Source organism: Lentzea alba (assembly GCF_011067745.1).
Lineage (GTDB): Bacteria > Actinomycetota > Actinomycetes > Mycobacteriales > Pseudonocardiaceae > Lentzea > Lentzea alba.
In genome coordinates this window covers 1-56,486 of sequence record NZ_JAAMPJ010000016.1, presented here as the reverse complement: position 1 = coordinate 56,486, position 56,486 = coordinate 1, and the positions used below count along the sequence as shown (strand labels likewise).

Annotated in this window: 56 protein-coding genes and 1 pseudogene (1 of these 57 running past the window's edge); 36 read left to right on the top strand and 21 right to left on the bottom strand. The window is 68.5% G+C overall.

The window, feature by feature from the left end; genetic code table 11:
- Positions 1–212, bottom strand: partial view of an amidase family protein gene (locus G7043_RS50475; protein ID WP_166054245.1) — the 5' portion only. Its footprint begins 766 nt before the window's first position; only the first 212 of its 978 coding nucleotides appear in the window; its start codon is at positions 210–212; its stop codon lies beyond the left edge, outside the window.
- Between the two features lie 10 nt (positions 213–222).
- On the opposite strand from G7043_RS50475, the gene G7043_RS41630 reads away from it, so the two are divergent.
- The gene (locus G7043_RS41630) at positions 223–798 is read left to right on the top strand and encodes a DUF7711 family protein (RefSeq protein ID WP_166054244.1); all 576 of its coding nucleotides are present in this window, start codon (positions 223–225) and stop codon (positions 796–798) included.
- A 4-nt stretch (positions 799–802) separates the two neighbouring features.
- Here the strand turns inward: G7043_RS41630 and G7043_RS41625 are convergent, their stop codons facing one another.
- Complete coding sequence (locus G7043_RS41625; RefSeq protein ID WP_166054243.1) at positions 803–1,480, bottom strand: MBL fold metallo-hydrolase; 678 nt, start codon at positions 1,478–1,480, stop codon at positions 803–805.
- 159 nt (positions 1,481–1,639) lie between these two features.
- On the opposite strand from G7043_RS41625, the pseudogene G7043_RS41620 reads away from it, so the two are divergent.
- Positions 1,640–2,578, top strand: a pseudogene (locus tag G7043_RS41620) (acyltransferase family protein); the annotation flags it as partial.
- A 47-nt stretch (positions 2,579–2,625) separates the two neighbouring features.
- Here G7043_RS41620 and G7043_RS41615 read toward each other — a convergent pair.
- The gene (locus G7043_RS41615) at positions 2,626–3,378 is read right to left on the bottom strand and encodes a maleylpyruvate isomerase family mycothiol-dependent enzyme (RefSeq protein WP_166054242.1); all 753 of its coding nucleotides are present in this window, start codon (positions 3,376–3,378) and stop codon (positions 2,626–2,628) included.
- 224 nt (positions 3,379–3,602) lie between these two features.
- On the opposite strand from G7043_RS41615, the gene uvrA reads away from it, so the two are divergent.
- The 3 genes from uvrA to G7043_RS41600 all read left to right on the top strand — a co-directional run bounded on the left by uvrA (position 3,603) and on the right by G7043_RS41600 (position 7,261).
- Positions 3,603–6,482, top strand: a complete 2,880-nt coding sequence (gene uvrA, locus G7043_RS41610) for an excinuclease ABC subunit UvrA (protein ID WP_166054241.1) — start codon at positions 3,603–3,605, stop codon at positions 6,480–6,482.
- Positions 6,479–6,667: a hypothetical protein gene (locus tag G7043_RS41605; protein ID WP_166054240.1), complete on the top strand. Its 189-nt coding sequence runs from the start codon at positions 6,479–6,481 to the stop codon at positions 6,665–6,667. Before uvrA ends, G7043_RS41605 begins: the two co-directional genes overlap by 4 nt.
- Positions 6,668–6,796: 129 nt before the next feature.
- Positions 6,797–7,261 carry an SRPBCC family protein gene (locus G7043_RS41600; protein ID WP_166054239.1) on the top strand — a complete coding sequence of 155 codons (465 nt, stop codon included), beginning with the start codon at positions 6,797–6,799 and terminating at the stop codon, positions 7,259–7,261.
- On the opposite strand, the gene G7043_RS41595 is transcribed toward G7043_RS41600, so the two are convergent.
- Together G7043_RS41595 and G7043_RS41590 are read right to left on the bottom strand one after the other, a co-directional pair.
- Positions 7,258–7,686: a hypothetical protein gene (locus tag G7043_RS41595; RefSeq protein WP_166054238.1), complete on the bottom strand. Its 429-nt coding sequence runs from the start codon at positions 7,684–7,686 to the stop codon at positions 7,258–7,260. The two genes, G7043_RS41600 and G7043_RS41595, sit on opposite strands and share 4 nt — an antisense overlap.
- A gap of 25 nt (positions 7,687–7,711) precedes the next feature.
- Positions 7,712–8,314 (bottom strand): TetR/AcrR family transcriptional regulator, encoded by a 603-nt coding sequence (locus tag G7043_RS41590; RefSeq protein WP_166054237.1) that lies wholly within the window; start codon positions 8,312–8,314, stop codon positions 7,712–7,714.
- 75 nt (positions 8,315–8,389) lie between these two features.
- Here G7043_RS41590 and G7043_RS41585 point away from each other — a divergent pair, with 75 nt between their 5' ends.
- Positions 8,390–9,544, top strand: a complete 1,155-nt coding sequence (locus G7043_RS41585; protein ID WP_166054236.1) for an FAD-dependent oxidoreductase — start codon at positions 8,390–8,392, stop codon at positions 9,542–9,544.
- Between the two features lie 72 nt (positions 9,545–9,616).
- A complete protein-coding gene (locus G7043_RS41580; protein ID WP_166054235.1) occupies positions 9,617–10,774 on the top strand; it encodes a hypothetical protein in 1,158 nt (385 codons plus the stop codon).
- 48 nt (positions 10,775–10,822) lie between these two features.
- Here G7043_RS41580 and G7043_RS41575 read toward each other — a convergent pair whose 3' ends face one another.
- The 4 genes from G7043_RS41575 to G7043_RS41560 form a co-directional block, all read right to left on the bottom strand.
- Positions 10,823–12,907 carry an alpha-galactosidase gene (locus tag G7043_RS41575; protein ID WP_166054234.1) on the bottom strand — a complete coding sequence of 695 codons (2,085 nt, stop codon included), beginning with the start codon at positions 12,905–12,907 and terminating at the stop codon, positions 10,823–10,825.
- 98 nt (positions 12,908–13,005) lie between these two features.
- The gene (locus tag G7043_RS41570; protein WP_166054233.1) at positions 13,006–14,403 is read right to left on the bottom strand and encodes a GntP family permease; all 1,398 of its coding nucleotides are present in this window, start codon (positions 14,401–14,403) and stop codon (positions 13,006–13,008) included.
- Complete coding sequence (locus tag G7043_RS41565; protein WP_166054232.1) at positions 14,400–15,983, bottom strand: N-acyl-D-amino-acid deacylase family protein; 1,584 nt, start codon at positions 15,981–15,983, stop codon at positions 14,400–14,402. The genes G7043_RS41570 and G7043_RS41565 overlap by 4 nt, the downstream gene beginning before the upstream one ends.
- Positions 15,984–15,993: 10 nt before the next feature.
- Entirely contained in the window at positions 15,994–17,274 is a 1,281-nt protein-coding gene (locus tag G7043_RS41560) for an amino acid deaminase (RefSeq protein ID WP_242643277.1), read from the bottom strand.
- A 97-nt stretch (positions 17,275–17,371) separates the two neighbouring features.
- On the opposite strand from G7043_RS41560, the gene G7043_RS41555 reads away from it, so the two are divergent.
- The 5 genes from G7043_RS41555 (at position 17,372) to G7043_RS41535 (ending at position 20,793) form a co-directional block, all read left to right on the top strand.
- The gene (locus G7043_RS41555) at positions 17,372–18,337 is read left to right on the top strand and encodes a sugar kinase (RefSeq protein ID WP_166054230.1); all 966 of its coding nucleotides are present in this window, start codon (positions 17,372–17,374) and stop codon (positions 18,335–18,337) included.
- Positions 18,338–19,084 carry an IclR family transcriptional regulator gene (locus G7043_RS41550; protein WP_166054229.1) on the top strand — a complete coding sequence of 249 codons (747 nt, stop codon included), beginning with the start codon at positions 18,338–18,340 and terminating at the stop codon, positions 19,082–19,084.
- 27 nt (positions 19,085–19,111) lie between these two features.
- Positions 19,112–19,492: a RidA family protein gene (locus G7043_RS41545; protein WP_166054228.1), complete on the top strand. Its 381-nt coding sequence runs from the start codon at positions 19,112–19,114 to the stop codon at positions 19,490–19,492.
- Between the two features lie 78 nt (positions 19,493–19,570).
- Positions 19,571–20,161 carry a hypothetical protein gene (locus tag G7043_RS41540; protein ID WP_166054227.1) on the top strand — a complete coding sequence of 197 codons (591 nt, stop codon included), beginning with the start codon at positions 19,571–19,573 and terminating at the stop codon, positions 20,159–20,161.
- Positions 20,158–20,793, top strand: coding sequence for a hypothetical protein (locus G7043_RS41535; protein WP_166054226.1), 636 nt, complete (start codon positions 20,158–20,160; stop codon positions 20,791–20,793). The genes G7043_RS41540 and G7043_RS41535 overlap by 4 nt, the downstream gene beginning before the upstream one ends.
- 7 nt (positions 20,794–20,800) lie before the next feature.
- Here G7043_RS41535 and G7043_RS41530 read toward each other — a convergent pair whose 3' ends face one another.
- On the bottom strand, positions 20,801–21,142 hold the full coding sequence (locus tag G7043_RS41530; protein WP_166054225.1) for a DUF1844 domain-containing protein: 342 nt from the start codon (positions 21,140–21,142) through the stop codon (positions 20,801–20,803).
- A 285-nt stretch (positions 21,143–21,427) separates the two neighbouring features.
- Between G7043_RS41530 and infC the strand changes: the two genes are divergently transcribed.
- From infC to G7043_RS41510, 4 genes are all read left to right on the top strand, one after another.
- Positions 21,428–22,042 (top strand): translation initiation factor IF-3, encoded by a 615-nt coding sequence (gene infC / locus G7043_RS41525; RefSeq protein ID WP_166054224.1) that lies wholly within the window; start codon positions 21,428–21,430, stop codon positions 22,040–22,042.
- Positions 22,043–22,094: 52 nt separating this feature from the next.
- Positions 22,095–22,289: a 50S ribosomal protein L35 gene (gene rpmI, locus G7043_RS41520; RefSeq protein ID WP_166054223.1), complete on the top strand. Its 195-nt coding sequence runs from the start codon at positions 22,095–22,097 to the stop codon at positions 22,287–22,289.
- A gap of 65 nt (positions 22,290–22,354) precedes the next feature.
- Positions 22,355–22,744 carry a 50S ribosomal protein L20 gene (rplT, locus tag G7043_RS41515; RefSeq protein ID WP_086663967.1) on the top strand — a complete coding sequence of 130 codons (390 nt, stop codon included), beginning with the start codon at positions 22,355–22,357 and terminating at the stop codon, positions 22,742–22,744.
- Between the two features lie 35 nt (positions 22,745–22,779).
- Positions 22,780–23,598 (top strand): TrmH family RNA methyltransferase, encoded by an 819-nt coding sequence (locus G7043_RS41510; protein ID WP_166054222.1) that lies wholly within the window; start codon positions 22,780–22,782, stop codon positions 23,596–23,598.
- On the opposite strand, the gene G7043_RS50210 is transcribed toward G7043_RS41510, so the two are convergent.
- Positions 23,586–24,743 (bottom strand): cytochrome P450, encoded by a 1,158-nt coding sequence (locus G7043_RS50210; protein ID WP_207312440.1) that lies wholly within the window; start codon positions 24,741–24,743, stop codon positions 23,586–23,588. The two genes, G7043_RS41510 and G7043_RS50210, sit on opposite strands and share 13 nt — an antisense overlap.
- Before the next feature lie 60 nt (positions 24,744–24,803).
- On the opposite strand from G7043_RS50210, the gene G7043_RS41500 reads away from it, so the two are divergent.
- Positions 24,804–25,685 (top strand): S41 family peptidase, encoded by an 882-nt coding sequence (locus tag G7043_RS41500; protein ID WP_207312439.1) that lies wholly within the window; start codon positions 24,804–24,806, stop codon positions 25,683–25,685.
- 49 nt (positions 25,686–25,734) lie between these two features.
- On the opposite strand, the gene G7043_RS41495 is transcribed toward G7043_RS41500, so the two are convergent.
- Positions 25,735–28,437, bottom strand: coding sequence for a hypothetical protein (locus G7043_RS41495; protein WP_166054219.1), 2,703 nt, complete (start codon positions 28,435–28,437; stop codon positions 25,735–25,737).
- Position 28,438: 1 nt separating this feature from the next.
- The gene (locus tag G7043_RS41490) at positions 28,439–30,202 is read right to left on the bottom strand and encodes an HSP90 family protein (protein WP_166054218.1); all 1,764 of its coding nucleotides are present in this window, start codon (positions 30,200–30,202) and stop codon (positions 28,439–28,441) included.
- Between the two features lie 136 nt (positions 30,203–30,338).
- Between G7043_RS41490 and pheS the strand changes: the two genes are divergently transcribed.
- From pheS to G7043_RS41455, 7 genes are all read left to right on the top strand, one after another.
- Positions 30,339–31,406 (top strand): phenylalanine--tRNA ligase subunit alpha, encoded by a 1,068-nt coding sequence (gene pheS / locus G7043_RS41485; protein ID WP_086663963.1) that lies wholly within the window; start codon positions 30,339–30,341, stop codon positions 31,404–31,406.
- Positions 31,407–31,411: 5 nt separating this feature from the next.
- Positions 31,412–33,889: a phenylalanine--tRNA ligase subunit beta gene (pheT, locus tag G7043_RS41480; protein ID WP_166054217.1), complete on the top strand. Its 2,478-nt coding sequence runs from the start codon at positions 31,412–31,414 to the stop codon at positions 33,887–33,889.
- Positions 33,890–34,110: 221 nt separating this feature from the next.
- Positions 34,111–34,554, top strand: a complete 444-nt coding sequence (locus tag G7043_RS41475) for a hypothetical protein (RefSeq protein WP_166054216.1) — start codon at positions 34,111–34,113, stop codon at positions 34,552–34,554.
- Between the two features lie 3 nt (positions 34,555–34,557).
- Positions 34,558–34,947 carry a hypothetical protein gene (locus G7043_RS41470; RefSeq protein ID WP_166054215.1) on the top strand — a complete coding sequence of 130 codons (390 nt, stop codon included), beginning with the start codon at positions 34,558–34,560 and terminating at the stop codon, positions 34,945–34,947.
- A complete protein-coding gene (locus G7043_RS41465; RefSeq protein ID WP_166054214.1) occupies positions 34,944–35,408 on the top strand; it encodes a hypothetical protein in 465 nt (154 codons plus the stop codon). The genes G7043_RS41470 and G7043_RS41465 overlap by 4 nt, the downstream gene beginning before the upstream one ends.
- Positions 35,405–35,761 carry a hypothetical protein gene (locus G7043_RS41460; RefSeq protein ID WP_166054213.1) on the top strand — a complete coding sequence of 119 codons (357 nt, stop codon included), beginning with the start codon at positions 35,405–35,407 and terminating at the stop codon, positions 35,759–35,761. The genes G7043_RS41465 and G7043_RS41460 overlap by 4 nt, the downstream gene beginning before the upstream one ends.
- 281 nt (positions 35,762–36,042) lie before the next feature.
- Positions 36,043–36,540 carry a hypothetical protein gene (locus G7043_RS41455; protein ID WP_166054212.1) on the top strand — a complete coding sequence of 166 codons (498 nt, stop codon included), beginning with the start codon at positions 36,043–36,045 and terminating at the stop codon, positions 36,538–36,540.
- Here the strand turns inward: G7043_RS41455 and G7043_RS41450 are convergent.
- Complete coding sequence (locus tag G7043_RS41450) at positions 36,509–37,072, bottom strand: GNAT family N-acetyltransferase (protein WP_166054211.1); 564 nt, start codon at positions 37,070–37,072, stop codon at positions 36,509–36,511. The genes G7043_RS41455 and G7043_RS41450 overlap by 32 nt on opposite strands.
- Positions 37,073–37,082: 10 nt before the next feature.
- Entirely contained in the window at positions 37,083–37,751 is a 669-nt protein-coding gene (locus tag G7043_RS41445; protein WP_313888345.1) for a DNA alkylation repair protein, read from the bottom strand.
- Between the two features lie 144 nt (positions 37,752–37,895).
- Between G7043_RS41445 and G7043_RS41440 the strand changes: the two genes are divergently transcribed.
- Positions 37,896–38,900 (top strand): hypothetical protein, encoded by a 1,005-nt coding sequence (locus G7043_RS41440; protein WP_166054209.1) that lies wholly within the window; start codon positions 37,896–37,898, stop codon positions 38,898–38,900.
- Here the strand turns inward: G7043_RS41440 and G7043_RS41435 are convergent.
- A complete protein-coding gene (locus G7043_RS41435) occupies positions 38,866–39,909 on the bottom strand; it encodes an isopenicillin N synthase family oxygenase (protein ID WP_166054208.1) in 1,044 nt (347 codons plus the stop codon). The two genes, G7043_RS41440 and G7043_RS41435, sit on opposite strands and share 35 nt — an antisense overlap.
- A gap of 83 nt (positions 39,910–39,992) precedes the next feature.
- Here G7043_RS41435 and sthA point away from each other — a divergent pair, with 83 nt between their 5' ends.
- The gene (sthA, locus tag G7043_RS41430) at positions 39,993–41,408 is read left to right on the top strand and encodes a Si-specific NAD(P)(+) transhydrogenase (RefSeq protein ID WP_166054207.1); all 1,416 of its coding nucleotides are present in this window, start codon (positions 39,993–39,995) and stop codon (positions 41,406–41,408) included.
- On the opposite strand, the gene G7043_RS41425 is transcribed toward sthA, so the two are convergent.
- The 3 genes from G7043_RS41425 to G7043_RS41415 are packed head-to-tail and all read right to left on the bottom strand — an operon-like array spanning position 41,409 to position 45,093.
- Positions 41,409–42,050, bottom strand: coding sequence for a response regulator (locus G7043_RS41425; protein ID WP_166054206.1), 642 nt, complete (start codon positions 42,048–42,050; stop codon positions 41,409–41,411).
- Positions 42,051–42,079: 29 nt separating this feature from the next.
- Entirely contained in the window at positions 42,080–43,537 is a 1,458-nt protein-coding gene (locus G7043_RS41420; protein WP_166054205.1) for a sensor histidine kinase, read from the bottom strand.
- The gene (locus G7043_RS41415; protein ID WP_166054204.1) at positions 43,534–45,093 is read right to left on the bottom strand and encodes a sensor histidine kinase; all 1,560 of its coding nucleotides are present in this window, start codon (positions 45,091–45,093) and stop codon (positions 43,534–43,536) included. The genes G7043_RS41420 and G7043_RS41415 overlap by 4 nt, the downstream gene beginning before the upstream one ends.
- Positions 45,094–45,233: 140 nt before the next feature.
- On the opposite strand from G7043_RS41415, the gene argC reads away from it, so the two are divergent.
- The 9 genes from argC to G7043_RS41370 are packed head-to-tail and all read left to right on the top strand — an operon-like array spanning position 45,234 to position 53,102.
- The gene (gene argC, locus G7043_RS41410) at positions 45,234–46,247 is read left to right on the top strand and encodes an N-acetyl-gamma-glutamyl-phosphate reductase (protein WP_166054203.1); all 1,014 of its coding nucleotides are present in this window, start codon (positions 45,234–45,236) and stop codon (positions 46,245–46,247) included.
- Positions 46,244–47,416, top strand: coding sequence for a bifunctional glutamate N-acetyltransferase/amino-acid acetyltransferase ArgJ (gene argJ / locus G7043_RS41405; protein WP_166054202.1), 1,173 nt, complete (start codon positions 46,244–46,246; stop codon positions 47,414–47,416). The genes argC and argJ overlap by 4 nt, the downstream gene beginning before the upstream one ends.
- On the top strand, positions 47,413–48,282 hold the full coding sequence (gene argB / locus G7043_RS41400) for an acetylglutamate kinase (protein WP_166054201.1): 870 nt from the start codon (positions 47,413–47,415) through the stop codon (positions 48,280–48,282). Before argJ ends, argB begins: the two co-directional genes overlap by 4 nt.
- Complete coding sequence (locus tag G7043_RS41395) at positions 48,279–49,436, top strand: acetylornithine transaminase (RefSeq protein ID WP_166054200.1); 1,158 nt, start codon at positions 48,279–48,281, stop codon at positions 49,434–49,436. Before argB ends, G7043_RS41395 begins: the two co-directional genes overlap by 4 nt.
- Entirely contained in the window at positions 49,433–50,365 is a 933-nt protein-coding gene (gene argF, locus G7043_RS41390; protein ID WP_166054199.1) for an ornithine carbamoyltransferase, read from the top strand. The genes G7043_RS41395 and argF overlap by 4 nt, the downstream gene beginning before the upstream one ends.
- Positions 50,362–50,847 (top strand): arginine repressor, encoded by a 486-nt coding sequence (locus G7043_RS41385; RefSeq protein WP_166054198.1) that lies wholly within the window; start codon positions 50,362–50,364, stop codon positions 50,845–50,847. Before argF ends, G7043_RS41385 begins: the two co-directional genes overlap by 4 nt.
- Positions 50,840–51,106 (top strand): argininosuccinate synthase, encoded by a 267-nt coding sequence (locus G7043_RS50470; RefSeq protein WP_166054197.1) that lies wholly within the window; start codon positions 50,840–50,842, stop codon positions 51,104–51,106. Before G7043_RS41385 ends, G7043_RS50470 begins: the two co-directional genes overlap by 8 nt.
- Before the next feature lie 12 nt (positions 51,107–51,118).
- Positions 51,119–52,510, top strand: a complete 1,392-nt coding sequence (gene argH, locus G7043_RS41375; RefSeq protein ID WP_166054196.1) for an argininosuccinate lyase — start codon at positions 51,119–51,121, stop codon at positions 52,508–52,510.
- Positions 52,500–53,102 (top strand): DNA-3-methyladenine glycosylase, encoded by a 603-nt coding sequence (locus G7043_RS41370; protein ID WP_313888344.1) that lies wholly within the window; start codon positions 52,500–52,502, stop codon positions 53,100–53,102. Before argH ends, G7043_RS41370 begins: the two co-directional genes overlap by 11 nt.
- On the opposite strand, the gene G7043_RS41365 is transcribed toward G7043_RS41370, so the two are convergent.
- A complete protein-coding gene (locus G7043_RS41365; protein WP_166054195.1) occupies positions 53,094–54,134 on the bottom strand; it encodes a toll/interleukin-1 receptor domain-containing protein in 1,041 nt (346 codons plus the stop codon). The two genes, G7043_RS41370 and G7043_RS41365, sit on opposite strands and share 9 nt — an antisense overlap.
- Before the next feature lie 11 nt (positions 54,135–54,145).
- Positions 54,146–54,583: a hypothetical protein gene (locus G7043_RS41360; protein ID WP_166054194.1), complete on the bottom strand. Its 438-nt coding sequence runs from the start codon at positions 54,581–54,583 to the stop codon at positions 54,146–54,148.
- Between the two features lie 67 nt (positions 54,584–54,650).
- Between G7043_RS41360 and tyrS the strand changes: the two genes are divergently transcribed.
- Positions 54,651–55,925 carry a tyrosine--tRNA ligase gene (gene tyrS / locus G7043_RS41355; RefSeq protein WP_166054193.1) on the top strand — a complete coding sequence of 425 codons (1,275 nt, stop codon included), beginning with the start codon at positions 54,651–54,653 and terminating at the stop codon, positions 55,923–55,925.
- The last annotated feature ends 561 nt before the right edge of the window (positions 55,926–56,486 follow it).

Sequence of the window (56,486 nt, the reverse complement as noted above, 5' to 3'; positions counted from 1 at the left end):
GGCGTGGTGGTCAGACCGATGGGAACACAGCCGAGCGCCATCAGTGCTTCGCGGTGACTGCGGCGCTCGCCTCGCTTCACCGCGATGGGCATGCCGGCGAGCGGCAGGGACGGGTCTACCGGCGCGAACGAGCTGAAGACCTCGTGGAAGGCACAAAGGGAAGACTCAACCCGAGCCAGCCGGGCCAGAGCTTCGACGACCAGGTCAGGCATGATCCACCCCGTGAAATGGACTCGCGCTGTGCACCACCTGGCCGAACTCGCTGAGAAGTGCGGCGAGCTGCCGGCGTCGTTCTTCCGGTTCCAGGTGGTCGAGCTGTGGGCATTCGGTGATCTCCTCGACGTGCCGAAGGATCTTGACGTCATCGAGGTCGCGCTGGTCACGGACCTGCCGGTGGACGAGGTGCCGTGGCTCACCGAACCGGTCGGCGCCGAGCACTGGGCGAACTCGACGCGGCTGTCGCGCAACCCGTTCGACGCGCGGTGGCGCTCCAAGGACGCCCCCGTGTGGAACCACCGCATCGAGCGCCCCGCGCTGATCTGGAGCGCGGCCGACGGTATCAACGAGGAAGCACTGGTGGCGGTCAGCGACGGCACGGCTGAGCTGGTACGTCAGGCCGCGCCGTCGCCGGAGGAGCTCGCGCAGCGGGTCGCGGACGAGCTGGAGGTGAGCCTCCGGGCTTTGCGGCTGGCCAACCAGGCCTACACCGACCGCCGCTGGAGTCCCGGCAAGCTCACCCCGCACTCGGACGTCCTGTGGCGGACGACCACGGGTTATCTCGACCTGCTGGACGCGTAGCGCGTCACCAGCCGCGGGCGCGCCACTCCGCGAGCGAGGGGCGTTCCTTGCCGAGCGTCGAGTCGTCGCCGTGGCCCGGGTAGAACCAGGTGTCGTCGGGCAGCACGGCGAAGATCCGGTCCTCGACGTCGTTGATCAGCGAGGCGAAGTTGTCGGCCGACGTGGTCTTTCCCACACCCCCCGGAAAGAGTGAATCTCCGGTGAAGAGGTGCGGGTGGCCGTTCGGGTCGTCGTAGACGACGGCGATCGAGCCCGGCGTGTGGCCGCGCAGGTGGATGATCGACAACGGGACTTCGCCCACGTTGATGGTGTCGCCGTGCTCCACCAGGACGTCCGGTGGGACGGGCAGGACGGCGGCGTCCAGTTCGTGCGCGACGGTGTTCGAGCCGTGGGCGCCGGCCAGGGCTCCGAGTGCCTGCCAGTGATCGGCGTGCTGGTGCGTCGTCACGATCGTGCGCAGGCGCGGGCGGTTCGGGATGTGGCCGAACAGGTCGGAGAGACGCTCGTAGTCGTTGGCTGCGTCGATGAGCAGCGCCTCGTTGGTGGACCGGCAAACCAGCAGGTAGGCGTTGTTGTCCATCGGTCCGACGGAGATCTTCGTGATGGTCAGCGCGTCCAGGGTGCGACGGGCCGCGGGGCCCTCTGGAACGACGTGACCGGTGTAGTTCTCGAGTACGTCCACGGTGGCAGACGGTAGTCGCTCGATGCGGCGAGACGCACACCTTCAGGTTGCATACAGGTCTCACTCATAGGGTAAGTAAGGATCAAGCTTCGACCCCCGAGTACGCCGAAAGCACCAACGAACAGGTCCCCGCCTCTCGTGATTCCAGCGCAACGACAAATGCCCCGGACGACCCGCAGGGTCAGCTGGGACGTCCTTCGCGTCGTCGCCATCGGGTGCGTGTTGCTCCACCACGCCACGCTTACGAGCATCAGCAGCCACCCCGATCTCGGGCCGCTGCCGTTCACCTTCCCGATGTCGATGGGCGCCAGCACGCTGATGGTCGTCTCCGCCTTCTTCGCCTGCGCGTCGCTCAACAGCGGCAAGCCAGGACAGTTCCTGTGGAGAAGACTCGCGCGCCTGCTGCCGGCGTACATGGTGGCGGTGCTGCTCACCTATGCCGTGCAGCGGTGGATCGCGCCGGCGGGCTGGAGCCAGCTCGACGGCAGAGATGTCGTCTACAACCTGCTGCTGATCAACCAGTGGATTCCGGACGTCAACATCGTCGACTTCGCCTACTGGACCGTGCCGGTGCAGATCACGGCGTTCATCGCCGGTGCCGTGCTCGTGAAGCACCTGAGAGGCACGAAGCTCCGTGTGTTCCTGTGGGCGCTCATCATCACGCCGCTGCTGCTACGGCCGTTGCTCGACCACTCACACACGCTCTTCGTGATCTACAACGGTTTCGCGTTCCACCGGGCGCAACTGTTCGCCGCAGGTATTGCCATCTGGCTGTGGTCGAAACATCGGCTGAAGACGCCGCACCTCGTCGCGCTGCTCGTCGCCACGCTGATAGCGCAGGCGATTCACACGACCGAGTACGGTTCGACGCTCGGTTTCGCCGTGTTGCTGCTCATGGTGTGCGCGGCGGCCGCGGGACCCGATTGGCTGTTCTTCGCACCGATCGCCAAATCGATCACGTGGCTCGCCGGCATCTCCTACGGGATGTATCTGGTGCACGAGCAGATCGGCACCGTGGTGATGGACCGCATGCACGCCGTTGGCCTGCGGTCCTGGTGGCTGCTCGCCGGGTTCGTCACCTCGGCACTGGTGCTCGGCTGGGCGATGACGAAGTTCGTCGAACGCCCCGCCTACAAGCTCCTCACTCAGATCCAGTCCGGCAGTTCCGGCAGCTCACCGCGCAGGTCGGAGCCGTCGGTCCGGCCGGTCAGCCACCCCAGGACGGCGCTCGCCGACCCGCTCACCGAGTTGCGGTTGGCCGGCCCGTTGACGGTCCAGATGCGCTGAGTGCCGTCGGGCAGGGTCACCTCGATGCTGAAGGGGTCGACCCTGCCCTCGAACTGCTCGACGGCGTCGTCGATGAACTCGTCCACGAAGTCGGCGGGCAGGTCGTCGAACCCGACACCGGCGTTCAGGTCGATGAGGTGGATCCAGATCTCGCGCAGGCGGAACAGCGGCACGGTGGACGCCGGGATCGACTGGCCCTTGGGCGCGGTGACCTCCGAGTGCCACGCGTGCGCGGGGAACTCGCGGCACGCGGCGTCGAACCGCAGGCACGCGGAGTCGAGATCGGCCTTGATCACCTGCAGGATGCGGCGCGCACCCTCCTCGATGTCCGCGTCGCGGTCCGCGCGCGACGTGTACGCCTGGTGCTCGACCCCGGTCTTGGCCCAGGTGAGCAGGTTCACCAGCGCGTCGGCGTTGCGCGCGAGGTGGGTGATGACGTGTCCGCGAGACCAGCCGGGCAGCAGGCTCGCGCCGCGCACCGCGGCCTCGTCCAGCTCCTCGACGACCTCGTACAGCACGTCCGTCGCCTCGCGGACCGCGTTGATGTGCCGGTCGGGCACTCCTCGCGGTGCAGGTACCGGCGTGTGCTGAGTGGACGGCGTGTAGGTCATGTGCTGCCTCTCCCCGACGTTGAGGCTCTGATCGAAGTGACCAGACTATGAGTAAACCCAGCTCAGGGGAATGCGACAGCCGCCGGAACCGTTTTTGTCAGGGGTGCGCCCTAGCATGGTCGGCGGGTCGGTCGCAGCCTCTGAAAAGATGCTAGTACGCTTCGAACGCTTGTTCGGAAGAGTGTGGCGTGAGTGACCCGCCGATCGCAGCCGAAGGGACCCCAGTGGCAGACCGTCTTGTTGTTCGCGGCGCCCGCGAGCACAACCTGCGCGGCGTGGATCTCGACCTGCCGCGGGACAGCCTCATCGTCTTCACCGGGCTGTCCGGCTCCGGCAAGTCGAGCCTCGCGTTCGACACGATCTTCGCCGAGGGGCAGCGCCGGTACGTCGAGTCGCTCTCGGCGTACGCGCGCCAGTTCCTCGGGCAGATGGACAAGCCCGACGTCGACTTCATCGAGGGTCTCTCGCCCGCGGTGTCGATCGACCAGAAGTCGACCAGCCGCAACCCGCGGTCGACCGTCGGCACCATCACCGAGGTCTACGACTACCTGCGCCTGCTCTACGCGCGCGCCGGCAAGCCGCACTGCCCGCAGTGCGGCGAGGCGATCGGCAAGCAGACGCCGCAGGAGATCGTCGACCAGGTGCTCGCGATGGAGCAGGGCACCAAGTTCCAGGTGCTCGCGCCGGTCATCCGGGGGCGCAAGGGCGAGTACCTCGACCTCTTCCAGAACCTGCAGTCGCAGGGCTACTCGCGCGCGAAGGTCGACGGCGTCGTCTACGCGCTGGCAGAGGTGCCCAAGCTCAAGAAGCAGGAGAAGCACCACATCGCGGTCGTCATCGACCGGTTGAGCGTCAAGGCGTCGTCCAAACAGCGCCTCACGGACTCGGTCGAGACGGCGCTGCGGCTCGCGGACGGCCTGGTCGAGCTGGAGTTCGTGGACGTCCCGGAGACGGATCCGAAGCGGATCAGGGGCTTCTCCGAGAACCTCGCCTGCCCCAACGGCCACCCGCTCGCGATCGAGGACCTGGAGCCGCGGTCGTTCTCCTTCAACTCGCCGTACGGCGCGTGCACCGTCTGCACGGGCATCGGCGTGCGCAAGGAGGTCGACCCGGAGCTCGTCGTGCCGGACGACGAGATGACGCTCGAAGAGGGCGCCATCGCGCCGTGGGCCGGCGGGCAGACCGCCGAGTACTTCACGCGGCTGCTGCAGTCGCTGGGCGAGACCATCGGCTTCCGCATGGACCAGCAGTGGCGGCTGCTGCCCGCGAAGGCGCAGAAGGCGATCCTGCACGGCATCGACGAGCAGGTGCACGTCCGGTACAAGAACCGCTACGGCCGTGAGCGCTCCTACTACGCCAACTACGAGGGCGTGATCCCGTTCCTCGAACGGCGTCAGGAGCAGACCGAGTCCGAGTACATGCGGGAGAAGTACGAGGGCTACATGCGCGAGGTCCCGTGCCCCGCGTGTGCGGGCACGCGCCTCAAGCCCGAGATCCTCGCGGTCACGCTGCACCACGGTCGCAAGGGCGACCGGTCCATCGCCGAGGTCTGCGCGATGAGCGTCGCGGAGTGCTCGGACTTCCTCGACGGCCTCAAGCTCGGCAAGCGCGAGTCGATGATCGCGGGCGCGGTGCTCAAGGAGATCCAGGCCCGCCTGCACTTCCTGCTCGACGTCGGTCTCGACTACCTGTCGCTCGACCGCGCGTCCGGCACGCTCTCCGGCGGTGAGGCGCAGCGCATCCGGCTCGCCACCCAGATCGGCTCCGGCCTGGTCGGCGTGCTGTACGTGCTGGACGAGCCGTCGATCGGCCTGCACCAGCGCGACAACCACCGGCTGATCGAGACGCTGACCAGGCTGCGCGACCTGGGCAACACGCTGATCGTCGTCGAGCACGACGAGGACACGATCCGCACGTCGGACTGGGTGGTCGACATCGGCCCCGGTGCCGGCGAGCACGGCGGCAAGGTCGTGCACAGCGGCCCGTACAAGAAGCTGCTGACGAACAAGGAGTCGATCACCGGCGCCTACCTGTCAGGCCGCAAGTCGATCCCGATGCCCGCGAAGCGCCGCAAGATCGACAAGAAGCGCCAGCTGACGGTCGTCGGCGCCCGCGAGCACAACCTGCGCGGCATCGACGTGTCGTTCCCGCTCGGCACGCTCACCTCCGTCACCGGCGTGTCCGGTTCCGGCAAGTCGACGCTGGTCAACGACATCCTGGCCACCGTGCTCGCGAACAAGCTCAACGGTGCGCGGCAGGTCCCCGGCCGGCACACCCGGATCAACGGCCTGAACGAGGTCGACAAGCTGGTGCGGGTCGACCAGTCGCCGATCGGCCGCACCCCGCGGTCGAACCCGGCCACCTACACGGGCGTGTTCGACCACGTCCGCAAGCTGTTCGCGGCGACCACGGAGGCGAAGGTCCGCGGCTACCAGCCGGGCCGCTTCTCGTTCAACGTCAAGGGCGGCCGCTGCGAGGCGTGCGCGGGCGACGGCACGATCAAGATCGAGATGAACTTCCTCCCGGACGTCTATGTCCCCTGCGAGGTGTGCAAGGGCGCGCGGTACAACCGCGAGACGCTGGAAGTGCACTACAAGGGCAAGACGATCTCCGAGGTCCTCGACATGCCGATCGAGGAAGCGGCCACGTTCTTCGAGCCGATCAACGCGATCCACCGCCACCTGCGCACGCTGGTCGACGTCGGTCTCGGCTACGTGCGGCTGGGTCAGCCGGCACCGACGCTGTCCGGTGGTGAGGCGCAGCGCGTGAAGCTCGCGTCGGAGCTGCAGAAGCGGTCGACCGGCAAGACGGTCTACATCCTCGACGAGCCGACCACGGGCCTGCACTTCGAGGACATCCGCAAGCTGCTGGGCGTGATCAACGGCCTGGTGGACAAGGGCAACACTGTCATCGTGATCGAGCACAACCTCGACGTCATCAAGACGTCCGACTGGATCGTCGACATGGGTCCCGAAGGGGGCTCCGGCGGCGGTATGGTCGTGGCAGAGGGCACACCCGAGCAGGTCTCCGAGGTCGAGAAGAGCTACACGGGGCAGTTCCTGCTGCAGGTGCTCGAGAACGAGGAGGTGTCAGCGGCCGGGTGATGATTCCACTCGACGCCCTGGCCCTGCGCGAACGCGCTCTGCAGGCGTCGCGTGGTGAGCCCCTGGCGGCGTACCCCATCAACCTCGTAGAGGTGCTCGACGCGTCGGAGCTGTCGTTCCGCCGCGTCGTGGCTGTCGGCTGGTTGCGAGCCTGCGAACGGTTCCCGCGCCTCAGCGGCAAGTGAACACGGACGGCCTGGTGAGACGCTCAAGTCTCACTAGGGCCGGATGACACGCCGTGAGGAATTCCCGGTTCGCTGTGAGTTTTGTCGAGAACCTGTCACTCGAACGTGCCATCCGGGAGGATGGCGGCCGTGTCACTCAACCGCTATCGCTTCCGCAGCGTGTGGCACGTCGACGCGTGTCCGGCCGATGTGTACGAGGTGCTGGCCGACATCGCGAACTACCCGCTGTGGTGGCCTGAGGTCCGGAAAGCCACGAAGATCGACGACGAGACCGGCGAGATCCGGTGTCGCTCGTTCCTGCCCTTCGACCTCGTCATCCAGGTCAAGCACAGCATCAGGAACCAGCAGGCCGGTCTCCTGCGCGCAACGCTGTCCGGTGACCTCGAGGGCTATGCGAGCTGGGAGATCATCGGTCGTGACGGCGGCACGGACCTGGTGTTCGACCAGGAGGTAGTGGTCAACAAGGCCCTGCTCCGGCGCCTGGTGCTGATCGCCAGGCCGTTCTTCCGCGGCAATCACGACATGATGATGCGCGGTGGCTTCAAGGGCCTGAAGCAGGTCCTCGAAGCCAAGGCCGCCGATCGCGAGTCCTAGCGCTGGTAGTCGCCCAGCTGAACGACCAGGTCATCGGTGGTCCGCACGCACTTCTGCGGCACCTGGACGTGTGCGAGGCCGTCCTCGTACGGCCATGAGCAGGACCATTCACCGGACTCCCAGAACAGGCCCTGTCCCTGGGTCTGCCCGTTCGCGATCGCGGCCCGGTAGCGCTCGGCGATGTCGAGAGCGGCCGGGCAGCCGACGTCACCGCTCAGGTCCGTCACCTTCGGCTCGTCGGCCCGGCAGACGGTCGGCCCCGTGTTCTTCGCAGTGCTGCTTGGACTGCTCGGGCTGCTTGGACTGCTCGGGGCCACGAGCGTGTGGCGGTTCTGCTCTGCGGGGGTGGACCGGACGAACAACCACAGGCCACCGATGACCAGCACCAGGACGACGGCGGCCGCCGCCAACAACCAGCGTTTCACCTGACGTAGACGGTGATCAGTTCTGTCAGGTTCCGCTCCGCCCGGACAGGTGGCGCACCAGCAGTGCCAGCTGGGCCGCGTACTTCTCGGCGAACTCGGGCGTGGCGGGGTCCTCGCCGGTGATCTGGCTCGCCGTGTGCCGCAGGGTCAACGGCGCCGCGGCCACCGCCATCAACGCGAGCAGCAGAAAGCCCGGGTCGAGGTCCGCGGGGAGTTCGCCGGCGGCCTGACGCTCCCGCATCTGGTCGACCTGCGCGCGCAGGAACACCTCGTCGGTGGGTGGACTGTCACCCGCCAGGTTCGACCACGCCCACAGCTTGCCGTGATCGGTGAGCGTGGTCGCCACGAAACTCGCGAGCACGGTGGCCAGCGGCTGGTCCGGGCGTGCCATCTCGGCCGCGGAGCTGTGCCAGCTCGTCGCGAGCTCCTTGTACAGGCCCTCTTTGCCGCCGAAGTAGTACGAGATCAACTGCTTGTTCACGCCTGCCCGCGCCGCGATGTCCGTCGTGCGCGTCGCCGCGTAGCCGTGAGCACCGAACTCCGCCGCGGCCGCCTCGATGATGCGAGCCCGCGTGCGTTCCGGGTCGCGCTTGCGTTCCGAGGCGCTGGGAGAACGGCGTTGATCCACGGCGTCACGGTAGCCGACGGGCAGTTTTCAACCAACGGGTTGACTTAATCAACCGCGCGGTTGAAACTTGGCGGCATGAGAATCGCAGTGGTGGGTGGGGGAATCGGCGGGCTGTGCCTGGCGCACGGGTTGCGCAAGGCCGACGTGGACGTGGCGGTGTACGAGCGTGAGTTCTCGCGCACGGACCGCCTGCAGGGGTACCGGGTGCACATCAACCCGCACGGTGCCGCTGCGCTGCGGGAGTGTCTGCCCGCGGCGAACTGGGCACGATTCGAGCAGAGCGCGGGATCGAGCGACAACGGGTTCGGGTTCCTGACGGAACAGCTCAAGCCTCTGCTCGTGCTCGACCAGGAGGAGGAGAAGCACTACTCCGCCAGCCGGATCACGCTCCGGCAGGTGTTGCTCGACGGGCTGGACGTGCAGTTCGGCAAGCGGTTCGAGCGCTACGAACACAACGGTGACGGCATCACGCTGCACTTCGAGGACGGCACGACCGCTGAGTGCGACGTGCTCGTCGGCGCGGACGGCATCCGGTCGCGTGTGCGCAAGCAGTACCTGCCGCACGCGGGCACCGAAGACGTCGGCGTCACCGCGATCGCGGGAAAGCTCTTCCTCGACGAACACGACTGGATTCCGCAGAGCCTGCTCACCAGGGCCAACTCGGTCATCCCGACCAGCAGGTGTGGCATGTTCCTGGTGACGCACGACGGCCTGGGGTACACGGACGACGACGGCGTGCTGTTCGACAACGTCCGCCCGTACCTGATGTGGGCGTACGCGGCCAAGGACCTCGACGTGCACAACGGGCTGCAGGCGGAGGTGCTGCGGAGGATCGCCGGCTGGAGTCCTGACCTGCGTAGGGTCGTCGAGTTGTCGCATCCCGAAACGGTCAGTCAGTGGCACATCAGGTCGTCGAAGCCCATCGAACGTTGGGAGAGCACGAACGTCACGTTGCTCGGTGACGCCATCCACGCGATGACGCCCATGCGTGGCATCGGGGCCAACATCGCGTTGCGGGACGCACAGCTGCTCGCGCGGTGCATCACCGAAGGCGGTGACGCCATCGCACGGTATGAGGCCGAGATGTACGACTACGGGTTCGCGGCAGTGCGCGACTCGTTGCGCGCGGCCAGGCAGTTCGCGGAGAGAAGCCCGGTGTCGCGGACGCTGTTCCGCACGGTGCTCAGGACGGCGGCCGCGGTGCCCGCGCTCAAGCGCGCAATGTTCTGAAAATCAGTTTGAACCGATCTGGCTCGCTCTACGTGTGTGAGGCGTTGGAGCGCACGAGCCAGGAGGTTGAAGATGATCCGCAAGAGCGTTGCGGTCGTCGCGATGGGGTTGGTCTCGCTGACCGCCTGCACCGGCACACCGGAGACCCGGCCGGTCGCGCAACAGCAGCAGGAAAGCGTGGTGGCGCTGAAGATCGCCGAGATCGCCGACCTCGGCCCGGTCGTCACCGACGTCAAGGGCTTCACCCTCTACCGCTTCGACAACGACAAGCCGAACGAGTCCACTTGCGACGGTGAGTGCGCCGCGGCCTGGCCGCCGGCCACCGTGCCCGACGAGAACTTCACCGTCGAGGGCGTCGAGAAGGTCGGCAGCTTCGTGCGCAAGGACGGCAGTCGTCAGCTGACCGTCGACGGCATGCCGCAGTACCGGTTCGCCAAGGACGGCAAGCCCGGCGAAACCAAGGGGCAAGGCTTGCAGGGCAAGTGGTTCGCCACCGGCAAGAGCGGCGAACGCACCCAGCTCGCCGCCCGCACGGGGGTCATCGCCGGTCTTGGCGCCGTGCTGACCAACAACGCGGGCCTCACGCTCTACCGGTTCGACGGCGACACGGCCCAGCCTCCAGCGTCCAACTGCGACGGTGGCTGCGCCGAGTCCTGGCCGCCCGTCTACGTGGAGGGCGACCAGCCGCGGGTGAAGGGCGTCGACCCGAAGCTGCTCGGCACGGTCACCCGCAAGGACGGCAAGAAGCAGCTCACGGTCGCGAACTGGCCGCAGTACACGTTCAAGAACGACACCAAGCCCGGTGAGGCCAAGGGTGTCACGGTGCCGAAGTGGTTCGCCACGGCCACGGACGGTAAGAAAGCGCAACAGAACAAGGCGATCGCACTTACCAGCGCGACCGTCGCCGACCTCGGTGTCGTCGCCACCGACAAGGACGGCATGACGCTCTACCGGTTCGACGACGACTCCGCGGACCCGCCCACGAGCAACTGCTCCGGCGAGTGCGCGGCGCAATGGCCGCCCGCTTACGTCAGCGAGGGTTTCCAGGTGCAGGGCGTGGAGGCCTCGCTCGTGGGGACGATCGAGCGGGACGGGAAGAAACAGCTCACCATCGCGGGGTCTCCGCAGTACCTCTTCTCAGGTGACAAGGTCTGCGGTGATGCCAACGGACAGGGCGTTGGTGGCAAGTGGTGGGCTACCTTGGCCGACGGAAGTCGCGCCGGCCAGTAAGAGGGAGGGGAGCCCCGGCGGGAGGTTTCCGCCGGGGCTTTCGCCGTGCTACCTGAGGCGCAGGAGGATCGCCTGCTCCGGTTCGAGCACCGGGAGCTGGATCCCGACGTCACCGAGCACGGAGCCGGGCAACGAGACCGGTTCCCACTTTCCCTCCCGGCCGATGAGCCTCGGCAGGCCGGCGGGCGCGTCGAACGACAGCTGGTACGTCCGGGTGCGGTCGAGGCCGGGGAAGCGGACCCGCGCCGGCCTGTGCTGCACCGAAGTCGCGATCTGCGCGTAGCAGAACAGCGCCTCGGACTGGTCGGCGGCGACCACGCCGTGCACCCACGCGGCCGGGTCCGGGTGGTCGGAGTGCACCGAGACACCGCTGTGCACCAAGGAACGCACGTCCTTGTAGTAATCGATTGCCGCCTGCAGGCCCGCGCGCTCGGCGTCGGTGGCCGAGTTGATGTCCCACTCGATGCCGAAGTGCCCGAACAGTGCCGTCGCCACGCGGAACGACAGGTCGTGCGTTCGGCCGGTGGTGTGCGAGTGGGTCGGGCCGACGTGCGCGCCCATCAGCTCCGGCGGCAGGAACACGCCGGTCCAACGCTGGATCAGCTGGCGTTCCAGGGCGTCGTTGCAGTCGGAGGTCCACACGCGGTCGGTGCGTGAGAGCACGCCGAGGTCTATCCGGGAGCCGCCGGACGAGCAGCTCTCGATCTCCACGTGCGGATGCCGCAACCGCAGCTCGTCGAGGAGCCGGTAGAACGCCTCGGTCTGGTCGTGCACCCGAGAGCCGATCAGGTCGCGGTTGTGATCCCATTTCACGAACGCGATGTCGTTGTCGGACAACACGGTCGACACGCGGTCGAGGATGTACGCGTAAGCCTCGGGGTGGGCGATGTTCAGCACTTGCTGGTTGCGCCACGACGGCGGCAGCGTGCCGGGACGCGGGCCGAGCACCCAGTCCGGGTGGGCGCGGTACAGATCCGAGTCCGTGTTGATCATCTCGGGTTCGAACCACAACCCGAACTCCATGCCCAGCGAACGGACGTGCTTGATCAGCGGGGTGAGGCCGTCGGGCCACACGGTCTCGTCCACGTACCAGTCGCCCAGACCGGCGGTGTCGTCGCGGCGGTGGCGGAACCAGCCGTCGTCCAGCACGAACCGCTCGACGCCGATGGCCGCCGCGGTGTCGGCGAGCGACGTCAACCGCGCGAGGTCGTGATCGAAGTAGACGGCTTCCCACGTGTTGAGCACAACGGGGCGAGGGCGGAGCGAGCGCTCGCGCAGCTGACGGTGGAAAGCCGCGCTGACGCCGTCGATGCCCTCGGAGGAGTAGGCCGCGTACAGCCACGGCGACTCGTACGTTTCGCCCGGCTCCAGAATGATCTCGCCCGGCAGCAACAGCTCCCCGCCGCCCAGGACCGGCGTCGAGTCGGGGAACTTCTCGGCGTACGTCACGTGGTTACCGCTCCACGCGACGTGCAGTGCCCACACCTCACCGGAGCGGAACGAGAACCCCGGTGTCCCGGTGAGCAGACCGATGGTCGCGTCGGGTCCGGTGCGGCCACGCCGGTTCTCCCGCACCCAGGTGCCGTGCTGGAAGGTGTGCCGCTGCGGCGAGCGTTCGCGAGCCCAGCGGCCGGTGAAGTCGAGCAGCTCGGTGGCGTGAGCGGGCGTCGGAAGCGCGGCCTCCAGCCCTTCCAGCGCATACGGGGTCGAGCCGTCGTTGCGAACGGTGTGCCGCAGCCGGAGCATCCCCGACGACGCCAGTTCCAGCACGCCGGTCACGGTCAGTTCGGCCGCTGAGTCCTCTGCCGTGTAACGGAAGATCGAGTTCTCGACCGAGTACGACGTCACCGCCAGCGCGGGCGCGAAGTGCTCACCTCCGCGATGCCCGCGCAGGCCGGGACGGCCGGAGTGCCCGGCGCCCGCGTCCGGCAGCAGGGCGAGCGCGACCACGTGATCGGGTGAGCTGTTGGGGATGGTGCCCGTCACCACGTCGACCAGGCCGCGCAGTGCGGTCTGGTCGACGTCTCCGAGGGTGCGCCCCCAGTGCGTCACGACCGGCAGGCCCGCGCCCTGGAGGTTGATGACGACGCTGGAGGTGTCGTCGTGCAGGTGCACGACCTCCGTGTTGTTCATGCAGGCCCCGTCCACATCGAACACAAATGAACAATGCGCCGATCCTCAAACGCGGGGCCTGCGTTGTCAAGCGTTGGACATTGTTGAATTATGTCTGATTAGACAACCAGGCTGAGCAGCGCGGCGACCACGAAACCGACCACCGACAGGATGGTCTCCAACACCGTCCACGACTGCAGCGTCTCCTTCACCGAGAGCCCGAAATATCGGGACACGATCCAGAACCCGCCGTCGTTGACGTGCGAGGCGATGATCGAACCGGACGCGATCGCCATGACCACCAGGGCCAGCTGCGGTTGCGAGTAGTTCATGTCGCCCAGCACCGGCGCCACGATGCCCGCGGTCGTCACGATCGCGACGGTCGCGGAACCCTGCGCGATCCGGATGACGCAGCTGATCACGTACGCCAGCGCGATCACCGGCAACCCGAGGTCCGACAGCTCTCCGGCGAGCGTCTTGCCGATGCCCGTCGCGGCCAGCACGGCGCCGAAGAAGCCACCGGCACCGACCACCAGCAGGATCATCGCGACCGGCCGCAGCGAGGCGCCGGACAGCTCCGCGATCTTCTCCCGCGTCATGCCGCGCCGGAAGCCCAGCAGCCAGAACGCGAGCAGCACCGAGATCGTCAACGCCACCGCGGGCGTGCCGAAGAACGTGGCGATCGAGTACGGCCGCGAACCCTTCTGCAGCAGGATCGAGCCGAACGTGCCGGCCAGGATCAGCACCAGCGGCAGACCGATGATCGACAGCACCAGGCCGAGCGACGGCGGCTCGCGGTCGCCGTTGTCCTCGCGTGCGGCCTCCGCGGCGACCAGCATCTCCTCGGGCACCGGCACGTTGATGCGCTTGCCGATCCAGTACGAGTACAGGACACCACCGACGAACCACGACGGGATCGCCACCGCGAGACCCATGATGATGATCCAGCCGAGCGACACCTTCAGCAGACCGGCCGCCGCCACCGGTCCGGGGTGCGGTGGCATGAACGCGTGCATGACCGAAAGGCCCGCCAGCAACGGCATGCTGAACAGCACGATCGACTTGCCGGACCGTTTCGCCGCCACGTAGACCAGCGGCGCCAGCACGAAGATGCCGATGTCGAAGAAGACCGGCACACCGAAGATCAGACCGGCGAGACCGATCGCGACCGGTGCGCGCTTCTCGCCGAACGCGTTCATCAGCTTGTCCATCAGCACCTGTGCGCCGCCGGACGCCTCGAGAATGGCGCCCAGCAACGTGCCGAGACCGATGATCGCGGCGATGTGCCCGAGAATCGAGCCGAAGCCCTTCTCCAGCAACGAGTCCGAGGCCTTCTGCGCCGACCCGACCAGCGTCTCCGTCGGCACGCCCGCGGCCAGGGCCACCAGCAGCGCGACGACGATCAGCGCGATGAACGGCTCGACCTTGAACTTGATGATGAGGAGCAGCAGCACCGCGATGCTGACCACCGCGAGGGTCAGCAGACCCGGTGTCGTGTGTTGCAACCAGTCGATCACGGGCGGCTCCTGAGTGAATGGCCTGGCAATGCGCCGGTGGCGGTTCCGTCGTCGATCACCGGCACCCCGTTGCAGAACACGTACGGGATGCCGGCGGCCTGCTGCCGAGGCCGGTCGAACGTCGCCGTGTCGGCGATCGTCGAGGCGTCGAACAGCACCAGGTCGGCCGCGTAGCCCTCGCGGACCAGACCTCGGTCGGTGAGCCGCAAACGCTTGGCGGCACGGCCGGTGAGGTGCTCGACGCACTCCTCCAGGCTCAGCACGCCCAGCTCGCGGACGTAGCGCGCGAAGTAACGGGGGAACGTGCCCCACGCGCGCGGGTGCGGCCGGTCGCCGACGAGCAGGCCGTCGCTGCCGCCCGTGTGCGCCGGATGTTTCATGATCGCCTGCACGTTCTCCTCGTGGCCCACGTGCATGAGGCACGACGTACCCAGGCGTTCGTCGACCAACACGTCGAAGTACAGCTCCGCGGGCGCGCGTCCCAGACGCAACGCGGACGCGTAAACACTGGAGCCGACCAGGTGCGCGTTGCGGTCGTTGCGCACGCCGTTGATCTCGATCGAGTCCCAGTCGACCGGCACGCCGTGGCACCCGTCCGACCCGATTTCCTCGATCTCCTCGCGGATGCGTTCACGGGTGTCCACATCGGACAACCGCGCCAGGGCCCGTTCCGGCCCGCCTTCCGTTGCCCACGACGGCAGCAGCGCGCTCAAATACGTCGCGCCCGGCAGGTACGGGTAGGTGTCCAGCGAGATGTCGGCACCGGACGCGATCGCGTCGTCCAGCAGTGCCAGCAGTTCCGGTGCACGACCTTTGTTGACCGGGAAGTTCATCGTGGCGTGCGCGAGGTGCAACGGGCAGCCGGATCTCTTCGACACGTCCACCATCTCGGCGTACGCCTCCAACGCGCCGGCGCCGTAGCTGCGGTGGTGCGGGCTGTAGAAGCCGCCGAAGTTTCCGACGACCTCGCACAGCTGCACCAGTTCGGACGTGTCCGCGTACATGCCGGGCGTGTAGGTGAGCCCGGACGACATCCCGAACGCGCCCTGCACCAGTGCCTGCGCCAGCTGGTCCTTCATCACGGCGATCTCGGTGCCGGTCGCCGGCCGGTCGTCCCAGCCGACGACCAGCATCCGCAACGTCCCCTGCGGCACCAGGTACGCGGCGTTCACCGCGATGCCCTGGTCGAGCCGGTCGAGGTACTGGCCGACCGAGCGCCAGTTCCAGTCGAAGCCCGGCGGGTCGTCGTTCCACCCGGCGAGCTGCCCGCGCAACGTCGCGAGCACCTCGTCGTTCACCGGCGCGTACGACAGTCCGTCCTGGCCGAGCACCTCGGTCGTGACGCCCTGCGAGACCTTCGCCAGGTGGTCGGGTTCGGCGAGGATCCGCAGGTCCGAGTGCGAGTGCATGTCGATGAACCCCGGCGCGAGCACCAGCCCGTCCGCGTCGATCGACCGCGTGGCGCTCAGCCCGTCCCCGATCGACGAGATGACACCGTCCTTGATCGACACATCCGCGCGGTAGGCGGGTGTGCCCGTGCCGTCGACGATCAGCGGTCCGCGCAGGACGACGTCGTCCATCGGTGCACTCCTAGAAGTAGGTGCGAATCAGGTCGACCACGGTCGTGCCCTCGACGACCGGGATGAGCTGCCACTTGTCGAACACCGTGCAGGGGTGCGAAAGACCGAGTCCGACCCAGTCGCCGACCCGGACCGTGGCCTCGGCGCCGAGCTGCAGGAACGCGTGCTGGTCGTTCATCGCCGACACGCGGGCCTGGGCCAGCGGGGCGACCGCGCCGTCGTGCCGGCGCACCAGCTGCGGCTCGGGCAGGCCTTCGTCGAACGACGCGTCGCGCTTGCCGATCGTCAGCAACGCCAGATCGCGCTGCGGCCGGGACGTCACCTGGGCCCAGGCGCGCAAAGCGCTTCGGAACGGCTCCACGCCGTCGATTCGCGAGAACGGCGAGATCCCGCGGTAGAAGCCGTCGTCGTGCGTGATGTACGCGCCGCTGCGCAGCACCGGGGTCACCGGTACCGGCCACGGCTGGGCCAGCGTCGCCGCCACCTGGTCGAAGTACGCGCTGCCACCGGCGGTGACGATCACCGAGTCCAGCTCGTCGAGCAACGCGGCGTCGGCCATCCGCAGCACCAACGTCCGCAGGTCGGTCAGGTAGCGGTCCACAACGGACTGCGACGACTCGGACGCGTCGTGGGCCAGCGCGCCTTCGTAACCGCTGGCGCCGGCCAGTCGCAGCACGGGGCTCTGGTCGATCGCGCGGGCCACGGTCAGCGCGGTCTCCAGGTCGCGGGCGCCGGTGCGTCCACCCGGAGCACCCAGCTCGACCAGCACGTCGATCGGGCGTGACGGCTGGAGTTCCCGCAGCGTCTCGCTCAGCAGCGTGACACCGGCCTCGGAGTCGGCCCAGCAGCTGAACTCGAAGCCGGGATCGCGGTCCAGTTCGCCGACGAGCCAGCGCAGCGCGCCGGGGTCGAGCAGCTGGTTCGCCAGCAGGATCCGGCTGACGCCGAACGCCCGGTACACCCGCAGCTGCGAGGCGTTGGCCGCGGTGATGCCCCAGACGCCGTGCTCGATCTGCCGCTGGAACAGCTGCGGTGCCATCGTCGTCTTGCCGTGCGGCGCCAGCTTGACGCCGTGGTTGTCACACCACTTCGACATCGTCGTCAGGTTGTGCGTCAACGCGTCCGCGTCCAGCACGACGAGCGGGCCGACGAACTCGTCGGCGAAGAGGTCCAGCCGCTGGTCCGCGACCTCACCGATGGTGGAGCCGAAGGTGCTCGAGGGCAGGCCCTTGAACCGCCAGCTGATCCGTTCCGACCTGATGTCCGCGACGGCCGAGAGGTCCATCTCCATCAGATGTTGCATATTTTGCAACTCCCATTGCGCGATGTGATGCTGGAGTGTGTAGCATTCGGGTGCGCCGCCGTCAACGAACACCTCTGGAGCACGCATGCGGTTCGAACACGTCGGCGGTGTCGTGTGTCTCGGCGAGACCATGGTGATGATGGTTCCGGCTGAACCCGGTCCCGTGCATCTGGTGCGCACCTGGCACCGGGCCGTCGGGGGCGCCGAGTCCAACGTCGCCATGCACCTCGTGCGCCTCGGCGTGCCGTCGTCGTGGGTCAGCGCGGTCGGCGACGACTCGTTCGGGCTGGCGGTGCTGGACACCGTGGGCGGCTTCGGCGTCGACGTCTCCCAGGTGCGGATCGACGCGACCCGGCCGACCGGGTTGTACGTCAAGGAGGCCTCGCCGCACGGCAGTCCGGTCCGCTACTACCGGCGCGGCTCGGCGGCGTCCGGCATGGGGCCGGAGATGATCGACCGGCTCGGGCTCGGCGAGGTGAAACTGGTGCACCTCAGCGGAATCACGCCCGCTCTTTCCGATTCGTGCCTCGCGCTGATGCGCGAGCTGCTGCGCCGGCCGCGGCACGGTTTTCGAATCTCCTTCGACCTGAACTGGCGGCCCGCGCTGTGGGCCGACCGCGACCCGCGCGTGCTCCGTGAGCTCGCGGACCTGGCCGACGTCGTGCTGGCGGGAGCCGACGAGGCCGAACTGGTCTGGGGCACCGGTGATCCGCAACGTCTGCGCGCGTTGCTGCCCGGCCCGGCGTCGCTGGTGGTGAAGCAGGGCGCGGACGGTGCCACGCTGCTCGAAGGCGATTCGTCGCACTTCGAACCGGCGCTGAAAGTGCAGGTCGTGGAACCGGTCGGCGCCGGCGACGCGTTCGCGGCGGGGTTCCTCGCGGCGACGCTGGCGGAGGAGAGCCCGTCGGTCCGGCTGCGCGCCGGGCACCTGCAGGCGGCCTCCGCTTTGCTGACCGCGGAGGACGTCGGCGATCCTTTGCCGGACGACGTGACAGCTCCGCTGCTGCACGCCGACCCGCAGACCTGGGCGTCCGCCCGCCTGGAGGTGTGAATGAGCCAGAGCCTCGACCGCGCGCTCACGCTGGTGAGCCAGCTCGCGACCGGTCCGAAGACGCTGGACGAACTGTCCGGCGTGATCGGCGTGCACAAGTCGACGACGCTCCGGTTGTTGCGCACTTTGGAGTCGCACCGCTTCGTGCAGCGCGACGGCGTGCACCACTACCGGCTCGGCACCACGTTGTTCGACCTCGCCAACCGCGCCCTGGAGGAACGCGACGTCCGCCGCTCGGCCGAACCGGCGTTGCGCGACCTCAACTCCCGCCTCGGGTACACCATCCACCTCGCGTCCTATGAGGACGGTGAGGTGATCTACATCGACAAGTACGAGTCGACGCATCAGATGCGGATGTACTCGCGCATCGGCCGCCGGGCGCCGTTGCACTGCACGGCCGTGGCGAAGATCCTGCTGGCGGACCTGTCTCCGGTCGCGCTGCAGAAGGTGCTGTCGACGATGGAGTTCCCGAGGCTGACGGCGAACACCATCATCGGCCCGACGGCGTACCTGGCCGAGCTGGACCGGGTGCGCGCCAACGGGTACGCGGTCGACAACGCCGAGCACGAGGACTTCATCCACTGCATCGCCGCCCCGATCAAGGGCTCACGCGGCGAGGTGCTCGCGGCCGTGTCGATGTCGGTGCCCAAGGTGCTGCTCGACTTCGACGGGCTCCTGGCCCACCTGCCCGACCTGCTCGCCACCGCCGAAGCAGCTTCGGTGGAATGCGGCTTCGTGCCCAGATAGGGATTTGCACAGTTAAGGGGAATTCCGTTGTCCAAGGTTGAGATCAAGACTGCCGACGCGCCGCAGCCGGTGGCCCGCTTCTCGCAGGGTGTGCGCAAGGGCAACATCCTGCAGGTGGCCGGCCAGGTCGCGTTCGACCCCAAGACCGGCGAGATCGTCGGCACCACGGTCGCCGAGCAGACCCGCCAGACGTTCGCGAACCTCCACGCGGTGCTCGCCGCCGGTGGCGCGTCCATCGACGACGTCGTGATGATCCGCGTTTATCTCACCGACACCGCGCACTTCGCGGAGCTGAACGAGGTCTACGGCGAGTTCGTGACGGACCCGGCGCCCGCCCGCACGACCGTCTACGTGGGGCTTCCCGCCGGACTGCTGGTGGAGATCGACGCACTGGCCGTCGTCGACTGATCTGTTCGTCGCAGACGGCGGTCCGGAGTGCTCGCCGGGCTCTCCGGACCGCTGTTGACGTTGTGACACCATCCGCGCATGAAGTGGTACGCGGACAGACCTGTCAGGCTCACGCGTCAGCTGATCGCCGACCTCCTCGCCGTGGGGTGGGTGGCTCTCTGGATCTGGGTGGCGACCACCGCCCACGACTGGGTGCTGGAACTGAGAGCGCCGGGGGACGGGCTGGTCAACGCGGGCGGTGACATCCGCGACGTCTTCACCAACGCCGCCAGCAAGGCCAAGGGCGTGCCGTTCGTGGGCGAGGACCTGTCCGGGGCGCTGGGCAACGGCACCAAGGCCGGCGAGACGCTCATCGGGGTGGGCAACACCCAGATCGGTGTGGTGCAGGACACCGCGTTCTGGCTCGCCGTGGCGCTCGTCACGATTCCGGTGCTGTTCCTGTTGATCACCTGGCTGCCGTTGCGGCTGCGGTACGCGCTCAAGGCCGGCAACACCGCGAAGCTGAGGGACAAGCCCGATCTGCTCGCCCTGAGAGCGCTTACCAGCCTGAAGCCCAGAGACCTCGCGAAGTTCCCCAACGATCCCGCGGTGGGCTGGCGCACGGGTGACACGGACGTCATCGAAGAGCTGGCCAAGAAGCAACTCGCGGCGCTGGGGGTGCGGGCATGATCGCGCTCTCGGTGATTGCCGCCGTCGTGGCGATGTGCGCGACGGCCATCGCGTTGTGGCAGGCGCGCGAAGCGAAGAACGCCCAGAAGGCGGCCGAAGAGGCTCTGGAAGCCGCGCGCAGGGCACAGGACGAGGCGCAGGCCGCCCGCAAGGCCGTCGAGCAGGCGACGGCCAGCGCGTTGCAGTCCAAGACGGCGACCGAGGAAGCGAAGAACGCCGCCGCGCAGGCCCAGGAAGCGGCCACGGCGTCCCGGATGCTCGCGGACGAGGCGCAGTTCACGGCCCAGCAGGCCACGCAGCAGGTGAACGAACTGACCGAGGTGCTCGCCGCCGAGCGGAGCCGCCGGGGCATGCCGACGTTCGCGATCACGCCCGGCGCGCCCGACGAGTTCCGGCTCAGCTACTTCGGCGGGCCCGCGGTCATCGAGCAGTTGACGGTGTCGGTGGTCCCGGGTTCGAGGGTGCTCGGGCTGTCGCAGTACGACGAGCCCCCGGCCGAGCACCTCGACGTCGGCCCGCTCTACAACGGCTCCGCCATCACCTTCCGGGCCGCCACGGGGCAACGGGCGAGCGCGGTGTTCCAGATCAGGGCGGAGCCGTGGGAGCCGGTCGTCGTGCGAGCGGACCAGTGAGGCGGGGTCAGTAAACCGGGCCGGTGAACTTCTCGCCGGGACCCTGACCTGGCTCGTCCGGGACGGCGGAGGCCTCGCGGAACGCGCGCTGCACCGACTGCAGGCCGTCCTTCAGCGGCGCGGCGTGCGGGCCGAGGTACTCCGACGTCGCGGTGACCAGGCCGGCCAGGCCGGTGATCAGGCGGCGGGCCTCGTCGAGGTCGCGGCGCGGGGAGTTGTCGGGGTCCGGGTCCGCGAGGCCGAGGCGTTCGGCGGCGGCGGACAGCAGCATCACCGCTGCCCGGCTGATGACCTCGATGCTCGGCACATCTCCGAGGTCACGGACACTGTCTTCAAGCGGATCGGTCACCCGGACATTCAAGCAAGCGGGCGACACACCGCCTCGATTCGGGGGTTGACAAGGTCGTCTGCTACTATTTCGGCTGCGACCAGCTCTCGTTAGTGCGAGGGCGGCAAGTGGAGCCCCGCTCCCACCCGCGTTCACCGCCTCAAGAGGTGGCCGGGTCCGGTCCTCCTGACACAGGGCACACGGGTGCCTTCGGGTCAGGTTGGTGATCGGTCGGAAGCGGGCCCTGTCGTCGACATCGACGACGGGGCTCTTGTCTTTGGCGCAAACGAGTCTTAAAGGACGTGAATGACAAGTCCCTCGAACCGAGGTGCTCCTGTGAGCACCGAGCCGCGCATCAACGACCGCATCCGCGTGCCTGAGGTCCGTCTGGTCGGGCCGAACGGCGAGCAGGTCGGGATCGTTCGCATCGAGGACGCACTCCGACTCGCGCAGGAAGCGGATCTGGACCTCGTCGAGGTCGCCGCGCAGGCTCGACCTCCGGTATGCAAGCTCATGGACTACGGCAAGTTCAAGTACGAGACCGCCCAGAAGGCTCGTGAGTCTCGCCGTAACCAGCAGCTGACCGTGATCAAGGAGCAGAAGCTCCGGCCGAAGATCGACCCGCACGACTACCAGACGAAGAAGGGCCACGTGGCCCGCTTCCTGTCGCACGGGAACAAGGTCAAGGTGACCATCATGTTCCGCGGCCGCGAGCAGTCGCGCCCGGAGCTCGGTTACCGGTTGCTGCAGAAGCTGGCGGAGGACGTCGCGGAGCTGGGCTTCGTCGAGTCCAACCCGAAGCAGGACGGCCGCAACATGATCATGGTGTTGGCGCCGCACAAGAACATCAAGCCGCGTCCGGTCAAGCAGGACCAGGACGGCGTCGTCGAAGGTGACGACGCCGCCGAAGCCGCCGAATAGGACGCACGCGCACCGCCCCCGACCCGGTGGGTAGTACGAGACGAGGACGGAAATGCCGAAGAACAAGACGCACAAGGGGACCTCGAAGCGAGTCAAGGTCACCGGCAGCGGGAAGATCGTCCGTGAGAAGACGGGCAAGCGCCACCGCCTGGAGGTCAAGTCCAGCCGCGAGACGCGCCGCATGGCCGGCACGGTCGTGGTGTCTCCCGCTGACGCGCCGCGCTTGAAGAAGCTGCTCGGTCTCTGACCGCTTTCCCTTAGCTAACTCGGGGCGGCCCCGACCCGCCCCCTTGAGATCGACAGGATGGACCCGTGGCACGCGTCAAGCGGGCTGTAAACGCCCAGAAGAAGCGCCGTACCACCCTCGAACTGGCCAGCGGTTACCGTGGCCAGCGCTCGAGGCTGTACCGCAAGGCCAAGGAGCAGGTGCTCCACTCGCTCAACTACGCGTACCGCGACCGGCGTGCGCGCAAGGGCGACTTCCGCAAGCTGTGGATCCAGCGCATCAACGCCGCTGCCCGCGCGAACGGCATGACCTACAACCGTCTCATCCAGGGCCTGCGCCTGGGTGGTGTCGAGGTCGACCGCAAGATCCTCGCGGACCTGGCCGTGCACGACGCCAACGCCTTCTCGGCTCTCGTCGAGATCGCCCGCGGCGCGCTGCCGGCCGACGTGAACGCTCCGGCCGGGGACCAGGCCTGAGCCAGCACGCTCGCGACAGCGCTCACCGAGCAAGCTTGCGACCCGAGGCAGATCCGTTCACCGAACGGACGCCTCGGGTCGTTGCTGCTCGCCACCTGACCCGCCGCCAGGGCCGTGACAAGGCCGGCCGCTTCCTCGTCGAGGGAGCCCAGGCCGTCCGCGAAGCACTCGCCTGGCGCAACGGTGAGGTGCACGAACTCTTCGTCACGGCAACGGCCGCGGAACGCAACGCCGAACTGCTCCAGACCGCCTCCGCCGCAGGCATCCGGATCAGCGAGGTCACCGACAAGGCCGCCGCCTCGCTGTCGGAAACCGTGACGCCCCAAGGGCTCATCGCGGTCTGCGACGCCGTGCCGCAGCCTCTCGACCAGGCTCTCGCAGGTAGCCCACGCCTCGTCGCCGTGCTCTACGGCGTCTCGGACCCCGGCAACGCGGGCACCGTCACGCGCGTGGCCGACGCGGCCGGGGCGGATGCGGTGATCTTCGCGGGGGACACGGTCGATCCGCACAACGGCAAGTGCGTGCGCGCCTCCACCGGTTCGCTGTTCCACCTGCCGATCGCGCGTTCCCGGGACGCCGCCGAGGTTTTCGCCGCCTGCCGCCAGGCCGGACTGAAGCTCGTCGCCGCCGACGGGTACGCGAAGGACGACCTCGTCGAGGCCTCCGCCAAGGGCGACCTGGCGCAGCCCACCGCGTGGGTGTTCGGCAGCGAGGCCCACGGCCTGCCCGACGACGTGCTCGCGCAGCTCGACACCTCGCTGAAGGTGCCGCTGTACGGGGCCGCCGAGAGCCTGAACCTCGCGACGGCCGCCGCGGTCTGCCTCTACGCCTCGGCGCGGGATCAGCGCAGCTGAACGGGAAGTGACTCGATGCCCCGGGTCATCTTCCCGCCGCTCCACTGTGGACGGAAGTCCGGCGCGAACCGGTAGTCCGGCAGCAGGCTGAGCACCTCCTCGGCGACGATCCGCATCTCCAGCAACGCCAGGTGCTCGCCCACGCACCGGTGCACGCCGTAGCCGAACGCCAGGTGCGGGTTCCGGTCGCGTTCGCACCGGAACTCCGTCGGCGCCTCGAACACCGCCGGGTCGTGGTTGGCCGCGTTGAGCACCGCCAGGACCCGCCTGCCGTCGGGTACCAGCGCCGTCTCGGCGTGGGCGGTCCGCGCGATCCCCACCACCGGCGACTCGATGCGCAGGCACTCGTCGACCATCCGCGGCAGCAACGCGGGTTCCTCGACGAGCCGTGCCCGCAACCCGTCCACGGTCGGCAGGAAGTAGAGCATCGAGCTGAGCCCGTGCACGGTCGTCTCGTGCCCGGCGATGATCAGGAACACGAACATCCCGATCTGCTCCTCGGCGCTCAACGGCCGTCCGTCGACGGTCCCGTCGGCGATCGCCAGCGCCACGGTGTCCGCGCCCGCCGCGCGCTGCTGTTCGAGCTGGTCGGCGATGTAGCCCTTGAACTCGCCCAACGCCAGGTCGCCCGCTTCCCGATCAGCGGTGCGGGCGGCGAGGAACAGCCGGTCCAGCCACACCAGGAACTTCCCGCCGTCCTCCGGCGGCATGCCGAGGATCAACGCGATCGCGGCGGGCGGAAGGTAGTGCGCGAGCGCCGGCACCAGATCGGCCGAGCCCTGCGCGAGCAGTTCCTTGATCCGATGCCGGACCAACGTGCGCAAGGTGTCGTCGTACTGCGCCACGGCCGTGCGGGTGAAGTGCCGCTGCAGGATCTTGCGGTACATGGTGTGCAGCGGCGGGTCGAAGTCGACGGGAGGCTTGCCGGTCATCGTCAGCCGCGGGATGGCGATGCCGTCGATCGAGCTGTAAGTGCCGTGGTCGCCGAGGATCTGCTTGATCGTGTCGTAGGTGAGCGCGGCCGTGAACCCGCCGTGCCGGGTGGAATGCACGACAGGACACTGTGCGCGCAGGCCGGCCAGTACCTCGTTCAAAGGGTTGGCCAGCAACGGATCGATGTGGTCGAACTGCCAGTCGGGGTGCACATCCTGTACCCACGCCAAAAATCCGCTGGCGGTTCGCCGTGCGTCTCGTATCGTGTGCCGGTGCGCGAACCCGAGATCGAACTCCTGTGCTCCCAGCTCGCTTCCTACTACGTCTTTCCGGACACGGCCAACGAGATCGCGAACGTCCTGCGCACTCGTCTGGCGGAGGGCGCGTACGCCGACGCCTCCGACGACGAGGACTTCGCGGCCCGAGTCACCGAAGACCTGCAGAGCGTCAACGGGGACAAGCACCTCCGCCTGCTGTACAGCGAAACCGAGATCCCCGAGACGGATCAGGAATCGGTGTGGGACGCGGTGGCGTACCGGAAGGAAGCCGAGCTCGACGCGTTCGGCATCAGGAAGATCGAGCGGCTGGAAGGCAACGTCGGCCTGCTGGAGCTGAGTCTGCTGCACGACGCCGAGGTCGCCACGCCCGCCATCACCGCCGCGATGAACCTCCTCGCGCACACCGACGCGTTGATCATCGACTTGCGCAAGAACGGCGGCGGCGACCCGAACACGGTCGCGCTGGTCTGCAGCTACCTGTTCGACGAACAGGTGCACCTCAACGACATCTACAACCGCCCGGACGACAGCACCCAGCAGTACTGGACGCTCCCGCACGTGCCGGGCCCGAAGTTCGGCGGCACGAAGCCGGTGTACGTCCTCACCAGCGGCCGCACGTTCTCCGGTGCGGAGGAACTGAGCTACAACCTGCAGCAGAACAAGCGCGCCACCCTCATCGGCGAGACCACCAAGGGCGGCGCCAACCCAGGCGAGCGCTACCGCGTCGGCCCGCACCTCAAGTCGTCGGTGCCCAACGGTCGTGCGATCAACCCGATCTCCGGCACCAACTGGGAAGGCGTCGGAGTGGTCCCGCACATCGAGGTGCCCGCGGACAAGGCGTTCGAGGTCGCCTACGAGAAGGCGACCTCTAGTTGATGAGGGGAGCTTTCATCAACCTCAGGTTGATGAAAGCTCCCCTCATCAATCAGTCCAGCCGAGCGGTCAGCTCGCGCACCAGCGGGTCGGTGCCGGAGGGCTTGTTCTGGCGCCGCAACGCTTCCGAGAGCACCGACAGCACGTTCCCGACCAGGTCGTCGTCGGGCAGCAGCGATGCCGCCCGGCGCGCCTCGGCCTCCGCGCCCTCGGCGTCGTCGGCGTTCAGCAGCACGTTGGCGGCCCGCAGCACGGTGAACACCCGCCAGTTCTCGTCGCCCAGCGACACCACCAACGCCTCGGCGTCGCGGTAGTGCTTCATCGCCTGCGCGAACTCACCGGTCTGGCCGTACACCCACGCCCGGATCGCGACGATCTCCGCCTGCCGCCGGGTGACCTCCCGCAGATCGTTCAGCGTCGGCAGCAGCGCCTCGGCCTCGTCGACCGCGGCGCGGGTCTCGACGATCTCGTCGTCCGGCAGGTTCGAGGCCAGCTCGATCAGCGAGCCGATCGCCTCCGAGACGTTGCCCTCCTGCTGCCACAACGCGGCGGCCGCCCGCCAGGAAGCCATGGCCTCGTCGTGCTTGTCCAAGCGGCCCTGCACCGACGCGAGCGCGTCCAGCAGGAACGCCCGGCGCCCCGCCTCCTCGGGCGGCAGCAGAACGGAGGCCTCGCGCAGGTACCGCTCGGCGGCGGGAAACTCGCCCAGCTTGCGGCACACCTGCCCGAGCCGGAACACCACCTGCAGCCGCAGGTCGTCCTGGCCCTCCTGCAGCAGCCGCAGTGACTCCTCCAGCACCTCGGCGGCCTCGACGAACCGGTCCGTCTGCACGTAACCGCCGCTCAGCGCGAAGCAGAAGTGCGCGGTGTGGCCGGGGGAGAGGTGCGTGCGCGAGATCGCCACGGCCTCGCGCAGGTCGGCCAGGCACGCGCCCTCCTGGTCCAGTTCCTGGATCGACGCCACCTGGTACCAGCGCGCCTCGGCGGATTCGGGCAGCGGGAACGCCGCCACGAACGCGCGGGCCGTCGCCATCGCCTCGGGTACGCGGGCCAGCACCGTTTCCAGCCGAAGCTGTAGCCGGAAGCCCTCGAACCGCGCGCTGGGAGGCAGGTCGCCCGCCATCGCCGCCTTGACGTCGGTGTGGGCGCCTTCGAGATCCTGTTGCCGCGCCCGGTGTTCCGCCGCCTCGACCAGCACCCGGCCGCGCAGCGCCGCAACGTCCAAAGAGGACGCCAGCGCGAGCATCTCGGAGGCCCGCTCGTGGTTGTGCGCGTCGTCCAGCAGCTCGGCCAGCGTCAACGCCGCGACCGTGCGGGTGAAGTCGCTCTCGGCCTCGGCCAGGCACTTCTCGGCGATCTCCAGGCCGTTCTCGAGCCCGACCGCGAGCCTCGCCTGGTAGCGCAGCGCGAGGTCGGCTGGCAGTGCCGTCAGCAGCTCCTCGAACACCGAGAAGTCGAACGGCACCAGTCCCGTCGTCATCCGCCGGATGCCGGCGTGCGCGGCGAGATCGGGCGGCAGCAACGGGTCCATGTCCGCGGGCAGCGAGTCGAGCATCCGCCGCGCCTTCACGAAGTCGCCCTGGTCGTACAGCGTCACCATCGCCTCGGCGATCTCCACCGGGTCGCCGAACACGACGGACTCCTCGGCGGGAGCGGGCGGCGGAGCGGACGGGACGGCCAGCTCGACGTGCGGGTAGTCGGCCTGCTCCAACGACTTCGTCACCCGCTCGACCCAGGTGGGCGTGCCGTTGCGCTCGTCGAACTGCCTCGCCAGCTGCAACGCCCGCTTCGACAACCGGTCGAGCAGCTCGGCCGCCGTCCGCGACCCGACCGCGGGCACCTCGAACTCCGTGTCGGCCGGAAGCCGCTTCAGCAGCACGGCGGCGCACTCCGCGAACGACATCTCGTCGGCCGGCAGCTGCTCGCCCTTCACCTTGTGCAGCGACCGGCGCAGGATCTTCTCGCCGCGCGCGAGGTTGCCCGTCAGCGCGCAGAACCGGATGTGCTCGTGCACGTACGAGGTGATCTCGTCTTCCTTGATCAACCGGTATGCGGTCGTGTGCGCGTGCGCCGCGCGTTCGGTGTCGCCGATCTCCAGCAACGGCCACAGCAGCGCGGACAGGATGCCCTGCGGCTGCGTGCTGCAGTTCGTGTTGCCGGACAGGCCTTCCCAGCCGTGTGCGGCGGCCTCCTGGTGGCGGCCCAGCCGGGCCAGCATCCAGACCTGTTCCTCGACCACGCACGCGTCGCAGTCCGCCATCGGCCCGGACTCGGTGGCCAGGTACTTCCCGAGGTGTTCGGCGAGCCCGACCATGTCACCGACGTGGTAGGCGTACTCGGCGCGCGCACCGTGCACCGGCTGCACCGAGAACCCGAGCCGCCCGTAGCGATCGGCGAGCTGCCCGATCACCGCCTGCAGCTGCTCCAGCGAGAACCGCGGGTCCCGGCGCAGCCCCGTCGCGACCCACTTGTGCGACCAGTTCAGCGAGTGGCGCTCGTAGTCGTTGAACGCCTCCGGGTCCTTCTCCTCGGCGGCCCGCACCCACGCGAACGGCGCCAGCATCAGGTCGTAGCGCGACAGGTAGTAGGCCGAGTCGATCAACGCGATCCGGCACGACACGCCGAGCGGCAGGTGCCCGAGCGCGTCGGACATGCGCGCGGCCCGTTCCAGAGCCTCGTGCTTCGGCATGCCCGTCGGCATGTTGTAGGCCTCGAGAAACGCCTTTTCGGCGTCCTCGGCGGTGAAGTCGGCCATGTCACTTGCCCCCAACGGCGCGGTCGAGAAGTTCCAGGAACGAGCGGTTCAGCGCCGCCGTGTCCTTCGGTCGCATCGCCCGCCGCGCCTGCAGAACGGCGTGCACGTAAAGAGATTCGAGCGTCAGCTCCACCAGCGCCGGGTCGGTCAACCTGGCCAGCCGCTGCACGAGCGGGTTGCGGCAGTTCAACACCAGCTGCTCGGGCCGGGACGTGTCGGAGCCCGCGGTGAGCTGTCCGAGCAGCTCCGCCCACAACGGGTCCGCCACCTCTTCCGCGGTCTGCTCGGTGTCGAGCTTGCGCTGCTGCTCGGCGTTGCTGATCAGCAGTGCGGGCAACGAGACCGGGTCGAAGTCGCGGATCACCGCGTCGCAGTCGTGCCGGTCCAGCGCCGCCGCGCCCTCGGACAACCGCAGCCGCAACGCCGTCTCGACGTCCGGTTCCGGGTCGGCCAGTGCCGCCAGCAGCTCGGTCGGTGCCACCCGGCGCGCGACGGCGGGACCGTCCAGCGCGCTCAGCCGGTTCAGCAGTTCCATGTCGTAGGCGTAGCCGGCGTTCACGAGCCCCAGCCCCTGCGCGGCCGCGACCGGCGCCAGCTGGTGGAACTCGTCGACGTCCGGGATGTAGAGGATCGCGCCGTGCTTGCGCCTGAACTGCCGCAACGGGATCGCGCCGTCCGTCGTCTCGAACGGCAGCCAGCGCTCGACCAGCCGCAGCATCTCGTCGTCGGACCGCGCCAGCGACTTGATCCCCAGGTGGTGCGCGGCCAGCAGTTCGCCGGCACGGCGCGGTTCGATCGCGTCCAGCCTGATCAGCCAGTCGCGGATCTGCTCGCCCAGCTCCTCGCGCACCGCCAGCAGCATCTCGTCCTGGTACAGCGACTCGCGCGACGCCGTCGGCCGGATCGCGGACGCGTCGACCACGCACCGCACGAAGTACGCCCAGTCCGGCAGCAGGCCCTCGACGTTGTCCCCGACGAGCATCCGCTTCAAATACACCCGGTGCGTCTGCCGCGTCCCGGGGTGCACGCCCTCCGGCAGCACGAACGCGACACCGGTCAGTCCCGCCGCCTCGACCTCGATCGGGATCGCCTCGAACGGCGTGAACCCGAAGACCTGCTCGCAGTACTCGGTGAGGTCGGCGTCCTCTCCGTCATCGGCGCTGTCCCACGGCCGTTCGCCGCGGGTCACGGCTGCGCCGCCCAGGGTCACGACCGCCGGGAGCAGATCGCCGTAGTCGCTGACCAACGGCCGCACGACGTCCGCTTCCAGCCAGTGCTCGCTGCCGCGCGACGCGGTCAGCGTCACCGTCGTCCCGATCGGGACCTCACCGTCTACAACAGACACCGTGTAGTTGCCCGAGGAATCCGCTTCCCAACGCACCGCCGCGCCACCGCGCGCGGACCGAGTGACGACTGTCACTGAAGAAGCCACGAGGAAGCACGACAGCATGCCGACGCCGAACTGGCCGAGGAACCCCTCGCGGGCAAACCCCAGGTCATCGCGCTTCGACGTGCGCCCGAGCGTCGACAGCAGCTCGTGCACCTCGGTCTCGGTGAGCCCCACGCCGGTGTCGGTGATCGACAGCGTGGCACCGCAGGTGATCGTGACCTCGGCCGGGCACGACGGGTCGAGCTCACGCCGCGCCGTGATCGCGTCGACGGCGTTCTGCAGCAGTTCGCGCACGTAGACGCGCGGGCTGCTGTACAGGTGATGGCTGAGCAGGTCGATGATGCCGCGCAGGTCGACGCGGAAGGTGTGCGACATGATGCCGCCCATCCTAGGGACGCATAAGGGGCCAGTGCCGCTCTTTAACGGAACGTCCGGGAGTGGTCAACACGCCACCTACTAGGATCGGCCTGTTCTTTATCGAGTAGTCCGCGACGGGAGCTGTCCACCAACCATGTCCGGAGCCAACGACCCGTACGACCCCAAGGAGGTCGCGGCGCTGTCGGCCGAGCACCTCGACGCGGCCGTGCAGAAAGCGCGCGAGGCGTTCGCCGGAGCTGCCGACCTGGAGGCGCTCGCCTCGGTCAAGCCCGGCCACCTCGGCGACCGGTCGCCCGTGCTGCTGGCCCGCCGCGAGATCGGTGCACTGCCTCCCAAGGCGAAAGCCGAGGCCGGCAAGCGGGTCAACGAGGCGCAGTCCGCGATCAAGACCGCGTTCGACGAGCGCCACGCCGTGCTCCAGGTCGAGCGCGACGAGCGGGTGCTGCGCGAGGAGTCCGTCGACGTCACGCTGCCGTGGGACCGCTTCCCGCGCGGCGCGCGCCACCCGATCACCACCCTCGCCGAGCGCATCGGTGACGTCTTCGTGGCCATGGGCTATGAGATCGCCGAGGGCCCCGAGCTCGAGACCGAGTGGTTCAACTTCGACGCGTTGAACTTCGGCAAGGACCACCCGGCCCGCTCGATGCAGGACACGTTCTACATCGCGCCGTCCGACTCCGCGCTCGTCCTGCGCACGCACACCTCGCCCGTGCAGGCCCGCACGCTGCTGGACCGCGAGCTGCCGGTGTACGTCGTGTGCCCCGGCCGCACGTTCCGGACCGACGAGCTCGACGCGACCCACACCCCGGTGTTCCACCAGGTCGAGGGCCTCGCGGTCGACAAGGGCCTGACCATGGGCCACCTCAAGGGCACCTTGGACGCGTTCGCGCGGTCCATGTTCGGCGAGGACTCCAAAACTCGGTTGAGGCCGAGCTTCTTCCCCTTCACCGAGCCGTCGGCCGAGGTCGACGTGTGGTTCCCGGAGAAGAAGGGCGGCGCCGGCTGGGTCGAGTGGGGCGGCTGCGGCATGGTCAACCCCAACGTGCTGCGCGCCTGCGGCGTCGACCCGGACGTCTACTCCGGCTTCGCGTTCGGCATGGGCCTCGAGCGCACCCTGCAGTTCCGCAACGGCCTGCCCGACATGCGCGACATGGTCGAAGGCGACGTCCGCTTCACCCAGCCTTTCGGAACGGAGGCCTGATCCGGATGCGCGTCCCGGTCAGCTGGCTGGTCGAACACCTCGGTTTCGACGAAGTCCCCACGCCCGACGAGCTCGCCGAGGCGTTCACCCGCATCGGCATCGAGGTCGAGGAGGTGAGCCCGCTCGGTCCCGTGACCGGCCCGATCGTCGCCGGTCGCGTCGTCGCCATCGAGGAGCTCACCGAGTTCAAGAAGCCGATCCGCTACTGCCAGGTCGAGGTCGGCCCCGAGCAGGTCAACAACATCATCTGCGGTGCCACGAACTTCGTCGAGGGCGACTCGGTCGTCGTCGCGCTGCCCGGCGCCGTGCTGCCGGGTGAATTCACGATCGCCGAGCGCAAGACGTACGGCCGCGTGTCGCAGGGCATGATCTGCGCCGCCGACGAGCTCGGCATCGGCGACGACCACTCCGGCATCCTCGTGCTGCCCACCGGCACCGCGCAGCCCGGCGACGACGCCATGGAGCTGCTGGGGCTGAACGACAGCGTCATCGAGCTCGCGCCGACCCCGGACCGCGGCTACGCGTTCTCGGTTCGCGGCCTGGCCCGTGAGATCGCGTGCGCGCTGGACGTGCCGTTCGGCGACCCCGGCGTCATCGAGATCCCGGAGCCCGAGGGCGAGGCCTGGCCGGTCCACATCGAGGACCGCACCGGCTGCTCGCGGTTCGTCGCGCGCCGGGTGACCGGTGTCGACCCGACCGCGCCGACGCCGTGGTGGATGCGCCGCCGCCTGATGCTCGCGGGCATGCGCTCGATCTCGCTGCCGGTCGACGTCACGAACTACGTGATGCTCGAACTCGGTCAGCCGCTGCACGCGTTCGACGCTTCCTCGCTCTCCGGCGCGCTGACGGTGCGTCGTGCGCTGGCGGGGGAGAAGCTCACGACGCTGGACGACTCGGTGCGCGCTCTCGACACCGACGACATCGTCATCTCCGACGACTCCGGCGTGATCTCGCTGGCCGGTGTCATGGGTGGCGCGTCCACGGAGGTCCAGGACACGTCCTCGGACATCCTGCTGGAGGCCGCGAACTGGGACCCGGCGTCCATCGCGCGCACGGTCCGCCGGCACAAGCTGCCGTCCGAGGCCGCGAAGCGCTTCGAACGCACGGTCGACCCGGCTCTCGCGCCGGTGGCGCTGGAGCGGGCCGCCAAGCTGCTCAACCACTACGCCGAGGGCCAGATCAAGCCCGGCCGGACCGACGTCGGCGTTCCCGCGCTGCCGGAGCCGGTGTCGATGCCGATCGACCTGCCGGACCGCATCGCGGGCGTCCGCTACGCGCGGGGCGTCACCGCCCGCCGGCTCGGCCAGATCGGCTGCCAGGTCTCCGTCACCACCTCGGAGGAGGGCCAGACGATCGTCACGGCCGTGCCGCCGACGTGGCGCGCGGACCTCGTGCAGCCCGCCGACCTGGTGGAGGAGGTGCTGCGGCTGGAGGGGTACGACACGATCCCCTCGGTGCTGCCGCCCGCTCCTGCCGGCCGCGGCCTGACCGAGCAGCAGCGCCGTCGCCGCACGGTGTGGCGCACGCTGGCCGAGGCCGGTTTCGTCGAGGTCAAGCCGTTCCCGTTCATCGACCCGTCGGTGTTCGACGCGTTCGGGCTCGCTGAGGACGACGTCCGGCGCAACACGGTCGGCGTGCTGAACCCGTTGGAGGCGGACAAGAACGTCCTCGCCACCACCCTGCTGCCGGGCCTGCTGGAGACGCTGCAGCGCAACCTGGCCCGTGGTGCGAAGGACGTCGCGCTGTACAACATCGCGCAGGTGACTTTGCCGCGCGCGCAACAGGTTCCGGTGCCTTCCCTGGGTGTCGACCGCCGGCCCACCGAGGCCGAGGTCGCCTCGATGCTCGCCGCGCTGCCGCAGCAGCCGCTGCACGTCGCGGGTGTGCTGACCGGCCACCGCGAGCTCGCTGGCTGGTGGGGCAAGGGCCGCATCGCCGACTGGTCGGACGCCGTCGAGGCGGCCCGCCGGGTCGGTCAGGCGTACGGCGTGCAGCTGCGTGTCGTGGCCTCGGACCTGCTGCCGTGGCACCCCGGCCGTTGTGCCGAGCTGCGGGTGGGCGACTGGCCCGTCGGTCACGCCGGTGAGCTGCACCCGAAGGTGATCGAGGCGCTGGGCCTGCCCAAGCGGACCGTGGCGTTCGAGCTCGACCTGGACGCGCTGCCGCTGGACGACCGCCGCCCGGCCCCGATGGTGTCGCCGTATCCGCCGGTGCTGCTGGACGTCGCGCTCGTCGTCGACGCCGGCGTGCCGGTGCAGTCGGTGTCCGAGGTGCTCGGTGGTTCCGCGGGCGAACTGCTCGAGGACATTCGCCTGTTCGACGTTTACACGGGTGAGCAGGTGGGCGAGGGCAAGAAGTCGCTCGCGTATTCCTTGCGCTTCCGCGCGCCGGACCGCACGCTCACGGTGGAAGAAGCGACTAATGCTCGCGATACGGCCGTCGCGGCCGCCGCCGAACGTTTGGGTGCAGCCCTCCGCGCTTAATCAGTTACACTTGGTGAGGCCCGGGATTCTTCGAGAATCCCGGGCCTTTCCGCGTCATAAAGGCTTTGACCTCTAGTCCGCGGGCGCGGGTAGCCCTTCCATGCCGTTTGACAACAGTGCCGCCAGGGTCCCTTTTCTGGTGTCTTGTGCACGCTGTGTAGTGATTGAAGGTTCTCCAAACTTGGTGCCGTACCCACCGAGCACCACCCCAGGAGAACCACATGCGCAAGCGCACCGCAGTAATCGCAGCAGTCGCCGTTCTGGCCGTCGGCGGAAGCGTCGCCTACGCCGCGTGGTCCAGCACCGGCTCCGGTTCCGGCACGGTCGGCTCCACCACGAGCGTCGACTCGACGATCAGCCCGGTCGCCGGCGCGGGCGGCCTGTACCCCGGTGCCACCGTCAGCTTCCAGGTCACGATCGACAACCCGAACGGCTACCCCGTCTCGGTCGCCTCGATCAGCGCGGGTGTGTCGCAGCTGACGGCCTCCGGCTGTGCCGCCGGCACGGTCACCAGCGCCGCCGTGGCCGACCAGGGCACGATCGCCGCGGGCCAGTCCGGCACCTACACGCTGCAGGCGACCATGAACGGCGATGCCACCGACAGCTGCAAGTCGCAGACCTTCACGCTGCCGCTGACCGCTCAGCTCGTCTCCGCCGCGAGCTGAGCGATGCGCCGCGCCCTGATCGTGCTCACCGCGCTGCTGGTTCTCTCACCCGTTTCCAGCGCGGCGGACAACCCCGCCAAGGCGTTCACGATCGCGGACGTCGGCGCCGTCACGGGGTTGGTCCCCGGTGGGACGGTGACCCGCAAGGTGCGGGTCACCAACCCCAACAACCAGGACATCAAAGTCACCCGGCTCGACACCTCGGTCGGGCGGCCCTCCCCGAACTGCCCGGCGAACGCGGTGACCGTGCAGGCCCTTGTGGCCCCGGTCCTCGTCGCCAGGAACAGCGTCGCCGACGTGAACCTCACCGTCCGGATGGCCCGCACCGCGCCGGACGCCTGCAAGAACCTCGTCTTCCCCCTCACCTACTCGGGAACGGCCATCAAGCCATGATCAGCTTCAGGGAACTCGCCCGTCGGCGGTACGTCCGCCGTGGCGTCATCGTCTTCGCGGTCATGACGGCCGCCCTCGGTTCGGGCGTCGCCTACGCGGCCTGGACGAGCTCCGGTACCGGCAGTGCCACCACCAAGGCGGGCACCGCACTGGCTCCGGTGGTGACCGGCGGCGCGGTCACCACCGGTTCCCTCTACCCCGGCGGCACCGGCAACGCCGTCGTCGCGGTGGCGAACCCCAACCCGTACCCCGTGACGGTCATGTCGATCGCGCCGAACGGCCCGGCGACCTGCGGTGTCTCGTTCACCGAACGGTTCCCCGGCACCCAGCTCGCCGCCAACAGCGCCGCGGTGCCCATCACGTTCAGCGTCTCGATGGCGTTGAACGCCCCCAACTCCTGTCAGGGCGCGACGATCGACGTGCCGGTCGTCGTCACGATCGCGAGCGGGACCGGGGCATGAGCCGGGTCGTGGTCGCCACCGCGGTGCTGTGCCTGCTCGCGGCACAGCCCGCCTCGGCGGCCTGGGAGACGAACGCGCCCGGAACGGCGAAGGCGAAGGCGGGGACCGTCCAGCCGTTGGTGATCACTTCGTGCGCGAAGGGCACCCCGACGGTCGTGAAGTGGGAGCCGGTGCCGGGCGCCTCTATGTACACAGTATTGTGGCAACAGGGAAACGGGGCCAACGCGCCGTACGCCAACAGCGGCACCACGTCCGCTCTGACGTACTCCGTGCCCGACTCGATCAGCCGTGTTCGGGTTCAGGCCACGGTCGGCAGCTGGTCGACGAGTCACACACAGATAGATTGTTCGTGAAAGTTCATTCGATCGGTCGAGTCCCGCAGATCGGGATTTGGGATCAAACCAGCAGGTGGTAGCCCTGCGTAGCTGTCAAGGTGCCAAAGGTCCCGCATTACAAGGGGAAATCGGCGCCCGTCGGACGCTTGCGCAGTACGTGAAGCTTCTCCAAGATTGGCGGCGCGGCCCGCTAGGGCCGAGGGGCGAAGCGATGAACCACCGGGCGAGTTGGTCGCCGGTCCGGTGGGGAGCTAGAGGCGAACCCACCGCCTGGAGCAACAACTCTGGAGAGTTGCGCCATGCGTAGTCTGGGTCCGCGCCTTGAGATCGCCGTGTCGTTGACGATCCTCATGCTCGGCGCGGCTGTCGTGGCGGCCATGCACCTCACGTGGCCCAAGCCGCAGCCGCCGGCCATGGCGTACTCCGTGAGCAGCGGCGAGTCGGGCATGCAGCAGCTCAAGCCGTTCGAGATCAACGACATCTCCGGCGCGCCCGTGGAGCTCACACCGGGTGCCGAGGGCGAGCGCAAGGTCCGGCTGTCCAACCCGAACCCCGTCGACATCATCGTCGAGAGCCTGTCCGCGGTGCCGGGCCAGCCACTCGACGCCACCCAGCAGCGCGTCACGGCCTGCCCGGCCGGCGTGCTGAGCGTCGTGCCGCTCACGAACATCGTGGAGATCCCCGCCGGAGGCGCGGTCGAGGTCACCATGAAGGTTCAGGTCTCCACGGACGTTCCGGCCGCGTGCGCCGAGCTCGTCTTCCCGCTCACCTATTCGGGTCGCGCGAAACACGGCTGACCAGCCGTTCGCGCGCCGCGGGCCATTCCGCCGCGACCATCGAGTAGACGACCGTGTCGCGCTGGGATCCGTCCGGCCGCGTGATGTTCGCCCGCAGCACCCCGTCCTTCGCCGCGCCGAGCTTCTCGACGGCCCGCTGCGAGCGGACGTTCGACGCGTCGGTGTACCAGGCCACCCGCAGCGCGCCGCGCACGTCGAACGCCTCGGTCAGCAACAGCAGCTTGGCCTCGGGGTTGATCGCCGTGCCGTGCCACGCGCTGCCGACGATCGTGTAGCCGATCACCAGCCTGCGGTGCTCCGGCGCCACCTCGTAGAACGACGTCGTCCCCACCACGCGTCCGGTGGCGACCTCGATCTGCGCGAACGCCTCCCGCGTGGCCAGCGCCGCGCTGATCCACGCCCGCATGTGGTCGACGGTCTCGGGCTGACGGCTCAACAGCCACGTCCAGATGTCCGGGTCACGGGTGACCTCGAACAGCTCCCCGGCGTGCTCCAGCGACAGCGGCTCCAGCCGCACGTGCGTCCCCAGCATGTGATCAACCCTAGAGGTGCTTCAGGGCCTCACGCCGTGACAGCGGCGACAGCCCCGGCCTGGCCTCGACGAACGCCCGCACCCAGCCGGGTTCGGTCTTCGCGAACTCCCGCAGCGCCCAGCCGATCCCCTTGCGCAGGAAGAAGTCGGGATCGTCCACGTTGGCGTCGACGCACGCGGTCAGCAGGTCCACGTCGGTCGCGCCCTTGGCCCCGAGCTGGCAGATGATCGACGTCCGGCGCCGCCACCGGTCCTCGTCGGTCGACCACTCGAGCAGCTGCGGCCTGATCACCTCGGGCGAGGACCGCAGCAACGGCCCCACCAGCTTCGACGCGATCTCGTCCACGAAATCCCACCACGCGCCGGTCACGATCATCTCGTCGAACCAGGGCATCAGTTGAACGGACTGAAACCGCTTGTCCCCGCTCAACGACAACGCCACGTACCGCTCTTCGCGATACGTCGCCTCGCGCCACAACGTTTGGACGGTGTCGAACCACTCGTCGCGGTCGTCGATGCGGGGCAATGAGCGCAGCAGCGCCACGCGTCCCGGTTTCTGTACTCCCCGGAACGGCATGTCGGACTTCATGTAGGCCTGCATCTCCAGCGCTTTCGCCGGATCCGCGCGTTCCTCCAGCCCTGTCCGGACCGCCTGGATCAAGGAAACCTCAAGAGTCACTCGTGCACGGTATAGGCAGAAGGAGTAGGCCGTTGAGATCGATGGCCCATCGACGGCGAAAGTGCTAACGAACACGCAAAACATTGCTTGTCCGGAGGCGACTGTGAACGAAATCGCCGCTTTCGCACACTACGATTCGCATTTATGCGTGTGCTCATGGTTGTGGCGGCGCTCGTGCTCACCAGCATGGGTGCCACCAAGGCGGACACGGTGGACTACCTGGATCTGCCGCTGACCAACGGAAACGGCGAACAGCGAGGCGGTGTCCACCCCGACCTGCCTTACGACCGCGCCGCGCTGGAGCACGCGCTGAAGGACTACCGCGGCAAGGGCATCGCGCCGGCCAGGTTCAAGGCGTTGCTGTGGCAGTACTGGATCGTCCGCGCCGCCGAGGCCGCGGGCGTGCCGTTGTCCGAGTGGGACCCGCAGCGCTCCGCCGAGGCCAACCGCGCGACGATCTTCGCCGTCTACGACTTCTACGCGAAGCTGTACCTGCAGAACCCGGACACGTTGCGGTGGATGGGTTTCGCGAACATCGGCGCGCCCGCGTTCGCCGCCGGCATGCTCGACCTCGGCTCGGTGCCGGAGCTGCGCTGGTTCTCGTCGATGCTGATGTCCATGCAGAAGCACATCTTCATGGACCTCGGCGCGATGCACGCCGCCTACCTCGACGGTGGGATCAAGGCCGTGGAGGAGATGCGCGACGCGGGCATCATCGACGCGGACACGACCGCGGCGTGGGCGGATCCGGCGCAGGCCGTCCTGGAGTTCTCGTCGCGCGAGCAGAACCTGGTGATCGCCGAGCAGTTCGACCGGATGCGCTCCCGGTTGCTGCCGCCCGGCGAGGTCATCACGTACGCGATCACGATGGCCGGCCCGATGCCGGTGCCGGGAGGGAAGACCCCGGCGCGGTTCCGGCCGTTGTTCGGCGGTCCGTTGCCCGCCTTCAACTACGCGGACCGGGCGGCGCGGTGGGACTTCCTCGGCAACGACACGGTTCCGGCCTACGAGCGGCTGTCGAAAGACTCAGTGCACCGGATCGTGCAGCGGCCGTTCGCGGACCGCGTCGCGGAGTACCGCGCCACGGCCCGCCTGCTCGACCTGATCATGCCGTTCAGGAGTGACGAACCCCAGAACGGAGTTCGCTGAGCACGGTCAGCCGGTCTTCCTCGAGGATGCGCCGCGTCGTGACGCGGTCGGGGTAGCAGCGCATGAACATGTTGGTGAAGTGCGTTCCGTAGTGGATCGCGTCCTCGCCATGAGGGTCGTCCAGAGGGCGCACCACAGCTTCGAAGTTCGGCTCGTGGAAGTACGCCATCGTGAACCGTTCACGGGTGTTCAGCAGCACCTTGTGCGGAGTGGACAGCAGTGTGCCACCGGTGAGGAACTGCAGGATGTCGCCGGGGAACACGGTGAAGACGTGCTCGACGGGTTCGACGAAGGTCCAGCCCTCCGCGTCCTGGAAGCACCCGGCGGCGGACTCGTCCGGGAGCCAGTTGCGCGGCCGTTCTTCTCCGTCGATCGGCGGACGGACGTAGAGCCCGCCGACCTCGTCCTGCGCGGCCAGGACGAGCATGCCGTAGTCGGTGTGGGCGCCGATGCCGCGGTCGACGGTCTCGGACCTGGTGGGGAAGCGCAGCACCCGCATGTGGTGCCAGCCGTCGGCGGTCAGCTTGGTGAACGTGTCGATGTCGACCCCGAAGCCCAGTGCGGTGAGCTTGAGGATCTTCTCGCCGGCGTCGCCGAGCATCGCCATGAACTCGCGCATGGCGTCGCGGTAGTCCTCGTCCGGCCACGGCACCGGTCCGTGGCACGGCCACCTGTCGACGACGCGGGAGTCCTCGAGCGGAACGTCCTTGCAGACGGTGAAGATCTCCGAATAGTCCGCGATGCCGTCGGTGACCTCTTCTCCGGATGCGATGTAACCGGCGTAGGTCAGGTCGCTCACGAGGCGTGACTTCTCCTCGAGGGACAAACCGTGGAAGAACCTTCTGCTGGCCGTCATGGCGGCCGCTGTCGTTCGGTCCTGCGTAGCGTCCGTCGCGATCTGCAGAATCCCGTCGGCCTGCCAGGCTGCGATGAGCCGGCGGCCGAGCTCGACGTCGTCGTCCGAACCGCTGACGGTCTCGGGCAGACGGAAGGTGCGAAGTTCGGTCATGGCCCAACGAACGACCAATCCGTTGGCCGGGTTCATTTTTCTTTCGCAGGTGGAATCGAATCCGTCTCGGTAGGCTGCCGACCATGACGTCGTACGACTACGACCTGATCGTCATCGGCTCTGGCCCTGGTGGCCAGAAGGCGGCGATCGCGGGTGCGAAACTGGGCAAGCGCGTGGCCATCATCGACAGGCAGGAGATGGTCGGCGGCGTCTGCGCGAACACGGGCACCATCCCGTCGAAGACGCTGCGCGAAGCCGTCATGTTCCTGACCGGCATGAGCCAGCGCGAGCTGTACGGCGCGAGCTACCGCGTCAAGCAGGACATCACGATCACCGATCTGATGGCCCGCACGCAGCACGTGATCGGTCGCGAGGTCCAGGTCGTCCGTGCGCAGCTGCACCGCAACGGCATCGACCTGCTGAACGGCTTCGGCCGGTTCGTCGACGAGCACACCGTTGCGGTGGAAGGAACTCACCGCGGCGACCGGACGACGATCAGCGGTGAGTTCATCGTGATCGCGACCGGCACCACGCCCGCGCGTCCGTCCGTGGTGGACTTCGACGAGGAGCGGATCCTCGACTCCGACGAGGTCTTCGCGTTGACGGAGATCCCGTCGTCACTGGTCGTGGTCGGCGCCGGCGTGATCGGCATCGAGTACGCGTCGATGTTCGCCGCTCTGGGCACCCGAGTCACCGTCGTCGAGCAGCGCGAGCGGATGCTGGACTTCTGCGACCCGGAGATCGTGGAGTCGCTGAAGTTCCACCTGCGCGACCAGGCCGTCACGTTCCGCTTCGGCGAGAAGGTCGTGAACGTCCAGGTGTCCGACGGCGGCACGGTGACGACGCTGGCGTCCGGCAAACGCATCCCGGCCGCCGCCGTCATGTACTCGGCGGGCCGTCAGGGCACGACCGAGAAGCTCGACCTGGCGGCCGCCGGACTGGAGTCGGACAACCGCGGCCGGCTGTCCGTCGACGAGCACTACCGCACGCCGGTGGAGCACATCTACGCCGTCGGTGACGTGATCGGCTTCCCCGCGCTCGCCGCGACGTCGATGGATCAGGGCCGCCTGGCCGCGTACCACGCGTTCGGCGAACCGGTGCACGAACTGACCGCGTTGCAGCCGATCGGCATCTACACGATCCCGGAGATCTCGTACTGCGGCGCGACGGAAGCCGAGCTCACCTCGTCCGCTGTGCCTTACGAGGTAGGCATTTCGCGCTACCGCGAACTGGCGCGCGGACAGATCGTCGGCGACGCGTACGGCATGCTGAAGCTGCTGGTGTCCACTGTGGACCGCAAGATCCTCGGTGTGCACGTGTTCGGCACGGGCGCGACGGACCTGGTGCACATCGGCCAGGCCGTGATGGGTTGTGGCGGCACGGTCGACTACCTCGTCGACACGGTCTTCAACTACCCGACGCTGTCCGAGGCCTACAAGGTCGCGGCGCTGGACGCCACCAACAAGATCCGCGCCCTGGACCGCTTCACGACGCACTGATCACGATCGGGTGAGGCCCGCGTCGTGGGCCACGATGGCGGCCTGCACGCGGTTGGCGCACCCCAGCTTGGGCAGGATCCGGCTGATGTGCGCCTTCACCGTGCCGGTCGCCAGGTAGAGCTGCTCGCCGATCTCGGTGTTGGACAGCCCCTCGCCCACGAGCTTGAGCACGCTGCGCTCGGTGTCGGTGAGCGCGTCGATCTTGCGCCGCGCCACCGCCCCGTCGTCCGGCGCGGTGAGGTGGCGTTCGATGAGGCGCTTGGTGATCTGCGGGGCGAGGATCGGTTCACCGTTGGCGGCCTTGCGCACGGCGTTGATCAGCTCCTGCGGCGGCGTGTCCTTGAGCAGGAACCCGGTCGCGCCGAGTTTGAGGGCCTGCGCCACGTAGGAGTCCTCGCCGAACGTCGTCAGCATGACGACGTTGGCGGTCCTGGCGATCTGCTCGGCGGCTTTGAGCCCGTCGCCGCCGGGCATGCGGATGTCGAGCAGCGCGACGTCGACGGTGTGCGTGCGGGTGAGCTCGACGGCCTGCTTGCCGTCGGCTGCCTCGGCCACGACGGTGATGTCCGGGTCGTTTTCGAGGATCAACCGGATCCCGGCACGCATCAACGTCTCGTCGTCGGCGATGAGGACTCGGATCACGAGGCCACCATAGGCGGTTGACGAGCCCGTTACGGCCTTTCCTGCTCCTTCGAGCGCAGCTTGCCGTCGCTGTAACACAGCTTGTAGTACACCTCGGCGTTGTGCGACGTCTGGTACCGCGAGCACCCGTCGACCCCGAGCTGCCCGATACCGAACTGGCCCATGACCTCCTCCTCGGTCGTGACGCCCACCTTCAGCGAGTCGAAGTACGGCGCGTTCATCTGCGTCGGGTTGAACAACGCGAACAGCAGCAGCACGATCAACGCCCCGGCGATCGGCAGCAACGTCAACAGCCCGAGGCACCCGCCGCCCACCACGCGCGGCACGGTCAAAACCTCGGCCGCGAGTGGCGGTGGCACCTCCGCGACCTCGGCGACCGGTGCGACCGACGGGTGCAGGGGGATGTCCGCCGCGACTCGGAAGCCGCCCTCGGCCGGTGGGCCTGCGCTGAACGAGCCGCCGAGCAGGCCGACGCGTTCCTCCAGGCCGACCAGACCGCGTCGGGCACCCTTGCTGGGAGGCGCGAAAGACGGGCCGTTGAGCACCTGGATTCGCACCCGTCCGCCCTGGACGGCGACCTGCACGCGCGTGCGGGCCTGAGGGGCGTGCTTGCGCACGTTGGTCAACGCCTCGCGGACCACCCGGTGCACCGCGCGCCGGGTTCGAGGGTCGGCGCCGTGCAGGTCTTCGCCGGACCAGTCGAGCGAGGCGGAGGAACCTTCGACCAGCGCGGCGATGTCGGAGCGGGTGCCGGTGTCCTCGTCGAGCGACTCGGGTTCGGGACTGGTTCGCAGCACGCCGAGGATCTCGCGCAGCTCGGCCATCGCGAGTGACGACGTGGTGCGGATCAGCTCGGCCTGTTCGTGCAGCTGCGGTGCTTTCCGGGCGGTCGCCAGCTCCAGGGCTCCGGCGTGGATGGAGATCAGGCTGAGCCGGTGGCCGAGCATGTCGTGCATCTCGCCCGCGATGTGCGCGCGTTCCTCGGAACGGGCCGAGGCGGCGGTCAGCGCGCGGGCGCGTTCGAGGTAGTCGTTGCGCTCCTGCAGCAGGCGGAGCATCGGCCTGCGGCGGCCGAGCAGCATGCCGGAGACGGCGGGGAAGAGCACGAAGAACACCGAACCGATGACCGAGCCGGTCAGCGACTCCCAGAGCGGCATGGTCCGGTAGCTCTCCTGGCCCAGGCTGAACGCGCTCTGCAGCACCGTCATGATGCCGAGCACCGCCCACAGCCGGCCGAGCCGCGTGATGCGCCGGGACGCGGTGAAGACCACGAACGTCGTGATGGACTGCGCCCAGAGGTTGTTGACCGCGAACAGCGGTGCGGTGAGCAGCAGCGCCCACTCCGGTTTGCGCGGTGCCAGCCACATGATGGCGGCGATCCACAAGGCTGACGCGACGGTCAGCAACGGGTGGGGAACCGGGGCCAGCGGAGCGATCAGCGGCACCAGGCCTACCAGGAACGCGAGCGACGGCCAGACGTACCTCATCGGGCCAGCTCCTTCTTCGTGGACAGCACACCTTTCTTGTCGAAGCACAGCTCGAAGTCGCGGCCGGGTTCGGCGCGTGCGGGATAGCGGAAGCACCCCGCGTTGTCCGACGGCACGCCGAACCCGAACGTCTCGGTGACCTCCTCCTCGTGCGCCACCGACACCTGGAACGCGTCGAACTCCTGACGGCTCATCTCGGCCCGGCTGAAGATCGCGACGATGAGCAGGACGAACGCCGTGCCGAGCGCCGGAACGACGGACAACGTGGCGAGGCAGCCGCTGCCGACCACGCGGGGCACGGTCAGGATCTCGGCGGTGATCGGTGGCGGCGCCTCCGTCACGGCACCCGCCGCGCCCGTCTCCTCCGGCACCACCGGATGCGCCGGCAGGTCGGCCGCGACCCGGAACCCGCGGGCGTTCAGTCCGGCGCTGAACGACCCGCCGACCAGCTCGACCCGTTCCTCCAGCCCGATGAGCCCGCGCCGGGTGCCGCCGCCCCTCGGCTCACCGCTGGGACCGTTGACCACCTCGACCAGCACGCGTTCGGCCACGAGCACCGTTACGCGCGTTTGTGCGGACGGCGCGTGCTTGTGCACGTTCGTGAGTGCTTCACGCACGACCCGATGCACCGCTCTCCTCAGCCGTGCGTCGGCATCGGCCAGATCGTCACCGGTCCAGGTCAAAACAACGGACACGCCCGCAGCAGCAGACGCAGCCACGAGCCGTTCGACGTCCGCGCGCGTGCCGGCGTCCTCACTGGCTTCGATCGTTCCGAGCACACCGAGGATCTCGCGCAGTTCATCCATCGCGACGGCGGACGTCTTGCGGATCAGCTCGACCTGTTCGCGCAGCTCCGGGGCTTGCTCGGCGGCAGACTGCTCCAGCGCGCCCGCGTGCGCCGTCAGCTGTCGGAGCCGGTGGCTGAGCATGTCGTGCATCTCGCTCGCGATGTGCGCGCGCGTGTCGGACCTGGCCGTGCTCGCGGTCAACAGCCGTGCGTGTTCCAAGTAGTCGTTGCGTTCCATCAAGACCTGCGTCAACGGCTTGCGCCGCCCCACGAGCGCACCCGACACCGCGGGAAAGATCAGCAGGAACACCACGGTGAACCCGGTCCCGAACAGGTACTCGAACCAGCTGTCCCCGGCACGCCACGCGTGCAGTGCGCCGAACGCCGCCTGCAGCACCGCAGTGACGCCGATCAGCGCCCACAGCTGCACCTGTGAACGCATGGACCGGGCGGCGCGGAAGATCACGAGCGACGTCGGGGCGATCGCGAGCAGGTTGTTGACCGCGTTCAGGGGAGCTGTGAGCACGATCGCCCAGCGCGGGTAGCGAGCGCTGATCGGCACCAGCGCCGCGGCCCACACCGCCGAGGCCACGATCAGCCACCAGTGCACCGGCCGGCCGAGCGGCGCCACCAGCGTGACCAGCGCCAACAGCAGGGCACCCGCCGCCCACAGCCCGTCGCGCACCTTCACGTTCACGCTGATCATCATGGCCGACCCCCGCCGACCCTCCCAGCGCCACCTGGCCCGCATCGCCAGCCAAGTGGCCATGCATGTTTCTCACGGAACGCGGGGCCCCCGCGTTTCCCTGTCGGGCACGCGGGGCCCCCGCGTGCGGTGAGAGCGAACGAAAGCTCCCCGCGTGCGCATTCCAGTTGAGTGAGTTTGCATGACCGTGCATAATCATGCGTATGACAGTGAGGATCGCGGTCGCGGGCGCCAGCGGATACGCGGGTGGCGAGCTGCTCCGTTTGCTACTTGCTCATCCGGACGTCGAGATCGGCGCGTTGACGGCGCACAGCAGCGCCGGTGACCAGCTGCTCAAGCACCAGCCGCACCTCCTGCCGCTCGCGGACCGTCAGCTCCAAGACACCACAGTCGAGACCCTCAAGGGGCACGACGTGGTGTTCCTCGCACTTCCCCACGGTCACTCAGCCGAACTGGCCGGGCAACTCGGGGACGACACCGTCGTGATCGACTGCGGTGCCGACCACCGGCTGACCAGCGCCGATGACTGGACGCGGTGGTACGGCGGCGAGCACGCGGGCACCTGGCCGTACGGGCTGCCGGAGCTTCCCAACCAGCGGGACAGGCTCGTCGGCGCGCGCCGGGTCGCCGTTCCGGGCTGCTATCCGACGGTCTCCTCGCTGGCGCTCGCCCCGGCCGTGGACCTCATCGAGGACGAGGTCGTCATCGTCGCCGTGTCGGGCACCAGTGGCGCCGGCAAGTCGCTGAAGCCGAACCTGCTCGGCTCCGAGGTCATGGGCTCGGCCAGCGCGTACGGCGTCGGCGGCGCGCACCGGCACACCCCGGAGATCACCCAGAACCTGAGCGCCGCGGCCGGGCGTCCGATCAAGGTCAGCTTCACGCCGGTGCTCGCGCCGATGTCGCGGGGCATCCTCGCCACTTGCACGGCCACGTTGAAGGACGGCGCAAACGTTCGCGAGGCCTACGAGAAGGCGTACGCGAACGAGCCGTTCGTGCACCTCCTGCCCGAAGGATTCTGGCCGACGACGAACGCGGTTCTCGGTTCGAACGCCGTCCAGATGCAAGTCACCGTCGACGAGGACCTGGGCCGGCTCGTGGTCGTGGCCGCCGTCGACAACCTGGCCAAGGGCACCGCGGGTGCCGCTGTCCAGTGCATGAACCTCGCTCTCGGACTGCCGGAAACGACCGGCCTCTCGACCGTTGGAGTCGCTCCGTGAACCGCAACAAGGGCGTCACCGGACCCCAGGGCTTCCGGGCCGCCGGGATCGCCGCCGGGATCAAAGAATCCGGCGCTCTCGATCTCACGCTCGTCGTCAACGACGGGCCAACCGATGCCGCCGCAGGTGTCTTCACCACCAACAAGGTGAAGGCCGCGCCGGTGTTGTGGTCGCAGCAGGTGATCGGGTCCCGACGCCTCACCGCGGTCGTGCTCAACTCCGGCGGCGCCAACGCGTGCACCGGTCCCGAGGGCTTCCAGGACACGCACGCCACCGCGGAGAAGGTCGCCGAGGTGCTCGGCACCGGCGCCGTCGACGTCGCGGTGTGCTCGACCGGCCTGATCGGCGAGCGCCTGCCGATGGACAAGGTGCTCACCGGCATCGAGAACGTCGCGAAGGAACTGGACTCCACCGTCGAGGCCGGTCTCAACGCCGCCACCGGCGTCATGACCACGGACAGCCGCCCCAAGCAGTCGTGGAAGGCGTCCGAGCAGGGCTGGTCGGTCGGCGGGTTCGTGAAGGGCGCGGGCATGCTCGCACCGAACATGGCCACGATGCTGTCGGTCATCACCACCGACGCGAAGATTTCCGGTGAGTCCCTGGACAAGGCGCTGCGCACCGCGACGGGCCGCACGTTCGACCGGCTCGACGTCGACGGCGGTACGTCCACCAACGACACCGTCCTGGTTTTGGCTTCGGGCGCATCGGGTGTCGAGCCCTCGTTCGAGGACTTCGTCGCGTTGCTGACCGAGGTCTCCGCCGACCTGGTCAAGCAGCTCCAGGGCGATGCCGAGGGTGTGACGAAGGAAATCAGCATCACCGTCAAGCAGGCCGCCACCGAGGCCGAGGCCGTCCTGATCGGACGGACGGTCGCCGAGGACAACCTCGTGAAGACCGCGTTGTTCGGCAGCGACCCGAACTGGGGCCGCATCGCGATGGCACTGGGCCGCGCCGACGCCGAGATCGACCCGGACGTGCTGCAGATCCTGATCAACGGCGTTTCGCTGTACCGCAACGGAACCCGTGACCGCGACCGAAGTGAAGCCGACCTGTCCGGCCGCGAGATCGAGATCGTCATCGACCTCAACGTCGGTGACGCCGAGGCCACCGTGCTGACCACGGACCTGTCCCACGACTACGTCGAAGAGAACAGCGCTTACTCCTCATGAACGCACAAGAGAAGGCGGCAGTCCTCGTCGAAGCGCTGCCGTGGCTGGAACGTTTCCGCGGTGCGCTCGTGGTCGTCAAGTACGGCGGCAACGCCATGGTCGACGACGAGCTGAAGAAGGCGTTCGCCGAGGACATGGTGTTCCTGCGGCTGTGCGGCCTGCGCCCGGTCGTCGTGCACGGCGGTGGCCCCCAGATCAAGTCGATGCTGGACAAGCTCGGCATCCACAGCGAGTTCCGCGGCGGTCTGCGCGTCACGACGCCGGAAGCCATGGACGTCGTGCGGATGGTCCTGGTCGGCCAGGTCGGGCGTGAGCTCGTCGGCCTGATCAACCAGCACGGCCCTTACGCCGTGGGGATTTCCGGCGAGGACGCGCACCTGTTCACGGCCACCCGTCGCGGCGCGATCGTGGACGGCGAAGAGGTCGACATCGGTCTCGTCGGCGACATCACCGAGGTCAACCCGGACGCGGTGCTCGACATCGTGCGTGCGGGCCGTATTCCGGTCGTGTCGTCGGTCGCGCCGGACATCAACGGCGTGCCGCACAACGTGAACGCGGACACGGCCGCCGGCGCTCTCGCGGTCGCTCTCGGTGCGGAGAAGCTCGTCGTGCTGACCGACGTCGAGGGCCTGTACGCGAACTGGCCGGACAAGTCGTCGCTGCTGAACCAGGTGCGCGCCGCGGAGCTCGAGAAGATGCTGCCGGACCTGGAAAGCGGCATGGTGCCGAAGATGGAGGCCTGCCTGCGCGCGGTGCGCGGCGGGGTTCCGCAGGCGCACGTGATCGACGGCCGGCTGGCCCACTCGGTGCTGCTCGAAGTCTTCACCACTGAAGGTGTCGGAACGATGGTCTTGGGGGACAAATGACCACGCGGTGGCAACAGTCCATGATGGACAACTACGGCACACCTCAGCTGGCACTGGAGCGAGGCGAGGGCGCCTACGTCTGGGACACCGAGGGCAAGCGCTACCTGGACCTGCTGACGGGCATCGCGGTCAACGCCCTGGGCCACGCGCACCCGAAGATCGTCGAGGCGGTGACCGCGCAGATCTCGAAGATCGGCCACACCTCGAACCTCTACGTGAACGAGCCCGCCCTGGCGTTGGCCGAACGGCTGCTCGACCTGTGCGGCGTGCCGGGCAAGGTCTTCTTCTGCAACTCGGGTGCCGAGGCGAACGAAGCGGCGTTGAAGATGTCGCGCCGCACCGGCCGCACCAAGATCGTGGCGACCAACGGTGGCTTCCACGGCCGCACGATGGGCGCGCTGTCGCTGACCGGTCAGCCCGGCAAGAAGACGCCGTTCGAGCCGTTGGTGCCTGGTGTCTCGCACATCCCGTTCGGTGACGTGGCTGCTCTTGAGGCCGCGATCGACGACGACACGGCGGCGTTCATCGTCGAGCCGATCCAGGGCGAGCAGGGCGTTGTCATGCCGCCCGAGGGCTATCTGCAGGAAGCACGCCGGATCACCTCCGAGCACGGCGCGTTGTTCGTCCTCGACGAGGTGCAGACCGGCATCGGCCGCCTCGGCACGTGGTTCGCGTTCCAGCAGGCCGGGATCGTGCCGGACGTCATGACGCTGGCCAAGGGCATCGGTGGTGGACTGCCGCTGGGCGCGACCATCGGGTTCGGTGCGGCGGCGGACCTGTTCCAGCCCGGACACCACGGCACCACGTTCGGCGGCAACCCCGTGTGCTGCGCGGCCGCCCTCGCGGTGCTCGACACGATCGCCGCGGAAGGCCTGCTGGAGCACGCCTCGTCCGTGGGCAAGGAGATCGCGGCCGGCGTGGAGGCGCTGCACCACCCGATGATCTCCGGCGTGCGGGGAGCCGGTCTGCTGCTCGGCATCACGCTGCGCGAGGCGGTCTCGGCGAAGGCCGCGGCGGTCGCGCAGCAGGCCGGTTACCTGATCAACCCCATCCAGCCCGACGTCATCCGCCTGGCGCCGCCGCTGGTGCTCGACGAATCCGACGCGCTGTCGTTCGTGGCCGCGCTCCCGACCTTTTTTGAGGAGCAGCAGTGACGTTGCGGCACTTCCTGCGGGACGACGACCTGACGCCCGCCGAGCAGTCGGCGGTCCTGGACCTCGCGGACGTCTACAAGGCGGACCGGTTCACCGCGAAGCCGTTGGCGGGCCCCAAGTCCGTCGCGGTGATCTTCGAGAAGAACTCGACGCGCACCCGGTTGTCGTTCGAGGTCGGCATCGCGCAGCTCGGCGGCAACCCGGTGATCATCGACGGCCGGTCGATGCAGCTGGGCCGCGAGGAGACCATCGAGGACACCTCGCGGATCCTGTCCGGGTACGTCGACGCCGTGGTGTGGCGGACGTTCGCCCAGGCGCGCATGGAAGCGATGGCGTCCGTTTCGCGGATTCCCGTGGTGAACGCGCTGACCGACGAGTTCCACCCGTGCCAGGTGCTCGCGGACCTGCAGACGATCCGCCGCCGTTACGGTCGGCTGGCCGGTCTGACGCTGACGTACCTGGGCGACGGCGCCAACAACATGGCGCACTCGCTGCTGCTGGGTGGCGCCACGGCAGGTATGCACGTTCGCATCGGTGCGCCGGCATCGTTCGTGCCGAACCCGCAGTTCCTCGAGGACGCCAAGAAGCGCGCCGCCGAAACCGGCGGTTCGGTGGCGTTGATCAACGACCCGCAGGCGTCGGTCGACGGCTCGGACGTGCTGGTCACCGACACGTGGACGTCGATGGGCCAGGAGAACGACGGCAAGGACCGCGTCGGCCCGTTCCGCCCGTACCAGGTGAACGCCGATCTGCTGGCCGCCACCGGAAAGCCCGACTCGACCGTGCTGCACTGCCTGCCGGCGCACCGCGGCTGGGAGATCACCGACGAGGTGCTCGACGGACCGCAGTCGCTCGTGTGGCAGGAAGCCGAAAACCGCCTGCACGCGCAGAAGGCGTTGCTCGTGTGGTTGCTGGAGCAGTCGTCATGACCCGCACGGCGCGTCAGGGCCGCATCGTCGAGATGGTCAGCCAGCTCGTCATCCGCAGCCAGTCCGAGCTCGCGAAACTCCTCGCCGCGGAAGGCATCGAGGTCACCCAGGCCACGTTGTCGCGTGACCTGGACGAGCTCGGCGCGGTGAAGCTGCGCGGTCCCGACGGCGGCGCGCCGATCTACGTGATCCCCGAGGACGGCAGCCCCGTGCGCGGCGTCCAGGGCGGCACCACCCGGCTGGCGCGCGTGCTCGGCGAGCTGCTGGTGTCGACGGACTCGTCGGCCAACCTCGCCGTGCTGCGCACGCCTCCCGGTGCGGCGCAGTTCCTGGCCTCGGCGCTGGACCGGGCGGCGTTGCACGAGGTCGTCGGCACGATCGCGGGTGACGACACGATCCTGGTCGTGGCCCGCGAGCCGATGACGGGTGCCGAGCTCGCGGAGCGGATCGCCGCGCTGTCGTCGGGTTCCACCGATGAATGAGCCCGTGCACGCCGTGCTGACGTTCGACGCGGGGGTGCCGGTCGCGGTGGACGGCGAGACCGTCTCCGTGGCGGAGGCGGTCCGCGAGCTCAACTTCCGCGGTGGCGTCGTCAGGTCGAGCTTGGGCTCGGTCGCGGTACGGGTGGCGCGGATGGCTTTGCCGTCGGGTTCCGGCGAGGTCGACGTCGCGCTGTACGAGGGGCGCGTGGTCGGGCTGGTGGCCCGTTCGGAAGAATCTCTTTACGACTTCGCTAGCTGAGAGTTGCGTGCAATGAGTTCTTTGTGGGGTGGCCGGTTCGAGTCGGGACCGGCCGAGGCGATGGCTCGCCTGTCGCTGTCGACGCATTTCGACTGGCGGCTGGCGCCGTACGACATCGCGGGCTCGCGCGCGCACGCCCGTGTGCTGCACGCGGCGGGGCTGCTCACGGACGAAGAGCTCGCCGGCATGCAGAAGGCGTTGGACGAGCTGCTGGCCGACGTCGAGTCCGGTGCCTTCACCCCGGTGCTGGAGGACGAGGACGTCCACACGGCGCTGGAACGCGGCCTGATCGACCGCGCGGGCACCGAGCTGGGCGGCAAGCTGCGCGCCGGCCGGTCCCGCAACGACCAGGTGGCGACGCTGTTCCGGATGTGGCTGCGCGACGGCGCCCGCCGCGTTGCCGCTGGTGTGCTGGACGTCGTGGACGCGCTGGCGGCGCAGTCGGAGTCGAACTTCGGTGCGGTCATGCCGGGCCGCACGCACCTGCAGTCCGCACAGCCCGTGCTGCTGTCCCACCACCTGCTGGCACACGCGCACGCGCTGTTGCGTGACGTCGACCGCCTGCACGACTGGGACGCGCGCGCCGCGTTCTCCCCGTACGGCTCGGGCGCCCTGGCCGGTTCGTCGCTGGGCCTGGACCCCGCCAAGGTGGCCGCTGACCTGGGCTTCTACGCGCCGGTCGAGAACTCCATCGACGGCACCGCGTCGCGCGACTTCGCCGCCGAGATCGCGTTCGTGCTGGCCATGATCAGCGTGAACCTCTCGCGGATCGCCGAAGAGGTCATCATCTGGACCACCGCCGAGTTCCGCTTCGCGGTGCTGGACGACGCGTGGTCCACCGGCAGCTCGATCATGCCGCAGAAGAAGAACCCGGACGTGGCCGAGCTCGCGCGCGGCAAGTCCGGCCGCCTGATCGGCAACCTCGCCGGGCTGCTCGCGACGTTGAAGGCGCAGCCGCTGGCCTACAACCGCGACCTGCAGGAGGACAAGGAGCCGCTGTTCGACTCGGTCGAGCAGCTGGAGCTCCTGCTGCCGGCCTTCGCGGGCATGGTGGCGACGTTGAAGTTCGACGTCGAGCGCATGGCGTCGTTGGCCCCGGCCGGTTTCACCCTGGCCACCGACATCGCGGAATGGCTTGTGCGCCAAGGCGTTCCGTTCCGCGTGGCACACGAGGCAGCCGGTACCTGCGTGCGCGTCGCCGAGTCTCGCGGAGTGGGCCTGGAAGAGCTGACCGACGAGGAGTTCGCGGAGATCTCACCCGCGCTCACCCCCGAGGTGCGCTCGGTGCTGACCGTCGAGGGCTCGATCGCGTCCAGGAACGCCCACGGCGGCACCGCTCCGGAACGCGTCCGCGAGCAGCTCGACGCACTGGTGGCGAAGGCTGCTTCCGCGCGTGAGTTCTAGGTTGCTGACCAGGGAGGAGCTGGCCGTCGACCCGGTCGACGCGGCCCAGCTCCTCCTCGGCGCGTTCCTGGAAGCGGGCGACGTGCGCGTGCGCATCGTCGAGGTGGAGGCATACCGGGGCGGCGACGACCCGGCGTCCCACTGCTACCGCGGCAAGACCCCGCGCAACGAGGTCATGTTCGGCCCGGCCGGTCACCTCTACGTCTACTTCGTCTACGGCATGCACTTCTGCGCCAACGTCGTGTCGTTGACCGATGGCGTTCCCGGTGCCGTGCTGCTGCGCGCAGGTGAGGTCGTATCCGGTGAGGACGTCGCCTTCTCTCGACGCCCGGCCTCGCGTTCTGCAGCCGAACTGGCCAAAGGACCCGCACGGCTGTGCAAGGTCCTCGGGCTGGATCGCTCGCAGAACGGCGTGGACCTTACATCGGCTGACTCGCCCGTGCGCCTGTACGCGGGAGAACCAGTGACCTCGGTCCGTTCGGGCCCTCGCGTCGGTGTCGCCGTGGCGATGGACGTGCCGTGGCGGTTCTGGATCGACTCTCCGGCCGTGTCGACCTACAAGAGAGGCGGCAAGCGCCGCACCTCAGCGTGAAAGCTTGTCCAGCGCTGTCTTGAACTTCCGCTCCAGCTCGGGATCCACCTCGAACACCAGTGGCACCGTCACGTTGATCTGCTCGCCGGCGGTCAACCGCTCGACCAGCGTGTCCGCCACCTCGCGCAGATCCGCCGCGACCGCGTGCATCGCCCGGAGCTGCTGGTCCGCGAACTGCGCCTGGATCCGGGCGGCGACCCGCGCGGGTTCGCTCGCGTAGCTGGTCCCGTGGATCCCGCGGGCCCACTCCAGGATCTCGTCGAACGTCCGCACGAACAGCTCACCGAGGTGCACGATCCGGTCCGGGTCGCCCGGCACCCCTGGCTCTCCGAACGCGGCCTCCTGGGTGTCCGCGGTGAACACCGTCTCCACGGCGACCTTGATGATCTCGCTCAGCACCACGTTGCGGTCCCGGATCAGCGTGATCCCGCTGCCGTGCTCGACGGTCCCGTTGCGCGGCGCGTAGCGGAGGAAGTGCTCCCAGTACTTCGGCTCCAGCTCGCCAAGTCCTTGCGACACAACGGTGACGTAGAGCAGGTACTCCCAGCCGCGCGGCTTCTCCCGTGCGAGCGCCGCCACTGACGTGGGCGTGATCGGTGTCTGTGCCGTGAACTCCGCACGGTGCTGCGCGAGCTTCTGCACAACGGCATCCGCGATGACGTCTGGCTCGTGCACGCGCAGATCGAGGTAGCCGATGGTCGACGGGAGCCCCGGTACCGCGGTGTCATCGATACGGATCGGCAGCACGTACTCGGTGTGCTGCTCCAACGCGCGTGCGAGCGTGACGCGGCGTTGGAGTTGTGCCCACTTGTCCACGTAGTGCTGCGACGTGAAGACGAGCACGTAGCGCGCGCGTCGGGAGTACGCCTCCGAGAAGTACTCGACGAGGTCGAGGCCCCACCACTCGGTCTCGCGTTCCTTGTCGTAGAAGACCTCGACGTTCAGGGCCTTCAGCTGCTGAAGGACCGGAAGCACCAGCTCCCGGTCCTTCTCGGCGCACGACAGGGCGACGTCGAACTCGTACTCGGCCACCCCGCCATTCTTTACGGCCGAACGGTCCGCCGGTACCAGGCACGCCGGTGATCCGCCGGCAGCGCCAGCCGCGTGATCAGGTTCGTCAGCAGCGCGCCGATGATCAGCCACAGCGCCGCGGCCAGGCCCTCGTTGAACAGGACCGCCACGGACTGGTTGTCCGGGGTGAAGAGACCGTCGAGACCCAGGGTGATCCCGCCCGCCCAGCCGGCGACGAACTGGAAGAACCCGTTGCCGGCGTTCGCGCCCGCCACCACCAGGAAGATGTGCACCAACAGCACGATGGCGAACGTCCAGCACACGATGTCGATGACTGCGCAGACGATCCGCACCGTCCGCGCCTTGCGGTAGTCGTCGCGCTCTTCCACAACGCGTTCCTCGACGACAGGGTCGTTCACGCGCGGCATGCGCTCAGTGGGCCGCCGCAACTCGTCACGTGGCTCCGTCATGGCCTTGACGTACCCGGATCGGCACCGGGTCGAAACCCGTTAGACCTGGTAGGCGACAATGAGTGCCGTGAGCGAGCACATCCTTGACGAACTGTCCTGGCGCGGCCTGATCGCGACGTCCACCGACCTCGAAGCACTCCGGAAGGACCTGGACGCCGGCCCGCTCACGCTCTATTGCGGTTTCGACCCGACGGCGCCGTCGCTGCACGCCGGCAACCTGGTCCCGCTGCTCATGCTCAAACGCTTCCAGATGGCGGGGCACCGGCCGATCGTGCTGGCCGGCGGTGCGACGGGCATGATCGGCGACCCGCGCGACACCGGTGAGCGCACGCTGAACTCGCTGGACACCGTCGCCGAGTGGGCCGACCGGATCCGCGGCCAGCTGGAGCGGTTCGTCGAGTTCGACTCGTCGCCCACGGGCGCGATCGTCGAGAACAACCTCAACTGGACGGGCCAGATCAGCGCGCTGGAGTTCCTGCGCGACGTCGGCAAGCACTTCTCGATCAACGTCATGCTGTCGCGGGAGACGGTGAAGCGTCGCCTGGAGAGCGATGGCATGTCGTACACCGAGTTCAGCTACCTGCTGTTGCAGTCGAACGACTACCTGGAGCTGCACCGCAAGTACGGCACCGCACTCCAGCTCGGCGGCTCGGACCAGTGGGGCAACATCGTCGGCGGTGTCGACCTGATCCGCCGCGTCGAAGGCAAGCACGTGCACGCCCTGACCGCGCCGCTGGTCACCGATGCCGAAGGCAGGAAGTTCGGCAAGTCGACCGGTGGCGGGAACGTGTGGCTCGACCCGGAGCTGACCTCGCCGTACGCCTGGTACCAGTACTTCGTGAACGTCGGTGACGCCGACGTGCTCCGCTACCTGCGCCTGTTCACCTTCCTCACGCGTGAGGAGCTGGACGAACTGGAGAAGGAGACGGCGGAGAAGCCGCACCTGCGTTCCGCGCAGAAGCGGCTCGCGCAGGAGTTCACCGACCTGGTGCACGGCGAGCGCGCGACGCAGCAGGTCATCCTGGCGTCGTCGGCGCTGTTCGGCCGGGGCGAACTGCGAGAGCTCGACGCGTCCGTGCTGGAAGCGGCGCTGGCCGAGGCCCCCAAGGGGCAGGTGCGGCTGGCGGACGAGCCCACGATCGTCGACCTGCTGATCGCGTCGGGCCTGGCCGAGAGCCGGGGCGCCGCGCGGCGGACGGTCAACGAGGGCGGTGCCTACGTGAACAACGCGAAGGTGACCGACGAGGAGTGGAAGCCGGCTTCGTCGGACCTGCTCCACGGCCAGTGGCTGGTCCTCCGACGCGGCAAGCGCAACAACGCGAGCGTCCAGGTAGAGCTCTGATCTGCACGTTCTGGTCCCCGAAGGCCGTCGATCCCACTGCGGGTCGGCGGCCTTCGATCTTTCTTGGTGTGACGGCGGCCACAGTGTGCGCGGCTATGGCGCTGCGATAGCGTGTTCGTGGGTCCTGTACGGGGCTGCTGACCTGCGGTTTCTTGATCGCGGGGCGCAGGGGTGCCCCCGATTTGACCCTGAGTTGGCGTGCGTGTAACTTTCTCCATGTCAGCGCGGAACGGGCCGGGAAAACCGGAACGGAGCGCGACGAGGGTCACGAACCAAGCTTCCACGGACTGTGGTAGAGTGGGTGACTGCGAAACGATGAAGACCCAGCCGGTAGCTCGTCTGAGCTCAGAGGCCAAGGGCGTCGGAAGTTTCAAACCAAAAGCTTAAGTACGACACAGCCTCGGATCGAGTCGCCGTGCGGCGGATCGTGATGATGAGCGCGTGTTCTTTGAGAACTCAACAGCGTGCCGAAACACAGCCAGTAATATATGAATTACCTCCTCGTCGAGGTAGTTCCTTTGAGAGTAATACCAGATTGCCAGACATATTCCGTCTGGAGCG

Bases quoted from the DNA above. Each gene is read 5' to 3' on its own strand.
- G7043_RS41615 (WP_166054242.1), bottom strand. From the start codon at position 3,378: ATGACCTACACGCCGTCCACTCAGCACACGCCGGTACCTGCACCGCGA.
- G7043_RS41585 (WP_166054236.1), top strand. From the start codon at position 8,390: ATGAGAATCGCAGTGGTGGGTGGGGGAATCGGCGGGCTGTGCCTGGCG.
- G7043_RS41580 (WP_166054235.1), top strand. From the start codon at position 9,617: ATGATCCGCAAGAGCGTTGCGGTCGTCGCGATGGGGTTGGTCTCGCTG.
- G7043_RS41575 (WP_166054234.1), bottom strand. From the start codon at position 12,907: ATGAACAACACGGAGGTCGTGCACCTGCACGACGACACCTCCAGCGTC.
- G7043_RS41565 (WP_166054232.1), bottom strand. From the start codon at position 15,983: ATGGACGACGTCGTCCTGCGCGGACCGCTGATCGTCGACGGCACGGGC.
- G7043_RS41560 (WP_242643277.1), bottom strand. From the start codon at position 17,274: ATGGAGATGGACCTCTCGGCCGTCGCGGACATCAGGTCGGAACGGATC.
- G7043_RS41555 (WP_166054230.1), top strand. From the start codon at position 17,372: ATGCGGTTCGAACACGTCGGCGGTGTCGTGTGTCTCGGCGAGACCATG.
- G7043_RS41550 (WP_166054229.1), top strand. From the start codon at position 18,338: ATGAGCCAGAGCCTCGACCGCGCGCTCACGCTGGTGAGCCAGCTCGCG.
- G7043_RS41540 (WP_166054227.1), top strand. From the start codon at position 19,571: ATGAAGTGGTACGCGGACAGACCTGTCAGGCTCACGCGTCAGCTGATC.
- G7043_RS41535 (WP_166054226.1), top strand. From the start codon at position 20,158: ATGATCGCGCTCTCGGTGATTGCCGCCGTCGTGGCGATGTGCGCGACG.
- infC (WP_166054224.1), top strand. From the start codon at position 21,428: ATGACAAGTCCCTCGAACCGAGGTGCTCCTGTGAGCACCGAGCCGCGC.
- rpmI (WP_166054223.1), top strand. From the start codon at position 22,095: ATGCCGAAGAACAAGACGCACAAGGGGACCTCGAAGCGAGTCAAGGTC.
- G7043_RS41495 (WP_166054219.1), bottom strand. From the start codon at position 28,437: ATGGCCGACTTCACCGCCGAGGACGCCGAAAAGGCGTTTCTCGAGGCC.
- G7043_RS41490 (WP_166054218.1), bottom strand. From the start codon at position 30,202: ATGTCGCACACCTTCCGCGTCGACCTGCGCGGCATCATCGACCTGCTC.
- pheS (WP_086663963.1), top strand. From the start codon at position 30,339: ATGTCCGGAGCCAACGACCCGTACGACCCCAAGGAGGTCGCGGCGCTG.
- pheT (WP_166054217.1), top strand. From the start codon at position 31,412: ATGCGCGTCCCGGTCAGCTGGCTGGTCGAACACCTCGGTTTCGACGAA.
- G7043_RS41475 (WP_166054216.1), top strand. From the start codon at position 34,111: ATGCGCAAGCGCACCGCAGTAATCGCAGCAGTCGCCGTTCTGGCCGTC.
- G7043_RS41470 (WP_166054215.1), top strand. From the start codon at position 34,558: ATGCGCCGCGCCCTGATCGTGCTCACCGCGCTGCTGGTTCTCTCACCC.
- G7043_RS41465 (WP_166054214.1), top strand. From the start codon at position 34,944: ATGATCAGCTTCAGGGAACTCGCCCGTCGGCGGTACGTCCGCCGTGGC.
- G7043_RS41460 (WP_166054213.1), top strand. From the start codon at position 35,405: ATGAGCCGGGTCGTGGTCGCCACCGCGGTGCTGTGCCTGCTCGCGGCA.
- G7043_RS41455 (WP_166054212.1), top strand. From the start codon at position 36,043: ATGCGTAGTCTGGGTCCGCGCCTTGAGATCGCCGTGTCGTTGACGATC.
- G7043_RS41450 (WP_166054211.1), bottom strand. From the start codon at position 37,072: ATGCTGGGGACGCACGTGCGGCTGGAGCCGCTGTCGCTGGAGCACGCC.
- G7043_RS41440 (WP_166054209.1), top strand. From the start codon at position 37,896: ATGCGTGTGCTCATGGTTGTGGCGGCGCTCGTGCTCACCAGCATGGGT.
- G7043_RS41435 (WP_166054208.1), bottom strand. From the start codon at position 39,909: ATGACCGAACTTCGCACCTTCCGTCTGCCCGAGACCGTCAGCGGTTCG.
- sthA (WP_166054207.1), top strand. From the start codon at position 39,993: ATGACGTCGTACGACTACGACCTGATCGTCATCGGCTCTGGCCCTGGT.
- G7043_RS41420 (WP_166054205.1), bottom strand. From the start codon at position 43,537: ATGAGGTACGTCTGGCCGTCGCTCGCGTTCCTGGTAGGCCTGGTGCCG.
- G7043_RS41415 (WP_166054204.1), bottom strand. From the start codon at position 45,093: ATGGCCACTTGGCTGGCGATGCGGGCCAGGTGGCGCTGGGAGGGTCGG.
- argC (WP_166054203.1), top strand. From the start codon at position 45,234: ATGACAGTGAGGATCGCGGTCGCGGGCGCCAGCGGATACGCGGGTGGC.
- argB (WP_166054201.1), top strand. From the start codon at position 47,413: ATGAACGCACAAGAGAAGGCGGCAGTCCTCGTCGAAGCGCTGCCGTGG.
- G7043_RS41395 (WP_166054200.1), top strand. From the start codon at position 48,279: ATGACCACGCGGTGGCAACAGTCCATGATGGACAACTACGGCACACCT.
- G7043_RS41385 (WP_166054198.1), top strand. From the start codon at position 50,362: ATGACCCGCACGGCGCGTCAGGGCCGCATCGTCGAGATGGTCAGCCAG.
- G7043_RS50470 (WP_166054197.1), top strand. From the start codon at position 50,840: ATGAATGAGCCCGTGCACGCCGTGCTGACGTTCGACGCGGGGGTGCCG.
- argH (WP_166054196.1), top strand. From the start codon at position 51,119: ATGAGTTCTTTGTGGGGTGGCCGGTTCGAGTCGGGACCGGCCGAGGCG.
- G7043_RS41360 (WP_166054194.1), bottom strand. From the start codon at position 54,583: ATGACGGAGCCACGTGACGAGTTGCGGCGGCCCACTGAGCGCATGCCG.